The organism is Paraburkholderia sp. JHI2823, from assembly GCF_038900695.1.
GTDB classification, from domain to species: domain Bacteria; phylum Pseudomonadota; class Gammaproteobacteria; order Burkholderiales; family Burkholderiaceae; genus Paraburkholderia; species Paraburkholderia mimosarum.
Genome location: NZ_JAYMRY010000033.1, coordinates 1 through 57,671 on the forward strand (window position 1 = coordinate 1; position 57,671 = coordinate 57,671).

General features: G+C 62.8%; 47 protein-coding genes and 2 pseudogenes (1 of these 49 running past the window's edge). 18 read left to right on the forward strand and 31 right to left on the reverse strand.

The genetic code is table 11. From position 1 onward, the window contains the following. Positions 1–802: 802 nt before the first annotated feature. Both VSR34_RS27905 and VSR34_RS27910 read right to left on the reverse strand, forming a co-directional pair. Positions 803–1,510 (reverse strand): pirin family protein, encoded by a 708-nt coding sequence (locus VSR34_RS27905; RefSeq protein WP_342964139.1) that lies wholly within the window; start codon positions 1,508–1,510, stop codon positions 803–805. Between the two features lie 82 nt (positions 1,511–1,592). Next, positions 1,593–2,357, reverse strand: a complete 765-nt coding sequence (locus VSR34_RS27910) for an SDR family oxidoreductase (RefSeq protein WP_028215136.1) — start codon at positions 2,355–2,357, stop codon at positions 1,593–1,595. Between the two features lie 141 nt (positions 2,358–2,498). On the opposite strand from VSR34_RS27910, the gene VSR34_RS27915 reads away from it, so the two are divergent. Next, a complete protein-coding gene (locus VSR34_RS27915) occupies positions 2,499–3,416 on the forward strand; it encodes a LysR family transcriptional regulator (protein ID WP_342964105.1) in 918 nt (305 codons plus the stop codon). An 8-nt stretch (positions 3,417–3,424) separates the two neighbouring features. Further along, entirely contained in the window at positions 3,425–3,832 is a 408-nt protein-coding gene (locus tag VSR34_RS27920) for a nuclear transport factor 2 family protein (protein ID WP_042292506.1), read from the forward strand. Positions 3,833–4,243: 411 nt separating this feature from the next. Here VSR34_RS27920 and VSR34_RS27925 read toward each other — a convergent pair whose 3' ends face one another. The 10 genes and pseudogenes from VSR34_RS27925 to argE form a co-directional block, all read right to left on the reverse strand. Next, positions 4,244–4,519: a hypothetical protein gene (locus tag VSR34_RS27925; protein WP_081716261.1), complete on the reverse strand. Its 276-nt coding sequence runs from the start codon at positions 4,517–4,519 to the stop codon at positions 4,244–4,246. A gap of 293 nt (positions 4,520–4,812) precedes the next feature. Further along, positions 4,813–7,026: a transglycosylase domain-containing protein gene (locus VSR34_RS27930; RefSeq protein ID WP_342964106.1), complete on the reverse strand. Its 2,214-nt coding sequence runs from the start codon at positions 7,024–7,026 to the stop codon at positions 4,813–4,815. A gap of 238 nt (positions 7,027–7,264) precedes the next feature. Next, complete coding sequence (locus VSR34_RS27935; protein ID WP_342964107.1) at positions 7,265–8,431, reverse strand: DUF4382 domain-containing protein; 1,167 nt, start codon at positions 8,429–8,431, stop codon at positions 7,265–7,267. 1,000 nt (positions 8,432–9,431) lie between these two features. Then, entirely contained in the window at positions 9,432–9,791 is a 360-nt protein-coding gene (locus tag VSR34_RS27940; protein ID WP_028215140.1) for a hypothetical protein, read from the reverse strand. Positions 9,792–10,306: 515 nt separating this feature from the next. Continuing rightward, positions 10,307–10,507 (reverse strand): hypothetical protein, encoded by a 201-nt coding sequence (locus tag VSR34_RS27945; protein ID WP_342964108.1) that lies wholly within the window; start codon positions 10,505–10,507, stop codon positions 10,307–10,309. A 231-nt stretch (positions 10,508–10,738) separates the two neighbouring features. Further along, complete coding sequence (locus tag VSR34_RS27950) at positions 10,739–11,083, reverse strand: hypothetical protein (RefSeq protein WP_342964109.1); 345 nt, start codon at positions 11,081–11,083, stop codon at positions 10,739–10,741. A 374-nt stretch (positions 11,084–11,457) separates the two neighbouring features. Then, positions 11,458–12,582 (reverse strand): cupin domain-containing protein, encoded by a 1,125-nt coding sequence (locus VSR34_RS27955; RefSeq protein WP_342964110.1) that lies wholly within the window; start codon positions 12,580–12,582, stop codon positions 11,458–11,460. 86 nt (positions 12,583–12,668) lie between these two features. Continuing rightward, positions 12,669–13,672 (reverse strand): annotated as a pseudogene (gene ltaE / locus VSR34_RS27960) (low-specificity L-threonine aldolase). A gap of 92 nt (positions 13,673–13,764) precedes the next feature. Continuing rightward, positions 13,765–14,934, reverse strand: coding sequence for an aminotransferase class V-fold PLP-dependent enzyme (locus VSR34_RS27965; protein WP_342964111.1), 1,170 nt, complete (start codon positions 14,932–14,934; stop codon positions 13,765–13,767). Positions 14,935–14,976: 42 nt separating this feature from the next. After that, positions 14,977–16,146, reverse strand: a complete 1,170-nt coding sequence (argE, locus tag VSR34_RS27970) for an acetylornithine deacetylase (protein WP_342964112.1) — start codon at positions 16,144–16,146, stop codon at positions 14,977–14,979. Between the two features lie 257 nt (positions 16,147–16,403). On the opposite strand from argE, the gene VSR34_RS27975 reads away from it, so the two are divergent. From VSR34_RS27975 to VSR34_RS27990, 4 genes are all read left to right on the forward strand, one after another. Next, positions 16,404–17,708, forward strand: a complete 1,305-nt coding sequence (locus VSR34_RS27975) for an MFS transporter (protein ID WP_342964113.1) — start codon at positions 16,404–16,406, stop codon at positions 17,706–17,708. Positions 17,709–17,756: 48 nt separating this feature from the next. Then, positions 17,757–18,866 (forward strand): porin, encoded by a 1,110-nt coding sequence (locus VSR34_RS27980; protein WP_342964114.1) that lies wholly within the window; start codon positions 17,757–17,759, stop codon positions 18,864–18,866. Positions 18,867–18,957: 91 nt separating this feature from the next. Next, positions 18,958–19,614, forward strand: coding sequence for a GntR family transcriptional regulator (locus tag VSR34_RS27985; RefSeq protein ID WP_342964115.1), 657 nt, complete (start codon positions 18,958–18,960; stop codon positions 19,612–19,614). Between the two features lie 803 nt (positions 19,615–20,417). After that, on the forward strand, positions 20,418–20,663 hold the full coding sequence (locus VSR34_RS27990; RefSeq protein WP_342964116.1) for a DUF4148 domain-containing protein: 246 nt from the start codon (positions 20,418–20,420) through the stop codon (positions 20,661–20,663). Positions 20,664–21,233: 570 nt separating this feature from the next. On the opposite strand, the gene VSR34_RS27995 is transcribed toward VSR34_RS27990, so the two are convergent. Beyond that, on the reverse strand, positions 21,234–21,473 hold the full coding sequence (locus tag VSR34_RS27995; protein WP_342964117.1) for a hypothetical protein: 240 nt from the start codon (positions 21,471–21,473) through the stop codon (positions 21,234–21,236). A gap of 1,133 nt (positions 21,474–22,606) precedes the next feature. Here VSR34_RS27995 and VSR34_RS28000 point away from each other — a divergent pair. From VSR34_RS28000 to VSR34_RS28010, 3 genes are all read left to right on the forward strand, one after another. Next, positions 22,607–23,149, forward strand: a complete 543-nt coding sequence (locus VSR34_RS28000) for a membrane protein (RefSeq protein WP_028232814.1) — start codon at positions 22,607–22,609, stop codon at positions 23,147–23,149. A gap of 64 nt (positions 23,150–23,213) precedes the next feature. Continuing rightward, positions 23,214–23,735 carry a hypothetical protein gene (locus VSR34_RS28005; RefSeq protein WP_154671474.1) on the forward strand — a complete coding sequence of 174 codons (522 nt, stop codon included), beginning with the start codon at positions 23,214–23,216 and terminating at the stop codon, positions 23,733–23,735. Positions 23,736–24,417: 682 nt separating this feature from the next. Beyond that, positions 24,418–24,810, forward strand: coding sequence for a hypothetical protein (locus tag VSR34_RS28010; RefSeq protein ID WP_051381598.1), 393 nt, complete (start codon positions 24,418–24,420; stop codon positions 24,808–24,810). Between the two features lie 130 nt (positions 24,811–24,940). Here VSR34_RS28010 and VSR34_RS28015 read toward each other — a convergent pair whose 3' ends face one another. From VSR34_RS28015 to VSR34_RS28035, 5 genes are all read right to left on the reverse strand, one after another. Continuing rightward, on the reverse strand, positions 24,941–26,026 hold the full coding sequence (locus VSR34_RS28015) for a hypothetical protein (RefSeq protein WP_036046994.1): 1,086 nt from the start codon (positions 26,024–26,026) through the stop codon (positions 24,941–24,943). A 55-nt stretch (positions 26,027–26,081) separates the two neighbouring features. After that, entirely contained in the window at positions 26,082–27,335 is a 1,254-nt protein-coding gene (locus tag VSR34_RS28020; protein ID WP_342964118.1) for an LssY C-terminal domain-containing protein, read from the reverse strand. Continuing rightward, positions 27,332–28,618, reverse strand: coding sequence for an LssY C-terminal domain-containing protein (locus tag VSR34_RS28025; protein WP_036047206.1), 1,287 nt, complete (start codon positions 28,616–28,618; stop codon positions 27,332–27,334). The genes VSR34_RS28020 and VSR34_RS28025 overlap by 4 nt, the downstream gene beginning before the upstream one ends. A 127-nt stretch (positions 28,619–28,745) precedes the next feature. Further along, a complete protein-coding gene (locus tag VSR34_RS28030; protein WP_244145521.1) occupies positions 28,746–29,255 on the reverse strand; it encodes a YSC84-related protein in 510 nt (169 codons plus the stop codon). A 321-nt stretch (positions 29,256–29,576) separates the two neighbouring features. Further along, positions 29,577–30,038: a hypothetical protein gene (locus VSR34_RS28035; protein ID WP_342964142.1), complete on the reverse strand. Its 462-nt coding sequence runs from the start codon at positions 30,036–30,038 to the stop codon at positions 29,577–29,579. On the opposite strand from VSR34_RS28035, the pseudogene VSR34_RS28040 reads away from it, so the two are divergent. Further along, positions 29,931–30,751 (forward strand): annotated as a pseudogene (locus VSR34_RS28040) (autotransporter domain-containing protein). The gene VSR34_RS28035 and the pseudogene VSR34_RS28040 sit on opposite strands and share 108 nt — an antisense overlap. Positions 30,752–31,766: 1,015 nt before the next feature. Here VSR34_RS28040 and VSR34_RS28045 read toward each other — a convergent pair. Beyond that, positions 31,767–33,185 carry an aldehyde dehydrogenase family protein gene (locus VSR34_RS28045; protein ID WP_342964119.1) on the reverse strand — a complete coding sequence of 473 codons (1,419 nt, stop codon included), beginning with the start codon at positions 33,183–33,185 and terminating at the stop codon, positions 31,767–31,769. A gap of 146 nt (positions 33,186–33,331) precedes the next feature. Here VSR34_RS28045 and VSR34_RS28050 point away from each other — a divergent pair, with 146 nt between their 5' ends. Beyond that, positions 33,332–34,255, forward strand: a complete 924-nt coding sequence (locus tag VSR34_RS28050) for a LysR family transcriptional regulator (protein ID WP_342964120.1) — start codon at positions 33,332–33,334, stop codon at positions 34,253–34,255. 367 nt (positions 34,256–34,622) lie between these two features. Here the strand turns inward: VSR34_RS28050 and VSR34_RS28055 are convergent, their stop codons facing one another. The 8 genes from VSR34_RS28055 to VSR34_RS28090 all read right to left on the reverse strand — a co-directional run bounded on the left by VSR34_RS28055 (position 34,623) and on the right by VSR34_RS28090 (position 42,141). After that, positions 34,623–35,012 (reverse strand): hypothetical protein, encoded by a 390-nt coding sequence (locus VSR34_RS28055; RefSeq protein WP_342964121.1) that lies wholly within the window; start codon positions 35,010–35,012, stop codon positions 34,623–34,625. A gap of 34 nt (positions 35,013–35,046) precedes the next feature. Beyond that, a complete protein-coding gene (locus VSR34_RS28060) occupies positions 35,047–36,042 on the reverse strand; it encodes a hypothetical protein (protein WP_244145288.1) in 996 nt (331 codons plus the stop codon). After that, positions 36,039–36,461: a potassium channel family protein gene (locus tag VSR34_RS28065; RefSeq protein ID WP_081723318.1), complete on the reverse strand. Its 423-nt coding sequence runs from the start codon at positions 36,459–36,461 to the stop codon at positions 36,039–36,041. The genes VSR34_RS28060 and VSR34_RS28065 overlap by 4 nt, the downstream gene beginning before the upstream one ends. Next, entirely contained in the window at positions 36,458–37,504 is a 1,047-nt protein-coding gene (locus tag VSR34_RS28070; RefSeq protein ID WP_342964122.1) for a DUF2955 domain-containing protein, read from the reverse strand. Before VSR34_RS28070 ends, VSR34_RS28065 begins: the two co-directional genes overlap by 4 nt. Positions 37,505–37,513: 9 nt before the next feature. Beyond that, a complete protein-coding gene (locus tag VSR34_RS28075) occupies positions 37,514–38,638 on the reverse strand; it encodes an HlyD family secretion protein (RefSeq protein ID WP_342964123.1) in 1,125 nt (374 codons plus the stop codon). Continuing rightward, positions 38,635–40,203 carry a TolC family protein gene (locus tag VSR34_RS28080; protein WP_342964140.1) on the reverse strand — a complete coding sequence of 523 codons (1,569 nt, stop codon included), beginning with the start codon at positions 40,201–40,203 and terminating at the stop codon, positions 38,635–38,637. Before VSR34_RS28080 ends, VSR34_RS28075 begins: the two co-directional genes overlap by 4 nt. Before the next feature lie 65 nt (positions 40,204–40,268). Next, positions 40,269–41,375 carry an AI-2E family transporter gene (locus tag VSR34_RS28085; RefSeq protein WP_051390853.1) on the reverse strand — a complete coding sequence of 369 codons (1,107 nt, stop codon included), beginning with the start codon at positions 41,373–41,375 and terminating at the stop codon, positions 40,269–40,271. A 382-nt stretch (positions 41,376–41,757) separates the two neighbouring features. Continuing rightward, on the reverse strand, positions 41,758–42,141 hold the full coding sequence (locus VSR34_RS28090; protein WP_342964124.1) for a hypothetical protein: 384 nt from the start codon (positions 42,139–42,141) through the stop codon (positions 41,758–41,760). Between the two features lie 518 nt (positions 42,142–42,659). Between VSR34_RS28090 and VSR34_RS28095 the strand changes: the two genes are divergently transcribed. Together VSR34_RS28095 and VSR34_RS28100 are read left to right on the forward strand one after the other, a co-directional pair. Beyond that, positions 42,660–43,400 carry a type IV pili methyl-accepting chemotaxis transducer N-terminal domain-containing protein gene (locus tag VSR34_RS28095; protein ID WP_342964125.1) on the forward strand — a complete coding sequence of 247 codons (741 nt, stop codon included), beginning with the start codon at positions 42,660–42,662 and terminating at the stop codon, positions 43,398–43,400. 23 nt (positions 43,401–43,423) lie between these two features. After that, positions 43,424–44,827, forward strand: coding sequence for an MFS transporter (locus tag VSR34_RS28100; RefSeq protein ID WP_028211191.1), 1,404 nt, complete (start codon positions 43,424–43,426; stop codon positions 44,825–44,827). A gap of 108 nt (positions 44,828–44,935) precedes the next feature. Here VSR34_RS28100 and cobA read toward each other — a convergent pair whose 3' ends face one another. After that, positions 44,936–45,733, reverse strand: a complete 798-nt coding sequence (cobA, locus tag VSR34_RS28105) for a uroporphyrinogen-III C-methyltransferase (protein WP_342964126.1) — start codon at positions 45,731–45,733, stop codon at positions 44,936–44,938. 625 nt (positions 45,734–46,358) lie between these two features. Here cobA and nirB point away from each other — a divergent pair. The 3 genes from nirB (at position 46,359) to VSR34_RS28120 (ending at position 53,576) form a co-directional block, all read left to right on the forward strand. Next, positions 46,359–48,923: a nitrite reductase large subunit NirB gene (gene nirB / locus VSR34_RS28110; RefSeq protein WP_342964141.1), complete on the forward strand. Its 2,565-nt coding sequence runs from the start codon at positions 46,359–46,361 to the stop codon at positions 48,921–48,923. Between the two features lie 30 nt (positions 48,924–48,953). Further along, positions 48,954–49,301, forward strand: coding sequence for a nitrite reductase small subunit NirD (gene nirD / locus VSR34_RS28115; RefSeq protein WP_028211194.1), 348 nt, complete (start codon positions 48,954–48,956; stop codon positions 49,299–49,301). Positions 49,302–49,397: 96 nt separating this feature from the next. Continuing rightward, positions 49,398–53,576: a bifunctional nitrate reductase/sulfite reductase flavoprotein subunit alpha gene (locus tag VSR34_RS28120; protein WP_342964127.1), complete on the forward strand. Its 4,179-nt coding sequence runs from the start codon at positions 49,398–49,400 to the stop codon at positions 53,574–53,576. Here VSR34_RS28120 and VSR34_RS28125 read toward each other — a convergent pair. After that, complete coding sequence (locus VSR34_RS28125) at positions 53,530–53,829, reverse strand: hypothetical protein (RefSeq protein WP_028211196.1); 300 nt, start codon at positions 53,827–53,829, stop codon at positions 53,530–53,532. The genes VSR34_RS28120 and VSR34_RS28125 overlap by 47 nt on opposite strands. 199 nt (positions 53,830–54,028) lie before the next feature. On the opposite strand from VSR34_RS28125, the gene cynR reads away from it, so the two are divergent. Then, positions 54,029–54,925, forward strand: a complete 897-nt coding sequence (gene cynR, locus VSR34_RS28130; protein ID WP_342964128.1) for a transcriptional regulator CynR — start codon at positions 54,029–54,031, stop codon at positions 54,923–54,925. Positions 54,926–54,945: 20 nt separating this feature from the next. On the opposite strand, the gene VSR34_RS28135 is transcribed toward cynR, so the two are convergent. Both VSR34_RS28135 and VSR34_RS28140 read right to left on the reverse strand, forming a co-directional pair. Beyond that, on the reverse strand, positions 54,946–56,334 hold the full coding sequence (locus tag VSR34_RS28135; RefSeq protein WP_342964129.1) for an alkaline phosphatase family protein: 1,389 nt from the start codon (positions 56,332–56,334) through the stop codon (positions 54,946–54,948). A 102-nt stretch (positions 56,335–56,436) separates the two neighbouring features. After that, positions 56,437–56,655 carry a hypothetical protein gene (locus VSR34_RS28140; protein ID WP_036018596.1) on the reverse strand — a complete coding sequence of 73 codons (219 nt, stop codon included), beginning with the start codon at positions 56,653–56,655 and terminating at the stop codon, positions 56,437–56,439. 308 nt (positions 56,656–56,963) lie between these two features. Between VSR34_RS28140 and ilvD the strand changes: the two genes are divergently transcribed. Then, a protein-coding gene (gene ilvD / locus VSR34_RS28145; RefSeq protein WP_342964130.1) for a dihydroxy-acid dehydratase crosses the window boundary here: on the forward strand, positions 56,964–57,671 show its beginning. 1,152 nt of this gene lie beyond the right edge of the window; only the first 708 of its 1,860 coding nucleotides appear in the window; its start codon is at positions 56,964–56,966; the stop codon falls past the right edge of the window.

Consider the following 57,671-nt stretch of genomic DNA (forward strand, 5'->3'; position numbering starts at 1 on the left):
ATGTCCGGTTCGATGAGCGGGGTGTGGAAACGGGGTTAAGGCGAGGTTACTCGGGCACCGCCAGACGAAAGGGGCGGCAACAGACAAACCGAACCTACCGCTACCGCGCCACATCTCGACTCTACCGAAAATACAAGGACGGCATCCGAGACACCGGTCACTCGCGACCCGGGAACTCGATAATGTCAGGAAAGCGATCTATCCACGCTCGACCTTCGCCGATACTCGAACGACGGGAATGGATGAAATGACCTCATAGGGCGTCCGGCAGGTTTCGGAGCGAATCAGTCCTTTGAATATGCACCCCTGGGTGCATATGGGGCGCCGGGTACCTATGTCTACCAGTCCTATCCACCGCCAGTCGTGCATGGGCCACCGGTGGTCGGCGGCTATGGTCAGTGCCAGGGCGGTGGTTGCCACAAGGGTTGGGAACACCACCACTGGCACAACGGTGGGTGACGTAGGACCGCTTGACGCCGCGCTCATCAAATCCCACTCACTACATGCGCTAGCGGTGCTGGCCGACGGTCGACTCGCATAACGCAAAGATAGCCAAACTGCATCGCTGGGCGGTGGGTGGCGTCTCTTCATGCGTTGCAGTTCAATGAAGGCGCGGAAGGGAACGCCTCGGTTCGGTGCGAAAGCGAATGGGTCATATCGACCCGTTGCAGACATCCGGCCACGCGGGATCAACGTCGGCTTCTTATCGCAAAACAGCCATTTAAAGCTACCGAACCGAGTCTTGCGGAAAACGCGGAAACCAGGGGGAATGTCGTCGCTCGAGCCCAACGGCACAATATCTCTACCGCAAAAGCTCGACTATCACGACATCGGTGTCGTCTCGCGCAACCAACGTAAGCTGCGCTTCATCGCTGACGACGACGCCATCGCGCGGCGCGAGCCGGACGGGTCCCACGTCAACCCGACCATGATCGGCAACCAGATATGCCAAACCTGGCGTCGACAACATGTGATGCACCATCGTGCCTTCGCGTAGCGTGGCGATGCGCACGCGCACGTCGGCATTAACGGGAAGCGCCCCCGCACGCACGTCTTCTGGATCGCCACTCGCCAGCGTGACGAAGCGACCTTCGCGACAACCGCGCGAACAGATACGCGCCGCCCAACGTGACGTGCCACCCTGCGTGCGCGGATGCAGCCAGATCTGGAATAGCCGCGCTGGCACATTTTCCTGGTTGCGCTCGGTATGATGGATCGCGGCGCCCGCACTGATCGTCTGCACGGAATCGGCGACGAGCCGCGCGCGATTGCCCGCGTCGTCTTCATACGTGATCGCACCCGAACGCACCCACGTCACGATCTCCACGCCGCGGTGAGCATGCAGGTCGAAGCCCGAGTGCGGCGCGAATGCATCGTCGTTCCACACATAGAGCGCGCCGAGCGGCGCATGGTCGGCGCGTCCGCATTCGCCGAGGCGAAAATGCAGTCGCGTATCGAGCCAGTCGCGCCTGACTGCGCCAAGCGAAAGGTAAGGACGATGTTCGAACATGACGTGCATCCGCTCAAGAGGCGCGTACGCGTCGGGCGTGGATGCGATCGGCGAAGACCGCATCCACGCGCCCGGCCTGCGCTTAGATCTGCTGCTGCCCGCCATCGACGAACAGCTCGATGCCGTTCACGAAGCTCGCGTCGTCAGAGGCCAGGAACAGCGCCGCGCTCGCGATCTCGCCGGGCTCGCCGAGGCGCCCCATCGGGATCTGGGCAGCCAGGTAATCGGCAAGACCCTGGCGTTGGGCGGCATCGTCACCGGCGAGGTCGAGCAAGCCGGGCGTGCGCGTCGCGCCCGGGCTGATTGTATTCACGCGGACGCGGCGATCCTTCAGATCGAGAATCCAGCTGCGTACGAAGGCGCGCACCGCGGCTTTCGAAGCCGAATACACGCTGAATGCAGCCGTGCCCGCGCTGCCTGCCGTTGAACCGGTAAGAATCACCGACGCCCCCTCGGCGAGCAGCGGCAACGCTTTTTGCACCGTGAATAGCACGCCCTTCACATTGCGATCGAAGGTGTCGTCGTAGTGTTCTTCCGTGATGCTGCCAAGCGGCAGCATCGAACCGCCGCCGGCGTTCGCGAACAGCACGTCGAGATGCCCCTGTTCTTCCTTGATCTGCGCATACAGCGCGTCGAGCTCACCCAGCTTTGTGGAATCGACACGTACCCCCGTCGCGTTGCCGCCTGCTTCGCGGATGCCGTTCACTGCGGCATCGAGTTCGGCCTGACGGCGGCCGGTGAGGTAGACGTGCGCGCCTTCTGCCGCGAAACGCTGTGCGGTGGCGAGGCCGATGCCGCTGGTTGCGCCGGTAACGAGTGCAATCTTGTTGTCGAGCTTGCGTGCCATGGTGCTTCTCCTTTCGTTCGGTAAGTGGATGACCGCGTTCGGTGTTGCGTGCTGCGATGTGAGGAGAATATCGACGCCCAAGCCTTTTCGAAATAGAATTGATTGAAATCCATCGTTGCAAAAATGAAAAGATGAGGGGAAATGGCGAAGCTGCCTGATTTCGAAGGACTTGCTATGTTCGTGAAGGTCGCCGAGGAAGGATCGTTCGCGGCCGCGGCGCGCGCGATGGGCGTGTCGGTGGCGACGGTCTCGCGCGGCGTCGCCCGTCTCGAAGACCGGCTGGGCGCGCGGCTCTTCAACCGCACGTCGCGCCAGCTCTCGCTCACCGAGTTCGGCCGGACGATCTGCGAGAAGGCCGGAGAGATCTACCGTCAGGCCGAAGAAGCAGAAAGCGCCGCGCGCGAGATGTCGGTGCAGCCGCGCGGACTGGTGCGCCTGGCTGTACCGATGTCGTTCGGACTGCGCTGGGTCGCGCCGCTGCTGCCCGCGTTCTTTCGCGCGTACCCGGAGGTGTCGATCGACCTGCATCTTTCGGATGCGTCAGTCGATCTGGTTGCCGATGGGTTTGACGCCGCACTGCGCATTGCCGCGCTGCCTGATTCGTCACTGGTGGCACGACGCCTGTGCCCGGTCACACAATTCGTGGTGGCGTCGCCGGCGTACCTGAAGCGCGAAGGGCGGCCCGCGCATCCGCGCGAACTGGCGGACCGGCCATGCCTTTCATACGCGTATCGCGCGCGCAGCGATTTGTGGCGCTTCACGAACGCTGCGGGCGAGGAGGAGCCGGTCAAGCCGACCGGCCCGTTGCGCGTGACGAATTCCGATGCGCTGCTGCCCACGCTGCTCGACGGCCTCGCAATTGCCGAGTTGCCCGAATTCATCGCCGGCGAATATCTTGCCGATGGCCGCCTCGAAGCGATCCTCACCGACTGGTCGTTGACAAAGGGCGGTCTTTACTTCGTCACGCCATCGGCGCGCGCACGTCCTGCGAAGGTGGCGGCGCTGTGCGATTATTTTGCGGAGCATCTCTCGGAGCCGTCATGGCGATGGCCGAAGTAACGCGGTAGCTGGATTCTCGGCGATTACCCGACGCACGAGCGTCTCGTGCACGACCTCGCGACCCGCGTGCCGCTGCCGCGCTCTTTGCCAGCGACGGCGTGCTGGAACTGCCTTATCTGAAGTCGCTCGGTATCGACGGGCGCGCGGAGGGACCCGAATCGATCGAGGGCTTCATTGCTTCGCTGCTCGTGAAAGTACCGGATTTCGCGTTCAGGAACGTGCGCTTTCTGATCGAAACACCCGAGCAGGTGTTCGCGGAATATGAAGTTGAAGCGCTCGTGCCGTCAACGGGGAAGATCTATCGCCAGATGTACGCCGGACGGCTCGTGGCACGCGACGGCAAGATCTCGCTGCTGCGTGAAGCGCTGGATACGGTGGCGGCGGCGGATGCGTTCGCCGTGACGCGCACCGCTTGATTGTATGCCCGCCCAGCGAATTGCCGGGACCGGGCGCTGTCGTCCAGATGACGGCTGCTTGTCAAATTCGACCTGGATTCTGTTCGTTCATTTTTTGGCAGCGAGCACGCAAAAAGCTTCCGCTTCTACGGCCCGACGGAAGGCCACTTTGACCGAAGCTATCCATTACCCGATTTTGAGGAGGTCAGTCGTTGATATCAGTGACCGCTTTGAGAGGGCGGATTCAACCGACGCGTCAACGGGAGAGGTCAACGGTACCTTATGGCCGGATCCCGCCTCATGTCGGACTTCCGCGCGATATCACGTGGTCATTCAAGACCCGTATAGCGGCCATTCAAATCGCATGCTTTTCAAGAAACGGCCGCAGAATGGACTTGCGTCATGACTCCCGGCGGCGGCTCGCGGTGCTGGTCAGCATTCGCCCTTTTTCGCGTGCCCCGGCGGACAGTGACCGTGCCCGTGATGGTGGCGATGCTCCTCCCATTCGTCGCGGCCCCAGTAGCGCTGTCCGTCCCAGTAACGGTCCCCTTGCCATCCGGGCGACACTACGACCACCGGTGCCGGTGCGACCACGACGGGCGGTGGTACGCCAATATTGATGCCAACCCCGACGTCGGTGGCATTCGCAAGTGCTGACGCACCGATTCCAATACCCGCTAGCGCCGCGGCAATGAAGAGATGTTTCATCTTTCCCCCGAAAGAGCAGCTGGCTGCTGGTCGGCCACCTCACACGTGGCCGTCGTTGTTCAATCTCACACAGTGTGCGACCTTGTCACGTCCGCTTCAACGCGAACTTGTAACGGCTTGCGCTAGCGATTGCCAGCGACGCAGCGCAGGAGGGCATTATCGGAAAACTCGCCATGCACCCGCGCGCGATAGCTGTTGCCCCCGTGAATCGGTTATAGCGCTCCATCATATTACGGAACCCGTAACCGCCAGTTACAAAGTTGTCGCGAACGAGCGCATCGTCCGCGACGACATCAGAATGGCCAGAAGAGAAAGTGGCGATGACGTCGCGCGCGAACCGTTCGAGGGGGGCGCGTTTCGGGTCCGAGCTGAGCACCAGGATCGATGACTCGCGCGCGCAGCGCCATATCGTAGAAGGCACCCACCATCGGCAACGCGCTGTGCGCCCCCTCACCCCAATAGTCGTTACCGAGCGTCACACGCGCATCATCGAAACCCACCCACGCGCCAGCGACCAGTTGCGGATGCATCAGGATGAACCAGCTATCGGTGTTGTCCTGCGTCGTGCCCGTCTTGCCGGCAACGTCGGCGCGAATCCCGAAGCGGCGTCGGATGTCAGAACCGGTGCCCCTGTTCACGACGTCGCGCATCACGTCGACGAGCGTCTGCGCTGCGCTGGCTGGTAGCGCCGGTTCTGGCGATGCACTCGGGAATTCTGCGAGCACCTTGCCGTCGTGATTCTCGATACGCGTGACCATGCGCGGTGCGATATAGGCGCCACGGTTTGTAATCGTGCAATACGCCGCGACCATTTCTTTCAGCGTAACCGGGCTCGTGCCTAGCGCGAGCGACGGCACCGCTTCGAGCGGACTTTCGCGCACACCCATCGCGCGCGAGAGACGTGCGACCTTCTCGGGGCCTTCCTTTTGCATAAGCTGAGCGGTAACGCGGTTGCGCGAATACGCGAGTGCGTCGCGCAGCGTCATGGGTCCGCCAGTGGGCGGCTCCGCGTCGGTCGGTCGCCAGATCGCATGTCCGCTCAGGGCAATGGCGACGTTCCGGTCGACGATCGTATCGCCCGGCCGCGCGCCGTCCGTAAAGGCCGCGCCGTAGACGAACGGCTTGAATGTCGAGCCCGGCTGACGCCGCGCCTGCTGCACGTGATCGAACGGCTCGTCTCCGAAGTCGCGACTGCCGACCCATGCCTTGATATCTCCGTTGCGTGGATCGATGGCGACAAAGCCCGCCTGGATCTGGGCTTTGCTCCGGCACAGCGCACGGACGAAGGTGGCGTCCGTGGCGAGCTTCCTGAGCGCGACCTCATCCGACTGGCCAGCGTCGCGTGCGGCGCGATAGTCGGGCGTCTGCCGGATGAACGTCTGAAACAGGTCGTTGTCCGGTGAGCAGCCCGTGCGTTCGTTCCATGCGTCGTTTGCGATCCATTGCAACTGGTTCGTCTGCCAGTTCATCGCCTGCGTCGCCATTGCCTGCAGACGGGAATCGATCGTCGTGCGCACGACCAGCCCGTCGGCATAGATGTTGTAGCCATTGCGGTCGGCCCACCCCGTCAGCCACTTGCGCAATTGCGCCGCAAAATGCGGCGCCGGGCCCGGTGACACAGTTTGCTGCTCGAAATCGACGTTGAGCGGTTGCCGCTTCAGCCATGCATACGCGGCGGGCTTGAGCTTCCCATACTTGTTCATCTGCCCGAGCACAGTGTTGCGCCGTTGCAATGCACGCTCGGGATTGAGCACCGGGTTATAGGTGCTGTTGGCCTTTAGCATGCCGACGAGCGTAGCGCTTTCGAGAATGTCGAGCTGAGCGGCCGATTTGCCGAAGTAGGTGCGTGCGGCCATTTCCACGCCGTAGGCGTTATACAGGAATGGCACCGTGTTCAGGTACGTCTCGAGAATCTGATCCTTGCTGTACACGGCTTCGATCTTGAACGCCGTGATCGCTTCCTTGAGCTTGCGCGTGAGGGTCGGCGCACGGCCGATTTCGTCGGGATACAGATTGCGCGCGAGTTGCTGCGTGAGCGTCGAGCCACCTTGCCGGTTACCCGAGAACGTGTGCAATGCGGCCGACGCGATACGCTTCCAGTCGATGCCGTGGTGCTCGTAGAAGCGCCGGTCTTCAGTCGCGACCAATGCATCTACCATGTACGGAGAGATCTGCTTGAGCGACACCCATTCGCGATTGACCGGCTTGAATTCCGCGAGCAGTTTGCCGTCGGCGGACACGATCAACGCTGGCAGATCAACGCGGGCTTTGCGGATGTCGCCGGTGCCTGGTGTGAACGGCACAAGCGCGAGCATGTACAGCAGGGATAGCGCCGGCACCGCGCCGAGTGCCAACGCGATGCCGCGTCGCGTCGGGTGGCTCAAGCTGCGCAGTGTGGCAAGGAGGACGAGTCTGGGTTTCGTTCTGATGACAGCGGCCAGCGGTTGGATGCGGGCGAGCCACCTTGTGCACTGTTGACGAAACAAGGACAGATATCGGTGATTCACAGTCGACGCGCAGGCGGAAAAAGCGGGATCGTATCAAAACGAAGATGTGCGTCTGCCGTGAAAACAGGCCGTCGGCCAGCCATTAACAGACGATTACAATTGTTTCGATGTGGACGACGTTCGCAGTTGCGGCCCGGCTTTGCACGAGCCGTTTGTGCAAGATCGGGGTGCCGCCGCTTGCACCGGTCATGCTCCCGACAGAGAAGGGCCCCCCGCCACTCCGTACGTACTGCACTTGTCAGAAGCTGAAGTTCACGTTGGCCTGGCTTCCGCCCGTAATGTTGACGGCGGTCGATTGCGTGGCGCCTGAGGCCGCATCGGCTTCGATCGTGTATTGGCCTGCCGGCGCCGCCGGGGTCAGGGCGACGGGCAGCGTGCCGTTATAGGCGCCAACCACCGGTGCCGCGACGGGCAGGCTTGTCGTATAGTTGCCCGTATCGAGGTTCGCATTCGCCGATGCGATCTCATACGTGCCCGTCGACGTGGTCTGAAGCGCACGCATGCTGGCATCCGCCGACGCCGTCGCCGTGCCGCTCACCGTATTCATCGTCGAGACGGGAAGCGTAATGGGTTGGCCGGCCGTCGATACGCGGGTCGTAGCGCCAACTACGACAGGCACTGACTTGATGATCCCCGTCGTCTCGTTGGGTTGCACGATCACGATATCGTAGTTGCCGTTCGTCGAGCTCTGGACCAGCGTCGAGAACACAAAGTGGCCCGTGCTGTCCGCCACCGTGCCGCTCACCACCTTGCCATTCTGCTCGGCATACACGGTAGCGCCGGCTTCAGCCGCCGCGACATAGCCGTCAATCAAGCCGGTGACGGTCGTGGGCGTGGCGGTGATCACGGGCTTCAGCGCGTACGAGCCATTGCCCTTCTGGACGACCGACTTGCAGGCGTTGAAGTCGAGCACGAGATCGACCGTCGAGTTCGCGGCCACGTCAAAGGGACGAATGATCTTGAGACCGCTTTGGGTCGCGCTCGGCGTCGCGAGCGGCTGTTCGTTGGTCGTTCCCGACACGACGACCGAATTGGCCACCGTGTTACCCTGGTTTTGGGCGAGTACAAGCCTCACCTGCTGATACTGGCCGGCGGGAAGCGTGGCCTGGCCGAGCGCAGCCATCGTTCCGTTCGTGAGCGAAAGGAGATCGACCTTCTGCGGGGTAGCGAGCGTGATGTTGGTCCATCCGCTGTCGTTGTCACCTGCGCTCGAGCTCGCGTTAATGCGCACCTGGCTCACCGTTACGTAGACGTGGTCGAAGCCGCAGGAGGGCGCATCAGCCATCTGGACGTTCACGGTGCCGGTCGGGGTGCCTCCGTTATTGCTCCCCCCTCCACCGCCGCAGGCCGCGAGTGCAGCGGAGGCGAAAATGGCGGTTGTGAGTGTTTTTCGCATCCCGTTCATCTCAATACCTGATGGTTTGTCTGTGGTGCGCGGAGCTTACATTCGGCGGACTGCAAACCTTATCGTGACTTTGCAACAATCCGTAACTTCTTTTGCTCGTCGCGTTTGTGACCTTTGTCTGGTGGACTCAGGAATGACCGTTATCAACGGAGAGTCAGCCGCCCGAATGTCCGGGTCATGGCTTGATCTAACGGCTCTTCCTGGCCGAGAGCACCAGTTCGACGAGTCCCCGCAGACCGAACGTTGATATCGTCGAAGGCAGCTTTCGGGCTATTGCCGTGAATGAGTAGAGTCGGCCGAGGGGTGGCCGTCCAGGACGAGTGAGCACGTCGTACCGACCGCCCCTGTCCTGCATATCAGATAGCCGAGTGTGTAATAACGCAATTCAGGCGAAATTCGCTGCACGGGGTGCTCCCGGCGACGATTGCAGCGGACGGGCCTAAAGCGTTGGTCTTTTGCTTCCTTGATCACACAAAACAAGGGTACGGAACCGATCTACGCAGCCGCTTGCGCCGGGCGCGCGCGGGCGTTACGCAAATTTGACGCCGTATTCGTAGACGGATACAACCGGCGCGTCCTGAAAGGTTGTGTGCGCAACTTGATGAGGCTGCCGATCGGACAGCCGCCGGCATTCACGCATTCAACGGGACGCTTCCATGTCTTCCGGTATGCACTGGGTGCCGCCGAAGCTGGTCCTATCCGGGCGCGATTTTCTATCCGACGCTCTAGTTTCCGCAGAGTGATCGCACGCGCAGTCGCGCGCCTCGTTGCTGCCGCGTGGCGGCGGCGCATATTAGCCTTTTCGCCAGACATTCTAAATGCCTCGCTGCCACGGAAGAGATCACGCGATCCTGGCTGCGTGCGCATCCTCGGGTGACGGGGCGCGTTCAGGCGAGCGCGCTGCTGATTAACCACATCGCACTTGCCACAGTGAGAACCTCGGTTCTGCAACCGCAACGCTGGAGAATAACCGGTTCTTGACGTTCGACTTTCCCGCACATCAATGGCCGCTCTCATCAAGAGCGCTGTAGTTTGAAGCCAGGTACCCTGGCGCTTCCGACAGGTGCGCTGTCGCGCTCAATCCCATTTCAACGACAGAGGCGAGATCGGCAGTCTGGAGGGCAGCAGTGTCAGCGCCCGCAATCGGACGTTTCTGCATGGCCCGCCTTAGGATGAGAGTCTCATGCTGATAAAAGAGTTCGAGTTGCCCTGCATCCGATGCATGGGGAGGCAAGCCGAAAGCCTCCTCAAGCGCCCGGCGCGGGATATGGAAACGTTGAAGTCCGCGAACCGCGCGAACCTGGAACACGACCCCATCGCTGTTGTGAGGGATTGCTGCCCAAACCAGCGCGCTGCCCATGACATACCCCATTTGGTTGCAAAGCCGATTGGAAGCTAGTCCCCCTATGATGGCGCTCAAAAAAACATTTCAAAAATGCGACCGGCTCTCTTTGACGTTTTCACCACACGAGGTTAGTGACCTTTGACTGTCACGACGCCTATCGCGTGGAGAGATGGCCGACCAGCGCCCACCGCCGAGCGCGACAATGGTCTGGGGGGTGCATGCGATGCAAAAGGCATAAGTCGACGGCGGATGGCGCATTCAACCAAATCGTTTGACGTTTATCGGGCTTCTATCCGCGTCGTTTGAGGTGGATCCCCACGTCCTTTCATATCCATCCTGGCAAGAATGACATGACGGTCGCCGACTGGTACTACCGGGATCTTCTGCGCTCATGCCGCTTCTGCTCGATCTAGAAGCACTCGGGCCCCTTGACATCTTCCAGGTTGATGCCGCCTGGTGTCGGCACGAGCACGGCGATGGCCGCGATTCGTTGATCAATTCTGAATGTTGTCCGTTGCGTGCCGAGACAATCAGCCCGGCGTCAACTTGACGCTCGTTACCCACGTCATGCTGCCCAGCCGATCCACTATGGCCCACAGCACCGCCAACGGAATACAGCCAAACGAAATGGTGAAATCGGCAAAGTCTCGAGTCTGTGCAGTCGAGATCTTCACGCTCCTGATCTCGCCAGCGATCGGCAGGAGCACCTGCCAGAGAGCTGCAATCCGCATGTTGTCAATCTCGGCGCGGGCTTTATGACGCCATCACAGGGGTCCGAAAGTGTCTCTTCATGGCCCGCACTGCGTCGCCCCCGGCCCACGTCTCATGCAATAGGGCATAACCGACCCACAAGGGACACTCACTCTTGCGGAAAGCGGACACACAGATGTTTTCGGCGCACCTCGATCGCCACCAGTTTCGATCTGTTCAGTCCGCTGACGCGAAACGCAAGCGCAACGTGGCTATCGGTGCATGTAGCGTCGCACATCGAATAAACGCCAGCCCCGAACAAAGACAAAAATGAGCACTAGCGCTGTGGGGATGACGAAAGGGTATGCAGGAAAATGATAGTGACCGGCCGAGTCAACCTCCGGCAGCACGCCATGCATTGGGGCGGCGACGCCATACCATATGGCTATCCGAAAAGCATCCAGCAAAGACAGCCACGGATGGCGAATGGCCCATGGGAAATCGCGAAACAACATCCAAGCTGCGGCGGCCATTCCACACAGCGGATATGAAATTATTATCGCGGCGGCAATCTTGGTAATGCACCACCAGGTGTGTTTTGAGTTACGGCTGCTCATGCAAAACCATCCGATCTCGGCGGAAGTATATCGAGCGAATACTATCCGGACCGATGGGCTGCTTATGTGCGGCGCCGAACAAGCTTTCATGCAACAGGACGACACAGATTGGCCGATACTATGAATGTCCGAAAGTGGCCGACCAGAGCCCGACGACCGAGTGCAAGGATGATCGCCCGCATGCGTTCGATGCAAAAGGCGTGACCGACCCGAAGCAGCCACTGTGGGTCGCGAGAGGCGAATGACAACTTCTGGAGTTCTTCGGACTTTCGTTTGATTGCAACTCGCATGCAATTTTTCGTGCGACGGAATCCTGAGGGGCCACATTAAATTGTTGCTTGTCTCGGCACATGACCCCCGGGTGGAACAGGATTTCAATCAACGATCAGAAACTTGTCCGGCAGCGTAATTTCGAGCAGTTGGAGATCCTCCGAATAGCGTTCGAATGCATACCGTGAGTTTCCGGGAATCGTTATGCTTCCATCCGATGCGAGCGCATATCGGTCACCCTCCACGACTACATCGACCGTACCCGACAGGACGAAGAAGAAGCACAGTTCGGTGTTGTGCGCCTGAGTCCGGCTACTGGCCTCTCCGGCAGGCCGCACAACGCGAACTCCAGCGATGCCTTGGGTGGCCTCACCAATGTCGGTATTTGACGACTCAAATCCATCAATGCGCCACGGCCCCCACTTTGCCGTCTTCGCCACGTGACGCACGAAGTGCTGGCCGTTGAAGTCCCGGACAGGATGTGTGGCCGGGGTCGGCAGCACCATTTCGTGGTCGACGATGGTGACGTGCTCAGCCGGACTACTGAGTTCGACTACTTCCGCACCGGCCGAGCTTGCAAGCACGCGATGGCGAATTGTCGGCGGCTGCAATACGCAGTCTCCGGCATGCAGTTCAAACGGCTCGCCTTGCCCCTCATAGACGACCCGCACCCAGCCTTTTCGGCAGAAGATCGTCTGGAACCGAACCTTGTGAAAGTGCGTGTAGTCGGGAACGGGTCCCCCATCCAGTATGCGAATGTGCGACGCGATAAATGCGCCGCCGTGCCGCGCAGGGAGAAGATCGCGATAGCGAAGTCCAGCCCGCCCGACATTCCAATGCGTATCTTGATCCGAGTGCGACACCGCGAGCGCCTGGCGTGTCTCCGGTTGACGGATTGGCGGATCGGCCGCCTCCAGGCGGATACGCACCCCGTTGGGCGCAACGATTTCCCGCGTGCCGGACGACAGTTGGTAGGGATCGTCGCAAAGCACACGCAATTCCTGAACTCCGTTGGGCAGACCTACTCCCAGCCGAAGAGACAAACCATGCCCTGAGAGCATCGCCGTTGAAGGGTTGTCGGCGGGAAAGATAGCGTCGATCCGAAGCCCAAGTGTGCTCTTGAGAAACTCAAGCGTCGGGTTCAGTTCGTCGCACGACATCAGAACCTGACAGCCACGAATGCCGGAAACTGGCTGCCGGGTGGACGAAGAATCGTTAGGGTCGTACATACAATGCTCCGGGATCGCAGCCCCGGCGATGATCTCACACCGAGGCCGTGTGTATTGATGATGTGGTTGATTAAAGAAGGTTGAAATCAGTGAGAGAAATATTGCTTTACCGCCGTAATGAATGTGTCGATGTCAGCGCGTGAAACGTCCATATGTGTAACGCAACGCGCCCCATACTGCATGTTCGTGAGAATGCCGCGCTCCTTGAGCCACGCGCCAAGCGGCGCACAAAGCTCCTTCGGAAACTGCGCGAATACCATGTTGGTAGCCTGATACCCGACCTTCACCTGCTCTATCTGCGCAAGCCCTGCGGCGAGATGCGCCGCATTGTCGTGATCTTCGGTGAGTCGTTCGATGCTGTGATCGAGCGCGTAGAGACACGCTGCCGCCAGCACGCCCGACTGCCGCATACCCCCCGCCCAGCACCTTGCGCCAGCGGCGCGCTACATCGATCAACGCCTTGCTGCCAACGAGCACCGAACCCACCGGGGCTCCGAGCCCCTTCGAAAAGCAGATCGACACCGTGTCGAACGGCACGCACAGCGCGTCAAGCGATTGCTTCGACGCGGCGGCGGCATTGCAGACACGTGCGCCGTCGAGGTGTGTCGATAGCCCGCGTGCGCGCGCGAGTTGGGTAGCTTCGGTGACGAACCTGCTGACAATACCTTGCCGCCGGTTGTGTTTTCCAGCGCTAACAGGCGGGTGTGCGCGTCGTGGATGTCGATCGGTTTAATGGCAGTTGCGATCTTGTCGAGCGGGAGTGACCCGTCGGCTGCATTTTTGATTGGCTGCGGCTGGATGCTGCCCAGCACGGCTGCGCCCCCTCCCTCGTCCCGACGGATGTGCGCCGCCTGGCCAACGATGTATTCGTCGCCGCGCCCGCAATGTGCCATCAGTGCGGTGAGATGGCTCTGCGTGCCACCCGGGAGAACAGCCCTGCCGCCTTGCCTGTGCGTTCGGCGACGGACGCCTGAAGGCGAAGCACCGTCGGGTCATCGCCCCAGACATCGTCGCCGACTTGTGCGGCTGTCATGGCGGCAAGCATATTCTTACTCGGACGGGTCACGGTATCGCTACGCAGATCGATCATGTGTCCTACCTCGAAAAATGTTGACGGCGCGCCTTGCGACAACCGGCTCGTGTGAACGGGCACGATGATGTTGGTAGCGTTTGCGCCTGCGCTTACTTCGTCTGTAGCCCCTGTGCTAGTCGCTGCAGTCCGCTTTCGTCGGTGCAATATCCGGGCGAAATCCGGAGCGTATTGCCGCGGCTATCCACGAATACGCCGTTCTGCTTCAGCCGCGTGACGACGGCCGATATCACCTCGTTATCGGGCGCAGCAAGCATGACACTACCGCCGCGGGACTCATCTTCCCGCGGGGAAAGCACGTGCCATCCAAACCGGTCGGCCAAGGCGATGATTTGCCGCGACATCGCGAGATTATGTTCACGCAATGCGCCGGGAGGCTGCGACTGAAGCCAGTTCAGGCCGGGCAGGGACGCGATGTAGGGCAGCACCGACGGCGTGCCGGTATCGAAGCGGCGTGCATCGGATGCGAACTGAAAGCACGTCAGGTCCCAGCTGAACGGATCTTCCTGGCTAAACCACCCGCGTACGGCAGGTTCGAGGGCTTCCATTCGCCACTTTGGCGCAACGTAGGCAAGGCCCGCGCCGGGCGCGCCACACATCCATTTGAGCGTCGAACCGCACACGAAATCGCACTGAAGAGTCCGCACGTCGAACGGCAAGATACCTGCCCCTTGTGTGATATCTACCGCGACGATGCTGTCGTACTGCGACGCGTGAGCCAGCAGGCGCTTCATGTCAGCTCGCTTCGACGTCAACGACGAGACCCACGTGACAAGCGCTAGCGCAACGTCGTCGCCCCAGGCATCGAGGTAGTCGTCGTCGCTGACGTAAGAGGCGCCTGCGCGAATCGGCACGGTGCGCAGCGTGAAGCCGTACCGTTTCGACAGCCCTTCGAGCAGGAAGTACAGGCTGGGAAAGCAGTCGGCGGCCACCAGCACAGTGCGTTCGCGCAAACGGGTCTCGCCGATCGCGTCGAGAAACCGCGCGAATGCCTCGGTAACGTTTTGCGCCGCAAATACACGCTCTGGTGACGCCCTAATCAGGTTCGCCCAGCCGTCGAGCAACGTCCGCCGCGATTGAAGCGCCCGATCCCATCGGTCGTCGTCCGCCGCATACCAGTAACCGGAAAAATCCGAAAGCGCTTCGCTAACAGCCTCTTGCTGTCGAGGAAAGACGCCGACGGAGTGGTACATGAACCAGCCGGAATGTGCGTGGGACTGCGCAGCGGCCTGCGCGTGCAGAGAAGAAGTCGGATTGATCATGATTTAGCGGGAAAGGTGTCCCAAGGTGCAAGGTGCGGCATCTCAAAGTGTGACGGCGCGAATGACTTTCTGGATAAACGCCTCACATGCCCCCAGTTGCTCGAGGCTCACATACTCATCGGGCCTATGGGCAACAGCGATCGATCCGGGACCGCAGACGATGCTCGGCACGCCAACTGCGTTGAAGAATGAAGCTTCGGTGCCGTATGCCACTCGTTCCGGTTGAGTCTCTCCAAGGAGGCCCATCACCAACGCTTGCAACTCAGTGCTCTCCCGCTCATCGAGCGCAGGAATATCGCCGATGCAGTCGAATTCGATCGCCGCCTGCGGGTACCGCTCACGCATTCGTGGCAGGACATGTTTCGCCGCGTAGTTGCGCACGTCATCAATGAATCGGTCCGGCGCCACGCCGGGAAGATACCGATACTCGAACGAAAATTCACAACGGGCTGGAATGATGTTCATCCCGTTTCCGCCGGTGATCGTGTTGGTCGAGATGGTCGAAAACGGTACGTCGTAGCCATCGATTCGCGGACCAGTGCGGGCTTCCTCCTCGCCCAGGTACTGGATGTGCGAGATCATGTTCGACGCGTATTCGATCGCATTGACGCCCGACGGAGTCAATGACGAGTGCGCTGCACAACCCGTCACCGTGCAACGATAGATTCGGCCACCTTTGTGCGCCGAGACGACCTGCATGTTCGTCGGTTCCCCGACGATGCAACCGCTTGGTCGAATGCCAGCGTCGCGCATGTCGGCAATCAGGCCGGGAATGCCGAGGCAGCCGACTTCCTCGTCATAGCTCAGCGCGATATGGACCGGCTCACGAAACCGTACTTTGCCGAGCGTCGAAGCCTGCGCCATCGTCGCGCCGATGAATCCCTTCATATCGCACGCGCCACGCCCGTATAGGCGTCCGTCTCGAATTTCCGCGCGGAAGGGATCGCTCTGCCAGACCTGACCATCAACCGGCACGACGTCGGTGTGCCCCGAAAGCACCACGCCCCCAGGCCCCTCGCCGAAGCTCGCGAGCAGGTTTGCCTTGGAGCGTTCGTCGTTGTAGTCAAGCCGTACGCGGGCACCGTGCGAGTCGAGGCGCTCAGCCGCCCACTCAATCAGTGCCAGATTGGAATTGCGACTGACAGTATCAAAACCTATCACGGCCGAGACACATTCGATGACTTCCCGTGACGGCCCGTTCCGCTGTGACATACGTACGCCTCTGCGTTAGTGAATACATTTGAATTCAGTTTATCCGTGGGTTGACACGAATGTCAACGGGGCTAGGTATTTTCACTTACGTGGACTTGTCAACAAAATATTAGTCCATCAATTATGATATAAAACAATCACTTACGTTGAGTGCGCGCCTCGCACTAGGGGTTAGCTTGCCGTTGACGTCCGCAGCTAGAGTTCATATATTCGATTTCAATTGAATTCAGTTCGACAGACAACAAACGGAGACACTCATGGGTACCACCCCGCAATCGGTAGCCGGCTCGGCCATATCCAGCATGGAAGACGCACTGTTCCGGAAAGTCACTTGGCGATTACTTCCGATCCTGTTTCTGAGCTACATCGTGGCCTACATCGATCGGGTCAATGTGGGCTTTGCGAAGCTCCAGATGCTGACCGACCTGAATTTCTCCGCGCAGGTCTACGGTCTGGGCTCAGGCATCTTTTTCGTTGGCTTTTTGTTGTTCGAGGTTCCCAGCAACCTGCTGCTCTATCGCTTCGGCGCACGCACCTGGCTCGCCCGCATCATGATTACCTGGGGCGTTGTCTCCGTGCTCACGATGTTCGTACATACCCCCGCACAGTTCTATACGGTTCGTTTTCTGTTGGGTGTCGCGGAAGCTGGGTTCCTGCCCGGCGTCGTCTATTACCTCGCACAGTGGTTTCCGCAATACCGGCAGGGCCGCGTGATGTCCGTGCTGATCACGGCGGCGGCAATCGGTGGCGTAATCGTCGGACCGCTTTCCGGTTGGATCATGGCCGCGTTCTCACACTCGTCCGGCCTGCGCAACTGGCAGTGGTTGTTTCTGCTGCAAGGCGCGCCCGCGATGGTTGTGGCGTGCTTGCTTTGGGGCATGTTGCCAGACCGGCCTGACACTGTTGCATGGCTCGACGCTCGAGAAAAGGCGCTTCTTCAGTCCCTCGTGGAGGGCGCTCAACGTCACTTGCCGCGCAAGGACAGGATTGCGGAAGTCTTGCGGTCGGCGAACGTGTGGTGGCTCGCTCTTGTGCTGCTCGCGCTTAACCTCGGCATCTATGCAGTCATCTTCTGGACGCCGACCATCATTCACGATTCAGGCGTCACCGATCTGCGGCAGATCGGCTATCTTTCGGCGCTGCCGTACGTCGCCTCCGCAATTGCAATGTTGCTGCTGGGCCGATCTTCTGATCGCTTCGACGAACGCCGTTGGCACCTCGCTTTGGCGTGCCTCGGCGGCGCCCTGGGCCTCGTTTTGACCGCTGTAGCCGCATCGCCGCAGTTCCGCATCATCGGCGTAATGCTTGCCACCGCAATGTTCATCGGTAGTACGCCGCTGGTCTGGGCGCTGGGTGGCAACTTCATGACAGGCCGCGCCGCAGCCACTGGTTACGCACTGATGAATGCAATCGCGGCACTCGGCGGCCTGTTTGGCCCCTACGTCATGGGCCTCGCCCAGGACCTGACCGGAAATACGACCATTGCGGTGCTGGCCATCGCCTGTGTCTCGGTGCTGGGTGGCCTGTGCGTGTTCGCACTGCCCGCTATCCCGAAGAACTAAACCAGTACCCCCAGCATTCAAGCCATATATACACGACGGACCAACGCAATGACAACGAGAATCACCAAGCTCCGCAAGCTCACTCTCGCATCCCGCAGTTCTCAGATCGCCGTGCTTTCAACAGCATTGGGTCTGGGCCATGCAGCGCAAGCGGCCGACAGCGTCACCATTTACGGTATTGTTGATGCAGGCATCACTCACGTAAGCAATGAAGGGGGCAAGTCAAACACCCTGCTGGACACAGGCATCATGCAGGGCAACCGGCTCGGCTTTCGCGGAGTCGAATCGCTTGGCGGCGGCCTGCAGGCCATCTTCCAGCTTGAGAACGGGTTCTCGCTTGCCAATGGCGCGCTGGGTCAAGGCGGATTGCTGTTTGGCCGCCAGGCCTGGGTAGGACTCTCGTCAGACAAGGCCGGCAGCATCAAGCTTGGGCGCCAGTACGACTTCTTCGTTGACACGCTCGAAGCCTATTACACACCGACGTGGTCAGCGGGCGGCTACGCTAACAATCCGCTCGACAACGATCGCCTGAGTGGGCAACGCGTCAACAATTCCGTCAAGTACATGTCACCCTCCTTCGGGGGAGCTCAAATGGGGGCCATGTACGGATTTTCGAATCTCGCGGGCAACTTTAATGGTCCAGGCCGCACGTACAGCTTCACCGCGAACTTTACGCGTGGCAACTTTTCTACCGGCGCAGCCTATACGGAGGTGAGCGGCACGACGCTGGACATATCCTCGCTTGTCGGCAGCAGCAAACCGGTGCTCATCGGCGGGCGCTACCTTCGCGACTGGGGCATTGGAGCCAGCTACGCACTGAAGCCCCTCACGCTGTACGGCGTTTATACGCAAGCGCTCTATGTCGCCAATGCAGGTCCAAACCAGATGTTCCGCAACTACCAGACTGGCTTCTCGTGGGCGATCAGGCCGGATATCTTCGCTGGTCCGGGCTACGGGCTGACGACGCTCGGCGGAAACAAGTACCACCAGCTGAACCTCACGGTCGACTATTTCCTTTCGAAACGAACCGACGTGTACGCGCAGACCGTAATCCAGCACGCTACCGGAGAGGGCGCGACGGCGGCCGTGATCAGCATGGCTGCCTCCAGCAACCAGAACCAGGTGCTCTTTCGAGTCGGTATGCGCTCAAAGTTCTGAGTGACGCTGTCCGCGCCCGTAGCGCTATTCCGCTAAAATCCGTCAAACTCAATCTTCCTTCCCGATTCGTATGGCGGCTGTGCAAGGCAAAATGCAACGAAGTGACCGGACGGAAACGCTCGTCGACACAATCTATCGAGACACACGCCACCGCCTGAACCAGGGCGAGTGGCGCCCCGGCGACCGCCTCCTCGACTACGAGATTGGCGAGCGTTTCGGCTGTACACGCATGCCTGTCCGTCAGGCCTTGTTGCGTCTGGTCAACGAGGGCCTCCTCAACGGCACTTCGCGAGGGTTTCAGGTGCCGGTGATGACCGACGCGATGATTCGCGACGTTTTTGAAGTGCGCCGCATTCTGGAGCCGGCAGCCGCAGCTCTCGTGGCCAGTTCAGCGAATCCTGATCTACTTCGCGCAGCCTTGAGCAAGGCGGTTGATCTGGCAAAAGTGGCGATGGCGCATGACGACCCAGTCCTTATGTTCGGCGCACATGCGAGCTTCCGCCATGCCTGGATGCAGTGCGTCCGCAACGAGCGGCTGGTCAACGCGATCGCCATGTCGGCAGACCACGCGAATCAGGTCCGTTTCGAGAATACGCGCGACGTCGCAAGCTACCCGGAAGTGGTCACCTACCTGGAGAAGCTGAGTGACGCATTGACGAGTGGAGATCCCGAGCAGGCACGCCGCGCGATGAACGACTTTCTACTCCTGGCAGAAGAAACCTATTTTCGTCGTCGCCTGCAGGTTTGAGTGAATCCCTGATTTGGATGCCGGGGAAACCGATCAGCGTCATCTGGTGCACCGACCGTATGGCGATGCCTGCCTTCGCAAGCCTCCTGAACCAATGTCACCAGGGAACCTAAGCAGATCACCAGCCTCATGATCTAACTAAAACAGTCCGGAGTCGCATAGACATACGCAGATGTCTTCGTATGTGTTTTAGGATTTCTATCTAATCTACTCATTGGCGCACATCAAGACGCGCGCTTTGAGGCTAAGCGTGCGCTGAGGGCCATGCTCGCTCGATTCGCGACGGCGGGACATCGAGATTTGCCGGCGGTGGTGCCGTGCCGGGCAGTCGCGACTCTGTTGTGCGGCTAGCCTCGACTAACCCAGGCAGTCGAGCGCATCGCATTGCCTTCCGCGCAGGCTAATAGCGGGGTAAGGCCTCCTTTAGAACATTGCGAGTACCTTCTCGCCGCCGGACCGCAATATTTTTTGTATTAGAGGGGAAATGATTCGAGGGATATGCGGGTTTGTCATATGAAAGTGAATGTGGCGATCAAATCGCGTCGCGCCAAAAAACAGCGGCAAGGCTTAACTGCCGACAAGATCGCAGCCTTGTAACCGACGGTCCGACAACCCAAGCGGCGCACCCATACGTGGGTATCCGTTCCAGCAAACCAGAAGCGAAAATCGGTCCCGTCACACGGGATGGTCACTGAAGGCTATTGTCGAATAATGAAATAAAAATGAAAGCATGCGCGACTAGACTTGAATGACACACTGCAGCCGCCAAGCTCATATGCAGTGGAATCTGGAAGGAGGTCGTGATGAAAACAATTGCATTCACAATCACCGTTGCGTTGGCTTTCGCGGCACCACTTACAACGTACTCGCAGTCACATGAGCCTCCGACGCACGACCAATTGCGGGCCGAGCTTCAGCAGCTCGAACAGGCCGGCTACCACCCGGCAGGAGAGGATCTAACCTACCCGGTACGCCTGCAAGCGGCCCAAGCCCGTGTCGCGAACAGTGGTGGCAAAGCCACCAACGAGTCCGGCGTAGATGCCCAATGAGTACGTGACGCTCTATCGGTCAACTGAATCGCCACCTGCGCACTGCCAGGTGCCAGATCGCCGTCTCGCGAACGGTCTTTTCGTTGGAGACTGCCGCGGATATTGCATCAACCACCGTCCTCCAATGTCTTTTGCAACACTTCGCATAGGCTAGCGCTCTCCTCAAACGATTGGCGCGCCAAAGGCGATCAATGGGCGGACGCCGGGAGGCGGTCGTGCGCCCCCGGGCGGCGATCTCGACGTTGCACCAGCGCGAACACCTTTTCTGCGCACGGCTCCGCGCAACACGGCCGAAATCTATTGCGGAGTTCGCAAATGAGAGGCTTGCGCCCCATCGCTCAGTGGTGGAAATGCGATCAAGACAATCGATCAAGGCGCGCGGGACGTAGTAAGTCTCCAACATTGGACGCATGGACTCGAAATGCCTCATTTGGTTCCGGCGATCGCGTTCTAGCATGCGCAACGGTGGGCTGACGGGCGTAGGGTGTACGGCAGATTTCGGGAGAGGACTGGCCGTTGGAATGACGTTTTGTGCGGTTAGCGAGTGGCAGTTCCTGGCCGCCATCGGAACTACAGGCCGAGAATCGTGACGCAGCTATGTCTGAAATGCTTGTCACTGGTCCACGTCTCAATTTGCGAAATCATCGCACCGAGGGCGACACAGTTCGTGTTCAGATTTTCAGTAAATCTTTCTTTTGAATCGGTGAAGATGAAGCCGATCCGCTGCAGCATGGCCGGTCTGGAGGTCTCCACTTCCAGACTACTCCGGATATCTGCTAGGGCTTTTATTATTTTTTCCCAGTCAAGCATGCTGATTTGAGTGAATGCGTAGGGATCGTAAGTCGACTCGTATTGATCGTCGGTTCAATATACCCAAATACCTCTTCCTCGAAGAACAGCGAGCCATCGTTCCAGCATCGATTCGCGTAGGCGCCTGCCATGACTTCGACATAGGCAGTACCTTCCAACGATGACCGGTCTGTGATGGCCCGGACCTGGCAAGCCGAACTCATTGATCGGACCTCCTCGAAAATGTGCGTGATCTCGATTGTCCGCGATCCAGCCAGCGATGTCGAACGGCCGATTTTGGCCGACTGTACTCATTCACAGCAGCCACCCTCAACCCCACTCATCTATCCACGCGTTCTTTCGGATACCTTGTGATTGCAAAAATGTAGGCATATTGTCAGCTGAAGGCGGACGTCGACGCTTGTGCGTTCGACGGCGCGGTCAACCCCATCTCATTCTCGCGGACCGCACAACACGCCGGGAATATTCGAAGACCTATCTCGTTTTAGCAGGACACGAGTCGCGCGAAGCAAGGCTGCGCTGTGGCTGCGTGCCCTCGTCATTGAGGATCTGGTTGATCGTTCTTGCATGAGGTGTCAAATGGATATGCCAGGCGATGTGCACGTTTCGTCACAAACCTCCACGCCGGCGAACGAATTAATAAGGACTTCACGCTGTTCGATAAGCCATCGGAACAGGGCGCCGGGAATGCGTAGGGCACATGCGGACGAACGAGCGTACGAGCAGACTGCCATTGAACGGTCGCATTGCGTCGTCCGGAAGAAGTCAGGCCGCTCGATGTTACGCACGAGCGGCGAACAGTTATCCCGATGCACCGCGACACCTGGCGAGGCACCTACCTCGAATTGAGGAGGTTGACCCATCGCGATTCTGATTGCGCGTTTGCACAATGAAGACAACGGCCGTACCGACGAGACACGGTGAATCAACCGCTTTTTCGCTCCCGAGCGGCAATTTGCGCCACAGCCGCAAGGAGTAATGGTGTATAGCGGCCTGTTCAGAGTGGACCGCATGGAACCCGATCGCGGCACCACGACATAGTCCCGACGCGTGCCATCGCATGCACATATGTCGGCGCGGGTGAGGTGGGGTGGTACGCCTGCAACCGCTAGTCAACGATGGAAGGAGGCCACATGTCACTCATCGTCGCAGCACGCTTTACGACATTCCCCGCAGCTGAAGACGCGGCACGACGGGTCATCACTGCCGGTTTCGTCGAGGAGGACGTCACACTGTTTTTCGTCAATCCGTCCGGCCAGCACGGATTCGAAACCGTCACCGACGCAAACGCGAGGGAGGCGCCGGGGGGTGCCGAGATAGGCGTCACGATTGGCGCAGTGGTTGGCGCCCTGGTCGGCGTCGGGGTCTTCGCAGTGTTTTCGCCACCGCTTATCGTGTCGCTGATCGCGACTGGGGTGAGTGCGTATGTCGGCTCATTGCTCGGAGCGATGGTGCGCACGCGTGAAGCCAGCAACGAAGAAACACGTGAATCCGGCGTGCTGGTGGCCGTACACGTGTCGCCGGACAGCCAGTTGGACGCCGCACGGGTGCTGCGCGATGCGGGAGGCGCGGCGATCGAACGCGCGACTGGCCGCTGGCAACAAGGGCGGTGGGCCGACTTCGATCCGCTCAAGCAGCCTGTACCGCTCAACGAATTCAGTGAGAAGCACGCCTGATTTGAAGGCGTTTTTAGCTGAAATTCGCTCCGAATCAATCAGGAGATAAATTGTGCAACTTCACATGGATTTCCATCATTTCACATACGGCCGGCTCGACTGGCGCGCAGCCGTGCTGGCAGGCGTCATCGCCGGCACTGTATTCCTGGTGTTAGGGGTCGTCCTGATGGCCCTGACGACTGGCGGCAGTCTGCTGGAGCCCCCACGCATGGTCGCCGCGATCATTCTGGGACGAGGCGCATTGCAATCGCCGCAAGCCTTCTCGCCTGGCATCGTGCTCGCGGCCTTCGTGGTGCATTTTGGCCTCGCCATCGTATTCGCACTTGCCCTCGGTCTGGTCATGACGTCATTCGACCTGGACTCGAGCTGGGGAATGGCTTCACTGGCGGGTGGCGCATTCGCTGTAGCCGTTTACCTTATTAATTTCTACGGCATGACACGGCTTTTTCCATGGTTCGCAGAGGCGCGCAACTGGGCCAGCCTGTTCGTTCACATCGTCTTCGGTATCGTGGCGGCGAACCTGTATATGAGACTGGAGCGCAACACATCGCGCAGGGGCAGGGCGGTCGCGGGCGGCCCGTCGTAGTCCCGTGCCGTGCTGATCGACGGTCTCCAGAGTAGAAAAGGCTCTCCGCGCAACAACATGGGCACCTCATCGAGATCGACATGACCGGTCACTCCGGCGAAAGCGCCGGTCAACATCTGCGAGGATGCAGCGCGATAGGCGCGTCGCGTCGTCGACGGTTATGGTCATTGCCAGGGCGGTGGTTGCCACAAGGGTTGGGAACATCACCACTGGCACAACGGTTGGTGACGGGAGAACCGCTTGACACCGCGCTCATCAAATCGCACTCGGTACATGCGCTAGCGGTGCTGGCCGACGATCGGCTCGCATGTTTCAAAAGTAGCCAAACTATATCGCTGGGCGGGGGGCGGCATGTCTTCAGCCTTGTAGTTCAATGAACGCGCGTCCGCTCGTGGGCCGCATTGACGCGAAACCGACGATGGTCGACATGACCTTTAGTTGCCCCGGGCTCAGTCGTACCGTGTTTCGCCATGCTGGCCCGCGGGCGCGGAAGATGTCCGCGACCTCAAGCACGGGACGTCCTGCGGGGCCGGTCTATTCGGAGGGCAGGAGCTCCAGTGGGCTGGTGACTTCGCGCAGCAGGTCGGTGGCCACCTGCGCGTAAAGCGCACCTCGGCAATGCCTTCTCCTTGCACTTCACCTCATTCCATTTTCCGGCGTCGCGTTCCTCTGGTTACTCGGCGTGCTGCGAGACAGCATAGGCGTGCTGGAAGACAGGCTTTTTGGCACCGTCTTTTTCGGCATAGGATTACTTTTCGTGGCAAGCCTGTTCGCAGCGGCGGCTGTAGCTGGGGCGATCGTGCGTGCCACCAGCGTGCTATCCGACGTCGGGGTTAGCAACGAAATGTATTTTTTTGCAAGGGAGGTGGTCTACGCGTTTATGAACGTCTTTGCCATTAAGATGGCGGGCGTTTTCATGGGGGCGGCCTGCGTCATTGCGATGCGCACGGCAATTTTCCCTCGCTGGATCGCATTGATCGGGTATGCGTGCAGCCTGGCACTTCTACTTGTTATCTGGGGCTGGCTGTGGATCACGATGCTGTTTCCGCTATGGACGTTGATGGTCAGCGTCTAATCCTCCACACAAGGAAGCGGAATACGAGATGAGGTTTTCGCTGTCGTCAGACGCTATGTGCTCTGACAACCTCTTCTTTGAGCCGCTCCATGTACTGCTATGCAATGTCATGACTTTCCCCCCGCAGGGTTCACCGGGCGGGCTCATCCAGGTCCTCCTCCACGAAGCGCAGGATGGCCTCCACGAGCGCCTCGCGTGGGTACGCATTCTGCGTGACGAAGAGAGCGCCTAACGTCGGATGCGTCCGGGCGATTGGCACCGCCAACGCCCAGTGATCCGCATTGACGTAAGCAAGAAGCGAGCTTCCAGGTACGATCTGATCGTAAAAGATGACCTGGCTGTCGTTTCTCGCATCGACACGAGAGAGCTTCTCATAGCTCGATTCGAGAATTGACGAAATGCGGTCGGGCTGTGGGAATGTGACGACCGAGTAATAATGAAAACCACCCGGAAGCGGGTGCTGTGCAAGCCATGCCTTGCGGGTCGCGGGTCGCAGGCTTTGCACACCGCCGCCATCGCCCGATGTGCAAGTTGCGCCGGGAACGTATTTCAGCAGATTGGCCTGGTACTGTTCGGCATCGTTGGCGAGCGGCGATCCTCCGATCGCACCGGCGGCGCTCACCACCGCCGCCACGCGGCTTCGAATTTCTGGATACGCGACGAGCGCTTCGAGAAGGTCGGGAGCTCCTTTCGAATATCCGACCAGCACGATGCGCGGCGGGCCCTCAGGCGCTGGCATGGCCATCAGCGCGTCGCGAATCTGGCGGGCGTTATTGGCTGAACTGGATAACGCGTCGACGTCAAGCAACGTCGCGTCAAAGCCAAACTGGCGTAGATGTGTCACAACGGTGTTTGGTGGATTGAGCCATGGCTTGAAACAGTCATAGCCGATGCCGGGCACGACCGCGGCGATGAGGTGTCGCCGGGAGAGACCCAGCTCGACGGGCTTGCCGGTGCCGGCGGGCTCGGTGCCCACGCGGGTCAGTGCGTCTTCACAGGGGCGGTAATCGGGCAACCCGGTGCCGCGTGCTTTCAGGACTGCGCAATAAACTTCGCGGAAACGCCCTCGTTTATCCTGTATTCCCGCCTGAGCTGCAGGCATGAGCGCCAGCGGTGGCGTATCGGTCGAATACGGGATGAGCGGCTTCGTCGCGCACGCTCCCAGCAAGGCGCAAGTTGCCAGCGTCGCGAGCACGATGCGGTTACAGCACCGCATACGGGTGGGGGCAGGCAGGCGCGCCGCTCGCGCAACCGGCGATGCGGGCTTCGAGTCACTGGTGTGCATCGGCGGGGTCTCCGGGGGGAGGGATGTCGTGCTCGCTCAGGTAGGGCACCCAGTCGAGAAATTCCACATCAGACATGCTGCGCGGCCGCGTCGCGAAAAACACCACCGCGCGCAGTCCGTCCGTATAGTAGGTCGCCCCGTCGAGGGTCGTTCGGGGCTGTGAGTACGGTGCGGCGCCGACACCGTTCGCAAATCCGAGCTTCTCGAGACCGCCGGAGTACATCAGGTCTTGGATCAGATAATTGCGCGCCTCGTCGACGTTTCCTTGAAGAATGGGATGCGGATCATTGCGGGGCACGAAACGGCCGCCGACGGGACGGCCGACCTGCGCGACGAAAACCAGTTGCCCCTGGTAACGCAGCGGCGCGAGCCATCCCCGTATCCAGGTCGCCGGCGAGCCCGCCTGCGCCTGCTTGCGCATGACGAAGTCGGGTGTCCGCCCGAAGACCCGCTGCGAGAGATCAGACTCGTGCGCATCGCGCCGATAGTTGCGCCGCACCAGCGCTGCGCCGATGTCGGAAAACTGGCCGATACCCACGGCATTGAGCGGGTCGGCCTGCGCTGTGCCACCCGCATCGGTGGCGCAGCACGGCAGCCGTTCGATGGCTGCGCGCAGCGAGGTCAGATCCTTGTAATCCGTGACCGCCGCGCCGGCAGAAGAGGCAGCGAGCTGCGCGAGCCGCGGATCCTCCGTGCCGCCCGGCACGCGGAGAAAGAGCGAGAAGGGGATCAGGGTCTTGCTTCCGAACAGGTCGATGTTGACGAGCTTGGTAACATGATCCGGGTTTGTGAACAGGATGCCCGAGCGAGTCGCGCCGGGCGGGATCGGGTTTTTGAATCCAAGCTCGCTGAAATAGTCGTCCATGCGCGTATTCGTTGTACCGCCAAGCATGGTATGCATGGACCACGCGACTTCATGTGGCGAAAAATAGTCAGGGTCCGTACCCGAGCGCAGCAGCCACAGGCCCCGGGACGTCCCGTTCTGCACCTCGACCCAAAGCGGCTGGACGCCGTTTCGGGTAACGTCCGCGCCGAACATTCGCTTGCTGTCTTCGCTGCCGAGCACGGTTGCACTGACACGCACGCCGTGACTGATGGCGCTCACCGCGCGCTCACGCAGCGGCGTTTCGTCAACCTGCGGTGGGGCCTGCCATGTCGCACAGCCAGCGAGCGCAAGCGCGACGCATAGCCCACTTGCCGAGCGAACCAGCGCATGACGCAATGGCGCCGAAATGCTCATGGCTTCGCTCCTGGGGCAACGTTGATAACGCGGTACGGCGCCACCCAGGGTAAGACTTCGATATCCGCAAGCGATGTCGGTCTGCGGTCGAATATGAGCACGACACGATAGCCATCGGTGTAGTACGGATCGGTCGTCAGATTTTCGCGCGGTGCGGTCTCCTGCGCGGCACCGACTCCTGTCACGAGGCCGATCTTCTCAAGATTCTGCGAATACGTCATGTCTTCGGTCAGCGCGGTGCGTGCCTCATCCACGTCGGGATCGATCTTGTGCGTCGTGAGCGTCGAGGAATGCAAAGTCAGACGGATACCGATATCGCGACTGATCTGGCCTACCCAGACGGGTTTGTCGTGGTAGCGCATGCTGCTGAGCCAAAGCCGCATATGGTTGCGCTGGTGGATAGTGTCGCGTGCCTTTTGCAGCGCAAGATCCTGCGGGCGTCCAAAGAAGTAAAGATCGCTCACCGGTGCGTTGACATATGGATCGCCAGACAAGGCAGCGCTGACCATCTGCCGGATTGCGCCCGACCACTTCTGCTCTGTGGGACTCCAGCCCCGGCGGACAAGCGCGGGAAAAGCATCGTCGAGGCCGCCCACGATCACCAGATTCAGTGGATCGCCATTTTTCGAGCCGTCCTCATTGGTCGCGCAGCACGGCAACGCCTCGAGTGCGTTGCGGAAAGCCGCGTCGTCCGTGTAATTCACAACCGGTTCGTGCGGCTCGGCCATGCGTTTGAATACCTCGGTTTTCTTGTAGTCGGCCTCGAACCCCGGCACCCCCGTGAAAACGGAAAACGTTCTGGCACGTCCGTCCGCTACCAGATCCAGCTGTACGAACTTCACGCCTCTGCTGCTGTGGGTCAGCACGAAACCGGAGACCGTCCTTCCCGGTGGAACGGGGTTATGGAAGGCGAGACCGCGAAAGCGCCGGTCAAGCTCGGCCTGCGAATTCGGCGAGGCATTGTTCGCAAACGCCTCTTCAGCCTCTGAAGCAGGGAAGAAGTTCGGATCCAGGCCGGGCGAGAGGAGAAAGTAATTTCGATCCTCTTGATTCTGGACCTCGATCCAGACTGGCTGAATCTTCTTGTCCGCAAGCGGGACCCCGTAGACGGCGCGGCTCTCGTCTGGCGACAGCACTGATGTCAACACGCGCACACCGCCCTCTGTGCGTGTCACAGCGCGGTTCTGATATCCGTGCACGTCGACGGCTGATGGCGTTGCTGCGCATCCTCCGAATTGACAGGCGGAGAAGACCGCCAGCATCAGCGTCAAAATGCGGTTCATTGAGACACCCGCGGACAATCGTGCTCGTGCTCGTGCTCGTGCCCGTGCTTGTGGTCCTCTTGCGAGGGTCAGCGGCCTCTCGCAGATGTGACCGCAGGGGACGCGCCGATCATGCTTGCGCTGGACTTTAAAGCTTCAGTCGAGAAACCTTGGTGCCGGCCAGCGACACGTCCCCCATTAGCCCCGCATTGGTGAGCACGATGGCTTCGACGGGTGAGGTGGCCGTTGTAGTATCGATCTCGCCATTCGCGCCGACTTTCAACAGCGCAACGGAACCTTCTCCACCGACTGACCAGCCTTTCGAGTTGCGGAAGCTGCTGAGCGCATCATGCGTCATGAACAGGAAAATGACGGCCTTCGATTGAGCGCCTGCCTGCAGGCCGAATGAACCCGCCGCCGTGCTGTAGTAGCCGACCGTTTTTCCAGCTACCCGCAAAGCGCCTTTGCCGTATTCTCCCCCCGCGATGAACCCTGCCTTGATCACCGACGGAAATACGAGTACGCCGTTCGCCTTCGCGACCAGCTCTTTCGAGCCTTGGTCCGTCTCGAACAGCCGCGACAGTGTTTCGCTCACCTGCGTATCGATTTCGTGGCGCTTCGCCGCATCGGATTCTGCGGCAACGGCTTCGGTCATCATCGTCGGGACTCTGGCCAGCCCGAGTCCCACGATCGTTAGCGTTGCGGCACCTGTCCTCAGAAAGCATCTTCTGCGCATGACCACCTCCGTCGAGGGTTACGGTCGAATTCACTAACTTCGTTAATTAACCGGCGTTATGCGTGCAATTGATGTGTCGGCGATGTTGTGGGCACGACATGTTCAACCCAGGTGCGTGCTTCATCCGAAAATCATGCAACGCGAAACTTTCACGGACGGAGCCGGCGGTGGCGCCGGTTGTTGCAGGCACTTCAATCGTCTCGACGCAAGCCATTGGACTGCAAAGCAAGCATTGTGGCGCCGCTAGCCTGGTGAAGTTCGAACCGGAGGCCAGCGAAGCCTCTTCGTCTTGCGATGCGGGAATTTTGGCCAATCTGATTCGACCGCGCTCCTGTTCTGTCGGCGCACCAGACAATATTTGGCAGACGCGCGCGTTGCGCAATAGGACTTAGGTCCAACATGGCGAGTGAGCGTCGTGCAGAGAGGCAGCCGCTTAAACGCTGCGTACAGCTGCCGAAAACGAATTCGTCGTCGCCCATCGGGAGACAGCTCGGCCTCACGACGCTCGGCACGCTGCACGAGCGCATCGGCGATACGCTGACCGACGCCCAGGACGGTGCGCTTAGCACCGGCTGGGTGCGCCTCTTCGGGCAGCAGATCGACAACCGCTACCAGAACTTCGCCGATGCGCGCGCCAGCGGTCACCTTCCCGATTTCCAGGCTGGCGTCGATCTGTGGCGCGGCGGCTTCCTCCAGGGCCATCATGATGCAGCCGGCGTCTACTTCGCCTATGGCAACGGCGATGTCAACGTCGACGGGCTCGTCACCAACGCGGCCGCAACCGCCTACGTGCTTTCCCAGACGGGGGCACTGAACCTCGATGCGTATTCCGGCGGCGCCTACTGGACGCACTATGGTCCGGGCGGCTGTACGTTGACGCGGTGCTGCAGGGCACGCACTACGACGGCAATGCGACGACGCAGTACGCGCGGCTGCCGGTCTCGGGTTCCGGAATCCTTACGTCGCTGGAAACGGGCTTTCCGTTCTCGCTGCCGCTGGGACCGGATTTCGTGCTGGAGCCGCAGGCACAGGTCATCTGGCAGCATGTCGGGCTGAACGCGGCCAATGACGGTCTGGGTGGGGTGGACCTGGGTTCGACCTCGGGCGTGAGCGGGCGGCTGGGCGTACGCGGGCAGTGGACCATTACCCGCGCCAACGGGCAGAGATGGCAGCCGTATGTGTGCGCCAACGTCTGGCACGACTGGGGCGCGCAGGCCACGACGACGTTCGGCGGTGTGGACCAGATGCCGCTTGCGCAGCAGGTGACGCGCATGGATGTGGCTGCCGGCTTCACCGCGAAGCTGGACAGCCGCATGAGCGCGTACGGCCAGTTCGGCTACCAGTTCGCGATCAGCGGTTCCGCGAGTGGACAGCGCAGGGGCGTCTGGGGCGACGCGGGGGTCCGGTTCGCGTGGTGATGACGCTGGCCGTGCCACGTTCCGAGGCCCGTCGGCCGACGATGTCCCAAACGACCGGCAATGGATGGCTCTTTGGTGCGTACCTGCTGACGCTCACTTCCACACTTCGAGCGTCCCTTCATGGCCGAGAGCACCAGCAAAACACTACAACCTGCTGGATCGGTCAATGAGAGTCGCGCGCTGCAGAGTCCGAAAATCGGCGCGTTACAGACCGTTACAGGTCCGCGCGAACGGTTGCATTTGCTGGTGGGTCGAGCGACTAAGCTTCAAAGAGGCGTCACAGTCGGGGTGAATTGGCGAACCGACGGGAGGTCACATCATGAAGTACCCAATCTCGCTGCTGGCAATCGCTGCGACCGTCTGCGCCCCCGCGTCCGTATTGGCTCAAGCCAATGTGGGTGGCTACTATACGCCGATACCTCCGCCACCACCGCCGGTATTCTACCAATCCCACTATGCACCCCCGGGTGCGTATGGGGCGCCGGGTACCTATGTCTACCAGTCCTATCCACCGCCAGTCGTGCATGGGCCACCGGTGGTCGGCGGCTATGGTCAGTGCCAGGGCGGTGGTTGCCACAAGGGTTGGGAACACCACCACTGGCACAACGGTGGGTGACGCAGGACCGCTTGACGCCGCGCTCATCAAATCGCACTCACTACATGCGCTAGCGGTGCTGGCCGACGGTCGACTCGCATAACGCAAAGATAGCCAAACTACATCGCTGGGCGGTGGGTGGCATCTCTTCATGCGTTGCAGTTCAATGAACGCGCGGAAGGGAACGCCTCGGTTCGGTGCGAAAGCGAATGGGTCATATCGACCCGAAGCGGTCGTTCACGATGAGCGGATCAAATGGCGGCTTTCGTGAGAAAAACGGACACACTCGCCAGAGACGATCTCGAACGGACGCTACGTGCGATATCAACGTCCGTTGGGACGCACAATTGCCACGGATTCCGGACCGCGTGACCAGGGGCCTCGGGGTTCACGCGCAGCGCGAGTTCGGCTGTCCCCGCCTCATGCCTTCAGCAGCGCCTTGGGTTCCAGATACGCGCTCATCCCCCATCTGCCCATTTCGCGGCCAAGCCCCGAATGCTTGAAACCGCCGAACGGCGCGCGTGGCTCATGCGCAAGCGTATTGATCAGCACCCGCCCTGAATCGATCTGACGCGCCACGCGTTCGCAACGCTCGACATCCTGACCCAGCACCATCGCGTTCAGACCGTAGCGCGTGTCGTTGGCGATCGCGATCGCATCGGCCTCGTCCTCGTAGGCAATCACGGTCAGCACCGGACCGAAGATTTCCTCGCGCGCAATCCGCATCTGGTTGGTGGCGTTCGTGAAGATCGTCGGCTTGACGAACCAGCCGGCCTGCAATCCGTCCGGCCGGCCCTCGCCGCCCGCGAGCACCGTCGCACCTTCGTCGATGCCGATACGAATGTAGTTCTGGACGCGTTCCCATTGCTTCGCACTCACCATCGGGCCGATAGTGGTCTCCGGATCGCGCGGATCGCCGGATTTGAACTGCAAGAGAGCTTCTTTGGCGACCCGCTCGAATGCTGCGAGCCGGCTACGCGGCACCAGGATGCGGGTGCCGGCGATACAGGCCTGGCCGCTGTTCATGAAGCCGGCGTTCAGCACCAGAGGCATGATGCTGGCGAAATCGGCATCGTCGAGCACCAGGGTCGGCGACTTGCCGCCGAGTTCCAGCGTGACACGCTTCATGGTGGCCGCACCGGTTGCCACCAGATGCTGGCCGACCGCGGACGAACCGGTGAACGAAATCTTGGCGACATCCGGATGGCGCGCGATTTCCTCGCCAACCACGTCGCCGCGGCCATTGACGATATTGAAGACGCCCTTGGGCAAGCCAGCCTCGTGCAGCGCCTCGATCACGATCTGCGTCTGCAGGGCGCTCATCTCGCTGGGCTTGATGACGGCGGTGCAGCCCGCTGCCAGCGCGGCCGCAAGCTTGTTGCAGATAAAGCCCGCATTGCTGTTCCACGGCGTAATCAGGCCGGCCACGCCCACCGGCGTGAGGATCACGCGTGCGATCCCGACCTGTTCCTCGAACTCGAAGGACTCCAGCGTCTCGATGGCCTGGGCGATCACATCGGCCGGGTAAGTCGCCATCCAGCGTCCGCGCGCCGCAGGCGCACCGTACTCCTTCACGATCGCTTCCATCAGATCATCCTCGCGCGCGGCGATGGCCTGATGCATGCGGCGCAGCGCAGCCAGACGCTCTTCGCGCGTGGTGCGTGACCAGGCCGGCAGGGCGGCCTTGGCGGCTGCGATAGCTCGCTGCGCATCGTGCTCGTCGCCAAGCCGCACTTGACCAATGACTTCCTCGGTGCTCGGGTTGTAAAGATCGAACCACTCCTGGCCGTGCGGCGTCACGAATTCGCCGTCGATATAGATATGTTCAATGCGCTGCATCTCGACTCCTTTGAGGGAACCCGCGTTTGCCCGTCAGCAGACGGTGCTTGACCTTGGGTTCGGATGGAAAGAAGTCTAGGCAGGGTTTATTGTTCTGATAAGCCACCTTATGGTGGATGGGATATGCCGAAAATCAGGATAATCAAATGCATCGCACAGGGATGACGGAACTCCAAGTGGTACTGGCAGTCGCGCGGCGCAACAGTTTCCGTGGTGCGGCGCAGGAACTCGGCATGTCCACCACGGCGGTAAGCAGCGCCGTGGCCGGGCTGGAGGCGCGCCTCAAGGTCCGCCTGTTCAACCGCTCGACACGCAGCGTCGCGCTGACCGATGCAGGGCAGCGTTATGTAGAGCGAATTGCGCCAGCGCTGGCCGAAATCCAGAGCGCCGGTGAAGAGGCGGGCAGCGGGCCGGATATACCGAGCGGCACGCTGCGGATCAACGCACCGCAGGGCGCGGTGCTACCGCTGATGGAATCCTTGATCGGCGAGTACGTGCGGCGCTACCCGCAGGTGCGCGTGGATATCGTGAGCGAGTCGCGGATGATTGATATTGTCGGCGAGGGCTTCGACGCGGGGATTCGCCTCGCCGAGTCCGTGCCGCAGGACATGATTGCGGTGCCGCTGACTGGCGACGTCCGCATGCTGGTGGTGGCAACGCCCGAGTATCTGAAGCTTCATGGCACGCCCATTCATCCGCGCGATCTGCTCGGGCATCAGAGCATCGGCATGCGTATGTCGCACGGCGGCATCTACCAGTGGGAGCTTGAGCGCGACGGCGAGAAGCTGCAGATGGATTTGCCGGTGCGGATGGCGTTCAACGAATTGCCGGTCATCAAGGAAGCGGTGCTGCAGGGACACGGGATCGGTTTTATCGCCGAATGGCTTATCGAGTGGGAACTGGCCTCAGGCGCGCTGGTACCGGTGCTGACGCCATGGTGCCAGCCCTTTGGCGGATTGCGGCTTTACTATCCAGGACACCGCTTCGTGCCCGCGCGTCTGCGCGCACTCATCGAACTGGTTCACGAACTGCGTCCAGCGGGAGCAGTACGCACGCCGGAAAAGCGCTGACCTTAAAATGGTCTCCAGCAGATTGGAGGGCTAGCCCCGGGTCGCCTCCGCCACGCTGCGTCGACGAGCCCCTCGTCTCAGCGATGCACGTGCTCAACCGAGGTGGCAAACGTATTTACATGCGACTCGATTGAGTGTCCGCATTCCGGCTGCGACGGACGCCGCAATCTCCGGTTGACGCTCACGGTTAATGACGCATGGTGGCCGGACTCTGACGAAGAGCATCGTTCGGCGATGCCTCGCCTTGTCACGGTTCCGTCGAACGTGGGTTGGTCGCACAAGCTTTGCCCCCAATGGCCGCAAAACTAAGGCACCAGTCGCACACTCTGGCAGCCCCACGACTGCGCGTTCGCCAAACGCGCAACATCTAGCGGCCCATCCGCCGATCGTAGCTGCGCGAAATCCGCGGGAGCAGCGTGGGGTCGCGCGCGTCGGCGCTGTTGAACTGGACGATCACGCTGCCATCGGCTTGCTGCTGGACGTTCGCCGTCACGGTGCCGCCGTCGCTGGTGCCGGCAATCGCGCCCCTGCCGGGGTCCTGGACCGTGATTCCGAGGCCTTCATCGCGCATGGCGCCCGCGGCGGCGGAAAACGACCGGTCGTAGCTGGCCGGTGTCATGACGACGGTTCCCGGCGGCGGCGCGTAATAAGGGCAGCCCGCCAGTGGCAGCAGGCCGGCGCACGCGCTGGCGAGCATGAGGCGCCGCGCCCAGAGACTGCTCGCCGAATGCAATCGACGCTTACCCGGTATGTCCATCGTCGCTCTCCTCGAATCGATTTTGTATGGCATCCTAAAAGCTCACTGCCAGGCCAAACGACACGCCATGGACGTTGCGGCCAAACACATAGCGCACCATCGCCCGCGTGCGCGTAATGATGATGGGGTAGGTGCTGCTGTCGAGTTCGAGGCCTACGCCCAGTGATGTGAGGTCGTTGAATCCGAGCACCCCGGCGCTGTCGCCGAAATAGTGCGAATAGGCGAACTCCAGCACGTAGCGCACCGGCTTGTCCAGCGCATGCCAGCCGGTTGGCGCGCGCCAGCGCGTCCAGAGGCTCAACTGCTGCGCCGTGGCGGAGCCCTGAACCGCTTCCGCGCTGCCGCCGAAGCTGCGCAGATAGATATCGGTCGCGCGCAATTCCGCGTCGATTTCGTAGTTCTCGCGGTAATGCTCCCAGTCGAGCATCAGCGAGCCGCCGTAGCCATACGCGTCCAGATAACCGTTGTTGAGGAACTGGAGATTGCTGTCCGTGACGTGGTTGATCAACGTCTGTCCGACGCGCAGATCGCTCGATACCCGCCCGAGCGTGCCGTTCAGGATGGGCCGAAACACGAGCTCGTTGGTGAGGCGGAAATCCCAGCCGATTCCCACCGTGCCGCTGAACGTGTTCCACTTCGTGGGCAGCGCCCGCTGGTCGGCGCCGTCGGTCGCGACGAACGTCGGGTCGTAGCGGCTATAGGCGATCGTGCCTTCCATGTACAGGGGAAACGTCCGGCTGAGCGTGAATCCTCCCCCCAGCTGTGTCTGACCGAATCCGGGGTTGCCGGTAGCGCCGTTATTGATCGAAAGCGAACTGGTGGTGACATCCGGTACCGTCGTGTACGACATGATGGACAGCACGGCATCCGCATGCCGCTTGATGTTGCCGCCTATCACGGTCTGGTTCGAGAGTTGGCCGGACACGCTCTGCGCATGCGGTTGCAAAGGTGCAAGCGCCACGAGCAGGGTCAGGGCGGTTCGTGCGGCGTGATCGCGCAATCTGGGCCGGCGGACAGTGGTTTTCGTCATGTTCGATCCCGTCGGGTCTCAATGCCCGTTGCGTCCGGTTGCGTGTGATCGCGCGGCTCGTGCGACGCTTCCTGCACGCCGCGCACGAAGGCTGCCACGATCAGTCCGGTAAACACGACGCCAATCAGCCCAAGCAATACGGCGTCGATGCGCCCGAGCGCAGTGGTCGGCACGACGTCGCCGTAGCCGATGGTGAGGGCCGTGATCGCGCAGAAATACAGGGTCTCGCTCAGGCGCGACGGGGTGCGGTTCAGCGTTTCGACAGCGCCGCCGAAGTAGTACATCAATACTGTGAGGACGACGAATATAACCATCAAGCCCGCCAGGAGCAGCCGCAAGTACCAGATGGTTCTTCCCGATTCCAGCAGGATTTCGCGCGCTCGCGGCGCATGGGGCTTGTCTTTCGCGGCATGGTTCATGGCGTATTCCTCTCACGCGCTGCAGCGCCACGCTGCGCGCGCCACTCGAAGATCTGAAGCATCAGGCACGCGTAAGCCGTGACCGCCAGAAATAACGCCATGCGCACGGCGAACGCGCGGTAGACGTCCTTGCCGGCCGCGCTGTCCTGCACTGACTGACCGAGCAGAATGATCATCGTGACGAGGCCGTTCAGCCAGAAGCCGGGCGAGTAGCGCGTGGGGCTGATGCGAAAGAGCTTGCGTCCCACCATCAAGCCGAACAGCAGCATCCACAGATAGAACATCCCGATGTTCACGAAGAGCCGCAGCGCAAACCAGAACGCGATGGCGAGCAGCCCGCCAAGCGCCGTGGAGCCCAGCAGTTCGCGCGCGGCACCGCGAGCCGACGTCGTGCAGCTCTGCCGGCCGAGGCTCACTGACTTCATGATGATCGGCATGTAGCTGGCCGGATCGTTCATTGCCAGCAGCCAGGCGGGCATCACCACGAGCGCGGCCTGCAGCGCAATGCGCGCGGCGAGGCCCGGCGCCATGACACGCGCGACGGGTTTCGCGCCCGTGGGCGCCGGCTCGGAAAACAACGCGTGGCTCACGATCGAAACGAGCACGGCGAGAAGCACGCCCTTCACGAGTGCGCCCACCACCGTGGCCGCGAGTTCCTGATCGGCTACGCCTGCCGCCGAGATCATCGTCAGGCCCGCCGCGAGGAAGGTCGCCACGAGGTTGTTGCCGCCGCTCAGGCCGAAGCGAAAGGCGAGGAAGAGGCAGAGGCCGACGAGTAGCACGCCCGCGATCGGATAGTAGCGAAGCAAGGGGACGAGCAAGAGGCCGCTGCCCGTCGTCCCTGCCACGACCAGCGCCAGTGCGAGTGCCGCCTTCAGCGAGAGCGGCTGGTTTTGCGTGGCGAGCAGAAAGAGGGCGAATACCGGCGCGATCACGGGAACCGGAAAATCGAGCGCGAAGCTGACAGCGAGTGCGAGCGCCGTACCGGTGGCCACGCGCAGCGCACGCTGGCCGGGAATCGAAAGGCTCGTTAGCGTGGGCATGGGCGCGGCTCAGTAGAGGTAAGAGAGCCAACTCATCACGTGCAGGAACACGCGCCCGAGCGGATTGAGCGGATTGCCGGCACCAGGAAACGCCATCACCTCGGCCTGGCCGCCCACGCGGACGTTGCGCAGCCGCGCGCGCTCGTTCGGGTCGAACTCGACGATCACGGGAAAGCGCTGCGCGGGCCGCAGCCAGTCGCGGCTGTTCTGTACGGTCGGCAAGCTGCCGGGCGGCGTGCTCTGGCCTACGCTCACGCCATAGCCAATGCTCCTGATGCGGCCTTCGAACACCTCGCCCGGCAGCGCGTCGAGCGCGATGGCGACGCGCGTGCCCGGCTGGAGATGGGCCAGATTGTTCTCGGTCATGTCCGCGCTGACCCAGACATCGTGGATGGCGATCAACGTCATCACCGGCGCTCCGGCGGCCGCGAATTGCCCGACTTCGGTGCGCAGGTCGGTGATGACGCCCGCGGAGCGCGCGCGGATACGCGTATTGGCGAAGTCGAGTTGGGCCTTCTCCAGCACGCCCGCCGCGCTGCGCAATTGCGCGTTCTCCGCTTCGTTGCCGCCCTGTTGTTCGCGCGCCCGCTCCACTTCGGCGCGGGCGGCTTCGACCTGGCTTTGTGCCTGAACGTGCGTCGCACGCGCCACTTCCAGCCGGCGCAGCGAGACGGTGCCCTGATCTTCGCGATACAGCCGTTCCAGGCGATCGCTGTCCTGGCGCGCCTTGACCTCGTTGGCGAGGGCCGCGCGCAGCGAGGCTTGCGCCGAGTCGATGCCGGCGGTGCTCGCGCCGATCTGCCGGCGCGTGGATTCGAGGTCCGCGCGCGCGCGGTCGGCGGCAATTCGGTACTGCTCGTTGTCGATCTCGAACAGCACGTCGCCCGCCTTCACCTCCTGGTTGTTGCGCACGAACACGCGCGTCACGCGTCCCGAGACCTCGGCCGCGACCGGTACGACGTACGCCTGGACGCGCGCCTGCTGCGTATACGGCGTGAAGCGATCGGCAAGGAGATACCAGATCAGGCTCACGACGATCAGGACTACGACCCACTTTAGCGCCTTGCCGGAAGGCTCCGCGGCGGGCGGCGCCTGGGGTGGCGCATTCGTGGACGGTTCGGTCGCGTTGCTCATTGTGACGGACCTTCGTGCTGGTTAGAGACAGCAGGCGAACCCGGGGCGCGCGAAACGTTGTGGGCCGCAGAGGGCAGTTTCGATTCGTCGAGCAGATCGCCCCAGTCGGTGCGGTGTTGCATCTGCGCGCGGGTTGCCGGGTCGAGGAGCGGTTGCCCGGTGTACCAGCCGCCCCCCAAGGCCTTGTAAAGCGAGATCAGGCTGCTCACGGCGTTGCCGCGATTGACGACGTACGCGTCCTGCTGGGCCGAGAGCGCGCGCTGCGCGTCGAGCACCCGCTGGAAGTCCGAGTACCCTTCGCGATAGATCGTGTTGGCAAGCGTGAGCGAGCGTTGCGCAGCGTCTTGTGCGTCGTGCAGGATCGTGTCCCGCTGCAGTGCCGCGATGAGCGCCGTTGCCGCGTCGTCGGCCTCGCGCGCCGCCTCGCGCACGCTCTCCTGGTAGGCGACGATCAACTGCTGGAGGCGCGCGTCCTGCACGCGCACATTGTTGGTGATGAGGCCATGATCGAACAGGTTCCACGTGATGCTCGGGCCGCCCACGGCGGCGAGCGTGCTTGGCGCGCCCGTGAGCGAACTGGCGCTCCACACGAGCGAGCCGACCAGCGAAACGGAAGGATACAGGTCGGCCTTCGCGACGCCGATCAGCGCGGACTGCGCGGCCATCTGGTGCTCCGCCGCGCGAACGTCGGGGCGGCGCAGCAACAGATCGGCGGGCACATCCTGGAGCACCGCGCGGTCGATGAGCGGCACGAAGCCCGCCTTGGCCGGCTGCACGTCCAGCTCCGGCAATGGGCCGGGCGGACGGCCCAGCAGCACGCACAGCGCGTGACGCGCCACCGCGATCTGGCTCTCGAATACGGGAATGCTGCTCAGCGTGCCGAGATACTGGGTCTTCGCCTGCTGGAGATCGAGCTCGTCGGTTTCGCCGCTCTTGAAGAGCTTTTGCGTGATCTCGTAGCTGCGCTTTTGCAGTTGCGCGTTTTCCCGTGCGATGCGCAGGCGCGCTTCGGTCGTGCGCAACGTGAAATAAGTGTCCGCGACCTGCGCGTGAACGAGCACCAGCGCGTCCTCGCGGTTGTCTTGTGCGGCGAAGAACGCGGCATCGGCCGATTCGATCGCGCGCGCGAAGCGTCCCCAGAAGTCCAGCTCCCAGCCGATGCTGAAGCCGAGAGCATACTGGACGTACGCGCCCGAGCGCGTGTTGAAGCCATCGTGGCGCTTGCGCGCCGAATACAGTACGTCGGCGTTGGCCTGCTGCACCTGCGGGTAGCGTCCCGCGAGCGCGATGCCCAGTTGGGCCCGCGCCTCGATCACGCGCAGTGCGGAAATCCTGAGGTCGCCGTTGTTCGCATCGGCGGCGGCAATCAGCTGTTCGAGATTGTCGTCGTGGAACACGCGCCACCATTGCCGCGCGTCGGGCTGTAGATCGGACGGTGAGGCGATCTGCGTGACCTGCGCGATCGACGCGCTGCTCCAGTGCTCGCTCCAGCTCTCCCGCTGCGGCTGGAAGTCGGGGCCCACGCGCATGCAGGCGCTCAGGCAGGCCGTGAGGCACGTGCCCAGACAGCAGGCGCCGAGCGGGAGCCAGTGAGGGCGCTCGCGGAGGAACACGTGGGATGCCCCGCGCTTCAAGCCTGCTGTTTTTCTTGCGCGTGTTCGGGTTGGGGCTGGTCTTTCACCCAGCGCCAGAACAACTGATAGCCGACGGCGAGCATCACCGGGCCGATGAAGAGGCCGATCACGCCGCCCGTGACCATGCCGCCGATCGCGCCGATCAGCACCACGGGCATCGGCACCGCGACGCCGCGGCCGAGCAGCAGCGGCTTGAGCACGTTGTCGGCGAGGCCGGCAACGAACTCGTAGACCGAGAAGACAATGGTCGCCGTGCTCACGCCCTGGGTCATGATCACGAAGATGATGACGGGCACGGTGATGAGCGTGGCGGGCAACTGCATGATGCCGATCAGCAGCACGGCAAGCGCAAGCAGGCCGGCGCCGGGAACGCCCATCATGATGAAACCGACGCCGATCAGCACCATCTGGATGAACGCGATGCCCACCACACCCTGAGCGACCGCGCGGATCGTGGCCGTGCACAGGTCGGCGATTTGCGTGCCGTTTTCCGGACCCGAGATGCGCGAGGCGATCATCACCGAGCTGCGGTAGCCGTTATCGCCGTACGCCATCAGAATGCCCGCAACGATCAGGGCTACGAAGAAAACCAGCAGCGCGCCCCCAAGCCCCGTGATGGTGGCGAGCGCAGCGAGACCAGCCGCCTTCAGTTGCGGCGCGAACTGTTGCACGAGACCGGCGACGTCGGTCGAGGCCTGAAGCCAGAAATCGTAAACGCGCTGGCCGACGATCGGCCAACTGGCGACCGAATCGGCGGGCGGTGGAATATGAAACGTGCCGCTCTTCGCGACGCCCATGGCGTGCTCGACCGAATCGGCGACCGCCACGCCCAACAGCCAGGTCGGCGCGAGGATCACCGCGAACGCCACCAGAATGATGAGTGTGGCGATCAGTCCTTCCTTCTTTGGAAAACGGCGTTGTAGCCGGGTCTGGAGCGGATAGAGCGTGATTGCGAGAATCACGGACCAGACCATGAGGTCAAGGAATGGCGCGAAAATGCGAAAGCAGAACATCGCCAGGACGGCAATGAGCGCGGCGCGGATCAGGACATCGAGCAAATCCCGGGACTGCGCCTTCGCCGTTTGTGTAGTGGGCAGCAGCATTGCTCTTCTCCTCGCAGGTCGCCGCGAGGGTCTCCCGCGGGCAAGCCAGGCTCCCCAGGGAGCCTGCGTGAACTATGCGTGACTCCTCTCGCTGTCTGGCGAAGATCCGCCAGAACTTCAGGTAGTACGAGAAACTGACCGCCGGCGCCGCGTTGCGTCTCAATCCTGTTCCCCCATTGCTCGCGGATGCCCGCGATCGACTTCATGATGTTTGCAGTCGCCCGGGTCGTGGGGAACGCGCCGCCGAATTCAGTCTATTACAGGCCGTGAAAAGGGACAATAAACGTGCCGCCGGCATAGGACCGGCAGGCAATCACGTCAAGCGGGCGCTAGAGGCGCTGCCCGCATGCGCGGCGCGAATCGTATGCGCAATTGCTGTGGTTCAATGTCCCGGGCCCCGCGAAGGCACGCAACTGAGCACAAGGCGATCGCCCGCGCCCGCACCGGCGGCCAGCGCCGCGCTGTGGAATTCGCGGCTGCCGCAGCGCCACTCGGCGAGATAGTCATTGCGACAGCCGCCTGATCGCGCGGCGACGATCGACAGCGGATAGCGGCAGGTTTGCAAACCGTCGCAGTGCTGCGCGAGATCGCGCGTGACATTGCCGCGTGGCGCGCCGCAATTGCTGCCGTAGGTACCGGACACGATGACGATCGTCGCGTGGTCCGTGCCCGGGGTGGTGGCAGTGAGCGCCGCGGACGAGATCAACAGCGCACCGAGACCGGTGGCCACCCATGCGCCCAACAGCGCGCTTCCGCTGGGATTCATGATGCCCCTCCCGGGCCGGCGCGGCGTTGAGCGCTTCGCAGACGACGCGCGCGAGCGCCGCTTCCAGCCGACGATTTCATGTTAGCCCGGCCCCCGGGAAGGGCAAGGCAGTGCCCGGCGATGGTGCGAGCGTTCGCTGCGTTGCACCAGCAGTAGTCACCCCAGGCACACGTATGGTGGACGCCTGCGGGGCAGGACCGCGCTCCGCGTGGCGGGCGTCCGACCGGCGAAACCCGCGCCACGGGCGTCGCGGTGGCGCGAGCGACCGCAGGTGAGGTGGATGGCATAGGGATTGCTTTGTAGCCTTCGAGGCCAACGATGGCCTCGACGAAATGCTTAATCGTCCCGCCAGGTGCGGGATCGTTCGATCATGCGGGGCAACGGCGTCCCGAAGCGACACTCCACGGCACAGTGTGCCCGGCGGGTGCGCTTCGGGACGCTTTTTTTTATGCGCCTTGCGGGGCGCAGACGGGTCCGGCGAATCATTGGCGATACCTTTTGCACTACTAAAGACGAACATGCGGGAAACGACACCTGACGTCTCTGCCGAAATTGTCGGCGAACTCATCAACCTGGGCGGGCGTCAGCGGATGCTCTCGCAGCGCATCGTCCTCCATGCGCTGCTCTGCTTGCGCGGAGACGAAGTCGCTGTTGGGGTCGCGCGCGAATGCCTCGACATGTTTACGGCCTCGCACGCGCGGCTCGTCGAGGGCGACGATCATTTTCCTGGTGTGTTCTCCCACGCGCTGCGCGAGCTGTATTTCGGTTCGCGCAAAGCCGACGAGCGGATTCGGGCCTTCATGGAGCTTGCCGCGAACGCGTTCGATAGTCTCGGTCCGGTGCTGGCCAACCGCATTGGCCGTGACAGCGCAAGCGAGAGCGCCATCGCACGGCTCGCGGCCGCCGCCACACCGCTGCTCGAACTGCTGCAAGCGATTACGCAGTCGTACCAGGACGAATTACGCGCCGTCGAAGCCGCTACGGCGAAGCGCCAGGCAGGCATCGTCGACGAGCTTGCCGCCATTTCGATGCGCGCGAACATCGTCGCGCTCAATGCGCGCGTGGCCGCCGCCCGCGCCGGTGACTTCGGCCGCGAGTTCGCCGTGATCACCGCGGAACTCGCCGACGTCATCGGCGAGATGGACCGGCTCGTGCAGGGCGTAGTCGGCAAGCGCGCAAATGTCGAGACGCATAGCCGCACGCCCGAAAGACATTTCGGATTACGAAATCAACGGATGTATGCCCGCGCCGCGGGTTGAGATCCACTACTGGGGAGAACCTCGTGAAAGACCTGGCAAGTTCGCTCAAGAGCGGCAACTGGCGCGCGCTGATTGCATGCTTCCTCTACTTCGACACCGGATTCACGGTCTGGGTGATGTTCGGCCCGCTCGCGCCGTTCATCCAGAAGGACATCCCGATGACGCCGGCCGAACTGGGCCTGCTCGTGGCGGTGCCGGTGCTCGGCGCGGCGATCTTGCGCGTGACGCTCGGCAATCTGTATCAGGCTTATGACGGTCGCCGTGTCGCGCTGCTCGGCATTGCGCTTTCGGCCATTCCGTCTGCCGTGCTGCTGCTGATGCCCGGAACGCCCTCCTATACGTTGCTCCTCGTGCTCGGCGTGCTGCTCGGCGTGGGCGGTGCCAGCTTCGCCGTGGCGCTGCCCATGGCGGGGAGCAACTATCCGCCGAAGGTGCAGGGCCTCGTACTCGGCCTCGCCGCGGCCGGCAATATCGGTGCGGTGCTCGACGGCTTCCTCTTTCCTGGCCTTGCCGCCCACTTCAGCTGGGCGCGCGCCACGGGCGCGGCGTTGCCGCTGCTGGCGCTCGCCGCGACGGCCGTGACCTTCTGGGCTCGCGATCTCGGCCAGAAGTCGGGCAGCGCGGCGCAGGCGTTGCGTGCATTCAGCATCACGCTCGCCGGATTGATCGCGCTCGTGCTCTGCGTGCACGCGGGTGTGTTTGGCGCGGGCAAGACTGGCGTACTGCTGCTGCCCGTGCTTGGCGCGCTGCTCGCCATCGCCGTATTGCCGCGCCACTATCGCGCCGTGCTTGCACAGGGCGACACGTGGGTCGTGATGCTCGTGTACAGCATCACGTTCGGCGGGTTCGTCGGGATGTCCTCCTATGTCTCGACGCTGCTTATTTCGCTCTACCAGGTACCGAAGCTCGAAGCGGGCGTGGTGATGTCGCTGCTCGCGCTGACCGGCGCGATGGTGCGCCCGCTCGGCGGCCTCGTTGCCGACCGCATTTCGGGCGTGCGCGCGCTCGTGGTGCTGCTCGCCGCGATCTCGGCGTGCGATTTCGCCTTCGCGCTGTGGATGCCGCCCTTCGCCGCCGGCATTGCGTTGCTCGCGTTCACTTACGTTTGTTTCGGCCTGGGCAATGGCGCGACGTTTCAGCTCGTGCCGCGTCGCTGGCAGGGCCGCACGGGTCTCATGTCGGGCATCATCGGCGCGGCGGGCGGCATCGGCGGCTTCTATCTGCCGGTCATCATGGGCATTGCCAAGGAAAGCACCGGCAGCTATCAGATGGGCTTCGCGACGTTCGGCGTCATTGCGGCGGCGGCGTTCGGCCTCGTGGTGCTGCACCGTGCGCGCTGGCTCGAATGGGCGCTGCCCCAGGAGCCTGCGACGGCACCCGCGGCGCCTGCCCTGGTGCAGGGGGCGCAGGCAAGCGTGGGCAACTGAGGCGGGAACCGGTTGCAGCGGCCCGGGTTCGAGCGACGGGCCGTTTGCGTCAAACGCGCTTCGCTGCTGTTGCTGCGAAGCGCGAAGCTCGTTCAGGTCAGGAGATGATCAGGCGCTTATCCGCAGCGCATCTTCGAGCGCATCGTACGCGTGCGAGCCGAACGAAGCGGACGTCTGGGCGAACAAAGCCGCCTCGCCAATGGCGTTGCCCACGAGGATGATGGCGGGACTGCCGAGCCCGGCCGCTTGCGCGTGCGCCGCGATGGTGCCGAGCGTGCCCGTTACGCGCCGTTCGTTCGCGCTGCCTGCCCACTGGACGACGGCGGCGGGCATTGCGGTGGAGAGTGTGTTGGCGAGCGTGGCGCACAGCGACTCGATCCGTCTCATCCCCATATAGATGGCGAGCGTCATGCCCGTCGCCGCGAGCGCATGCCAGTCGGGCTCGCTGTGATCGCGCAGATGCGCCGTCACGAAGATCACGCCCTGGCAATGATCGCGGTGCGTGAGCGAGATGCCGAGGCCGGCCGCCGCCGCGAACGCCGAGGACACCCCGTTCACGATCTCCACGCGCACGCCTGCCTCGCGCAACGCCGCGAGTTCCTCGCCGGCCCGGCCGAACAGAAGGGCGTCACCGCCCTTCACGCGCACCACGTGCAGACCGCGGCGCGCGTAGCGCTGCATCAACCGCTCGATGAAGGCCTGCGGCGTGGAGCGGCAGCCGCCCCGCTTGCCCACGCGGATCACGCGGGCCCGCGGCGCGAGCGTGACGATTTCCGGGTTCACGAGATCGTCGAGCAACACCACGTCTGCGCTCGCGAGCACTTTGGCCGCCTTCAGAGTGAGCAGGTCGAGATCGCCCGGACCTGCGCTCACCAGTGTCACCTTGCCTTCTTTGCCCGTCACCATCGTCATCTTCCTTTTCGCGTTGCGCGCAACGGCATTATTGGCGCGCCCATAAAAAATAATGGCGTCCGCTCGTCAGCTTGCGACGAGGGGACGCCATTGTCCGGTTGCATGAATCGCGGCGCTTGCAGCGGCCGCCTGGATTTGCAGTGCCCGACATCGTTGCCGGGCATTCGATGTGGACGCAAGTTCCAGACCACCGGACATGGGCGCGGCGCTGGCCTGCCAGCGGGGGGGTTTTCGACAGACAGCGCCGCGACGGGCACGCTCACGGCGCACAGCGACTGTGCTGCACAGCACCAACCTTGTGCCGGGTTGCATCACGATGCGCAGGCAAGTACGCCGACGGCTGAGGTGCATGAACCCTGCGAGCGCCCGCCGAACAGGGCGTCGCGCGAGATGATCGCAAATTGGCACAGTGCTTGCGTACAGCCTCGTAACAAGTGCCACCGCGAATCAACGGCGATTCGGCTGCAAGCAGTCGGTGCAGCGCACGGAGAATTTCGTATTCAGGACAACGGCGTCCCCCGAAACCGGCTTCGCGCAAGCTGGAATCGCGGGACGCCTTTTTTTTGGCAGGGTGCTCAGCATGGTGCAAGCAACGGACGCAGTGAACAGCTCCGCCGCGATGGAGATCGTCGTCGTCGGCCATGGCATGGTGGGCCACAAATTTCTCGAAAGCATGCTCGCGGACGGCACGCTCAACGCACGCGTGACCGTACTCTGCGAAGAGCCCCGACCCGCGTACGACCGCGTACATCTTTCCGAATTCTTCGCGGGCAAGTCGGCGGACGATCTCTCCCTCGTGGCGCCGGGGTTCTTCGATCGCGAGAACGTGCGCCTCGTGCTGGACGCGAAGGCCGTGGCGATCGATCGTGCGGCGCGCACTGTCACGGCGTCCAACGGCGAGACCCTCTCCTATGACAAGCTCGTGCTGGCTACCGGCTCGTCGCCGTTCGTCCCGCCCATCGCCGGCAACGACCGGACCGATTGCTTCGTATATCGAACGATTGCCGACCTCGAAGCCATGCAGGCGCGCGGCGCGAGCGCAAAGTCTGGCGTGGTGGTGGGCGGCGGCCTGCTCGGCCTCGAATGCGCAAAAGCGCTGCACGATCTGGGCCTCGACACGCACGTCGTGGAGTTCGCGCCGCGCCTCATGGCGGTGCAGGTGGACGAAGACGGCGGCCGCATGTTGCGTGGAAAGATCGAAGAACTCGGCGTGACCGTGCACACGCAGAAGAACACGACGGCGATCGTCGACGGCGAAACGGCCGCGAACCGCATGCAGTTCGCCGACGGCACCCACCTCGACGCCGACATGATCGTGTTCTCGGCCGGCATTCGCCCGCGCGACGAAATCGCACGCGCATGCGGCCTCGAGATCGGCGCGCGCGGCGGCATCGTGATCGACGACCAGTGCCGCACGAGCGATGCGGACATCTACGCCATCGGCGAATGCGCGCTCTGGCAAGGCCAGATCTTCGGCCTCGTCGCCCCTGGTTACGACATGGCGCGCATCGCCGCGAAGGCACTCGCGGGCGAGGCAGCGCGCTTCGCGGGCGCCGACATGAGTACCAAACTCAAGCTGATGGGCGTGGACGTGGCGAGCATCGGCGACGCGCACGGCAAGACGCCCGGTAGCCGCTCGTTTCGTTATGCAGACGAACGCCGCCAGGTCTACAAGAAGATCGTGGTGTCCGATTGCGGCAAGAAACTGCTCGGCGCCGTAATGGTGGGCGACGCGAGCGAATACGGCACGCTGCTGCAGATGATGCTCAACGGCATCGAGCTGCCCGAGTCGCCCGAATTCATGATCCTGCCGCAGGCCGACGGGAAAGCCAAGCCTGCGCTCGGCGTCGAGGCGCTCCCCGATGCCGCGCAGATCTGCTCGTGCAACAACGTTTCGAAGGCCGAAATCTGCGCCGCCGTGCGCGAAGGCGCAACGACCATCGCCGCGGTGAAGGGGGCGTGCAACGCCGGTACGTCGTGCGGCGGCTGCGTGCCGCTCGTCACGCAGGTCATGAAGTCCGAGATGAAGCGTCAGGGTCTCGCCGTCAACAACCATCTGTGCGAGCACTTCCGCCATTCGCGGCAGGAGCTTTATCACATCGTGCGCGTGGAGGGCATCAAGACCTTCGGCGAGTTGCTCGCGAGGCATGGGCGTGGCCTCGGCTGCGATATTTGCAAGCCCGCCGTGGCCGGTATTCTCGCTTCGTGCTGGAACGAATTCGTGCTGAAGAAAGAGCACGCGAGCTTGCAAGATTCGAACGATTACTACCTCGCGAACATTCAGCGCGACGGCACCTATTCGGTCGTGCCGCGCATGCCCGGCGGCGAAGTGACGCCCGAAGGCCTCATTGCCGTGGGGCAAGTGGCGAAAAAGTTCGGACTCTATACGAAGATCACGGGTGGCCAGCGTGTGGACCTCTTTGGTGCGCGCGTCGAGCAACTGCCCTACATCTGGGAGGATCTGATCGCCGCCGGCTTCGAATCGGGGCATGCATACGGCAAGGCCTTGCGCACGGTGAAATCGTGCGTGGGCTCGACGTGGTGCCGCTACGGCGTGGGCGATTCGGTGGGCTTCGCGATCGAACTGGAGAATCGCTACAAGGGCCTGCGCGCGCCACACAAGATCAAGTTCGGCGTATCGGGCTGCACGCGCGAATGCGCGGAGGCGCAAGGCAAGGACGTCGGCATCATCGCCACGGAAAAGGGCTGGAACCTCTACGTGTGTGGCAACGGCGGGATGAAGCCGCGCCATGCGGAACTGCTCGCGGCGGACCTCGACCGGGAAACGCTCGTGCGCTACGTCGATCGTTTCCTCATGTTCTATGTGCGCACGGCCGATCGCCTGCAGCGCACGAGCGTGTGGCGCGACAACCTCGAAGGCGGCCTCGACTATCTGATCGACGTGGTCGTGCACGACAAGCTGGGCCTTGCCGCCGAACTCGAATCGGAAATGCAGCTCGTCGTGGACACCTACGAATGCGAGTGGAAGAAGGCCGTGACGGACCCGCAAACGCGCCGCCGCTTCCGTCACTTCGTGAACAGCGACGCGGGCGACCAGCACGTCGCGTTCGTCGAGGAGCGCGGCCAGATCCGTCCGGCCACGCCCGAAGAGCGCATGCAAAATTCGCAGTCCGCACGATACGAAGCGCTGGCGGAGATTCCCGTTGTCGTCGAAACGGTCTGATTCCCTTCTGTCAAAACCGAGGAGCGAGAAATGTCCAACGAACACACCATGAGCAACTGGATTCCCGTCTGCACGCTCGACGACATCGTGCCGAACACCGGCGTCTGCGCGCTCGTGAAGGGCGAGCAGGTCGCCGTGTTCCATGTCCACGACGGCGGCGCGCGCGTGTACGCCATCGGCAACTACGATCCCAACTCGCATGCGTCGGTGCTCTCGCGCGGGCTCGTGGGCAGCTTTGGGGAGCGCGTGGTGGTGGCATCGCCAATCTACAAGCATCACTTCGATCTCAGCACCGGCGAGTGCATCGAAGCGCCGCAGCATTCGGTCAACGCATTCCCGACACGTGTGGAAAATGGTCAGGTGTGGGTTGCCGCCTGATTTTCCGGCTGATGGGCCAACCGAAGTGACGAGCGCGCGGCGCGCAGCAAGCGCCGCGCATCCTGATTCTGTTTCCAGCTGATATCGATCGACCGCATGAGCAGCGAGAGCGTAAAAAGCGTTTGCCCGTACTGCGGCGTAGGCTGCGGGATGATCCTGCACGTCGAGGACGGCAAGGTCGCCAAGGTTTCTGGCGACACCGAGCATCCGGCCAACTTCGGTCGCCTCTGCACCAAGGGTTCGTCGGCGCATGTCGCGCTGCGCAAGTCGGGGCGCCTCGAGCGCGCCTTCGTGCGCCATGCGCGCGACGAGGATCCGGTGCCGCTTCCGCTCGATCAGGCGATCACGGAAACCGCGCGCCGCCTGCGCGCGACGCTGGACGTGCACGGCCCCGATGCGCTGTCGTTCTACGTTTCCGGGCAGATGTCGGTCGAGGCGCAATACCTCGTGAACAAGCTCGCCAAGGGCTTCGTGCGCACCAACAACATCGAGTCGAATTCGCGCCTGTGCATGGCGAGCGCAGGCAGCGGCTACAAGCTCTCGCTCGGCGCGGATGGTCCGCCCGGCTCGTACCAGGACTTCGACCGCGCGGATCTGTTCCTCGTGATCGGCGCGAACATGGCGGACTGCCATCCGGTCCTGTTCCTGCGCATGATGGACCGCGTGAAGGCGGGCGCGAAGCTCATTGTCGTGGACCCGCGCCGCACCACGACCGCAGAGAAAGCGTCGCTCTTCCTGCAGATCGCGCCGGGCACCGATCTCGCGCTGCTCAATGGTCTGCTTCATCTGCTGCACAAGAACGGCCATACGGATCAGGCCTTCATTGAACAGTACACCGAAGGATGGGACGCGATGCCCGCGTTCCTCGACGACTACACGCCGGAAAGGGTCGCAGCGATCACAGGTCTGGCCGCCGACGACATTCGCCGCGCCGCGCAGTTGATTGGCGAAGCGCCCGAGTGGATGAGCTGCTGGACGATGGGCCTGAACCAGAGCACGCACGGCACGTGGAGCACGAACGCGATCTGCAACCTCCACCTCGCGACGGGCAAGATCTGCCGCCCGGGCAGCGGACCGTTCTCGCTCACGGGGCAGCCCAACGCGATGGGCGGGCGCGAGATGGGCTACATGGGGCCGGGACTGCCGGGCCAGCGCACGGTTCTGGCGCAGGAAGACCGCGCGTTCGTGGAAACGGCGTGGAACGTGGCGCCCGGCACGCTCCCCACGAAAGTGGGCGGCGGCACCATCGACATGTTCTCGCGCATGGCCGCGGGCGAGATCAAGGCGTGCTGGATCATCTGCACGAATCCGGTTGCGAGCGTCGCGAACCGGCAGACGGTTGTGGCGGGCCTGAGGGCCGCCGAACTGGTCATCGCGCAGGACGCTTTTCTGGACACCGAAACGAATCAGTACGCCGACGTCCTGCTACCGGGCGCGCTCTGGGCCGAAGCCGAAGGCGTGATGATCAACTCCGAGCGCAACATGACGCTCATGCAGCAGGCAGTCGACCCGCCCGGCGAGGCGCTACCCGACTGGAAAATCATCGCGCGCGTGGCCTGCGAGATGGGGTTCGCCGATGCATTCAGCTACGCGAGCGCCGCCGAGGTGTTCGACGAAATCACGCGTTTCGCGAACCCGAAGACGGGCTACGACCTGCGCGGCGCGAGCCACGCGAAGCTGCGCGAAACGCCGCTGCAATGGCCGATCGCGCCCGATGCGGCGAGCGACCGCAATCCGCTGCGCTATGTGAACGACGGCGTGAGCCAGGCGCTCACGGAGAACGCCGACGGCACGCGCCCGCGCATCGCGTTCGCTACGCCGAGCGGCAAGGGCGTGTTCTTTGCGCGTGCTCATGTTGCGCCCGCCGAACTCCCCGATGGCACGTTCCCCATCGTGTTCAACACGGGCCGGTTGCAGCACCAGTGGCACACCATGACGAAGACCGGCAAGGTGCCGATGCTCAACAAGCTCAATCCGGGCCCCTTCGTCGAGATTCATCCCGAGGACGCCGCCGCGCTCGGCATCGCCGCGAAGGACCGTGTGGAAGTGCGCTCGCGTCGAGGACGCGTGGTGCTGCCCGCCGTGGTGACCGACCGTGTGCGTCCCGGCAACTGCTTCGCGCCGATGCACTGGAACGACGTGTATGGCGATGAGCTGTGCGTGAACGCCGTCACGAGCGATGCGATCGACGCCGTTTCCCGGCAGCCCGAACTGAAGTTCTGCGCGGTCGCGCTCTCTCGCGTCGGTGCGCAATCCGCGCCGCGCGAGGCCACGCGCATGCCCGATGCCGCCAATGCCCCGGCTGCGCTCGAAGCGAGCGTGCAGCAAGCCGCCAACCCGTTCCAGGAACACGACATGTCCCGTATCGATGCCTTTTCGACGCTGCTCGGTCTCGACCAGGTCGCCGCGCCGGAGCTGGACGAGGCGCAACGCCTGTACCTCGCGGGCTTCGTCGGCGGCCTGCGCTCGCTGCGGACGACCGAGCCCGCAGGCGTGCCCGTGCTGCCCGCGCATGCGCCGTTTCCCGCACAGACGCGCATATGGCTCGACGGCCTGCTGGCCGGTCTTTTCAGCCGCGCGGAGCCCATCGCGCGCAGTGCCGCGCTCGCGGCGCCGGAAGACAAGCCGCACGGCGTGCGTATCGCCCATACGCGCCCGAAGGTCGTGCTGTTGTGGGCTTCGCAAACAGGCAACGTCGAATCGCTCGTCGAGCGCTACGCGATGCAACTGATGGAGTCGGGCTTCGAGATCCGCACGGCCTGCATGGCGGACTACCCGCTTGCGAATCTCGCGAAGGCACAGTACGTACTCCTGATGACGAGCACGTTCGGCGACGGCGACGCGCCCGACAACGGCGCGGCGTTCTGGAGCGCGCTCGCCGCGGAGAGTGCGCCGCGTCTGGCGGCGCTGCGCTTCTCGGTGCTTTCGCTGGGCGACCGCAACTACGAAGCGTTCTGCGGCCATGGCCGCAAGCTCGACGCGCGCCTCGAAGCGCTGGGCGCGACGCGTCTCATGGAACGTGTGGATTGCGACAGCGAATATCAAGGCACGGCCGATGCATGGCTCGACCGCATCGTCGTGCGCATCAAGGAAGAAGATGCGGCGCTCCACGCGGTGCCTGCCGACGGCTCGATTCCGGAAGTGCTGCCCGGGTGCGCCGCGACGAAGGCGCGCCCGGCCGCCTCGAAACTGCTGAAAAACGTGCGTCTGAACATGCAAGGGGCGACGAAGGACACGCGCTACTTCTCGCTGGCGACGGGCGAGGCGGGCCTCGACTACGAAGCGGGCGACGCGCTGGGCGTGTGGCCCACCAACTGCCCCGCGCTGGTGGACGAGCTGCTCGGGCTCACGCGACTTGCCGCCGACACGCCGGTCGCCGTGAGCGGCCACGGCGAGATGCGCCTCGGCGAGGCGCTCAGCAAGCACTACGAGATCGCGCGCCCCAACGCCGATGCGCTCGCCTTCATCGCCTCGCGCGCGCGCTCCCGGGGCCTCGCCGAGATGCTCGACGAGACGCGCAAGGGCGATCTTCGCAACTGGCTCTGGGGCCAGCAGCTCGCGGACGTACTGCACGAATATCCGGTCGATATGAGCGCGTCCGAACTGCTCGGCATGCTCAAGCGCCTTCAGCCACGTCTCTATTCGATTTCGTCGAGCCCGAAGGCGCATGCGGGCGAAGTGCATCTGACCGTTTCGGCCGTGCGCTACAGCAACGGCCGCCGCGAGCGCAAGGGCGTGGCCTCGACCTTCCTTGCCGACCGCGCGCAAGAGGGCAGCGTGCCCGTGTTCGTGCAGAAGAGCACGCATTTCCGGCCGCCGCGCAATGGCGACACGCCGATGATCATGGTCGGCCCCGGCACCGGTGTCGCGCCGTTCCGCGCCTTCCTGCACGAGCGCCAGGCACGCGGCGACACGGGCCGGAACTGGCTCTTCTTCGGCGAGCAGCACGCGGCAACTGACTTCTACTACCGCGACGAGCTGGAGCAGATGCACAAGGATGGCCACCTCGACCGGCTCGACCTCGCGTTCTCGCGCGATCAAAGCGACAAGGTCTACGTGCAGGACCGCATGCGCGAGCAGGGCGCGCAGCTATGGGCGTGGCTGCAGGAAGGGGCGCACGTGTACGTATGCGGCGATGCGAGCCGCATGGCGAAGGACGTCGATGCGGCGCTAAGGGAAGTGGTGTCCGGGCACGGCGGGATGAGCGCCGACGCTGCGAACGAATACGTCAGTGCGCTCGGACGGGAAAAACGCTACGTGCGCGACGTCTATTGAAGGGGCGCGGCGCGGCTTCGGACAAGCCCCGCGCCGCACGGCCGCCCGCGTGCCACATCTTCAGTGCGCGCGAGCGTCGCGCGCGCGCCTGGTCCACGCACGCAACGTCTTCATCTTCGTTGCCGAGCCCGGCATGGAGACCGCCCCGGCCACTTTTCGCCGCAACGGGTTCGGGCAACAGGATGGCCACGAGGAACGTCAGGCACGAGCCTGCGAACACGGCCACCACGCTCATCGAGATCGATTCGAACATCCCCTTGCTCCCCGGTAAAATGGTGCCCAGCGGGGACGCCGCGCTATGCGCAACGCAGGCGCTGGCATCTCCGTCATTGCAGTTCATTTTCCGCAGGGCGCGCGCCGGCGTCCAAGACGATATTCGGATTGGAACGATAAGCGCGCCTTATGAACGCATTCGAATCATTTCCGGAGACATTCGGGAGGCAGCTATCTTGATGCTTCGCTCGATACGCTACGTGCTCACCGTGGCGGAGTTGAAGAATTTCACGCGGGCAGCCGAGGTGCTGCACGTCTCGCAGCCGGCGCTCTCACAGCAGATCCGGCAACTGGAAAACGAGCTCGGCGGCGCGTTGTTCGACCGCAGCGGCCGCGCCATCAGCCTCACCGAATTCGGGCGCGCGTACATCGAGCACGCGCGCCAGGCGCTCCTGCATCTCGACGCGGGCAAGCGCGCGCTGCACGAGGTGCACGATCTCACGCGCGGCCTCTTGCGACTCGCCTATACGCCCACCTTCGCCGAATATCTGATCGCGCCGGCGCTGCGTGGTTTTCGCGCTGCGCATCCGGCCATCGCGCTCGAAGTGAGCGAGCGGCCGCTGGAAGACATCGAAAGCGGACTCGAGCGCGACGAGCTCGACCTCGGCATTGGCTTCACCGACGTGCGTTCCGACGAAATCGAAGTGCGTCCGCTCTTTGCCGAGCAGATGGCGCTGCTCGTGGCCACGCGCCATCCGCTCGCACGCCGGCGCACCGGGATCACGGCGGACCAGCTGGGGGCGATGCCGCTCGCGCTGTTGAGCCCGGACTTCGTGGTGCGCCGCTTCGCCGACGCATACTTCCGCGCCCACCAGCTGATTCCGCGTGTGATGCTGGAGTCCAACTCGGTGGGTACCGTGCTCAAGCTCGTGAAGGACGGCGCGCTCGCCACGCTGCTGCCTTTAGCGCTGTTGCGCGAGCATCGCGGGCTCGTCGCGTTGCCCGTGACGCCCGCGTTGCCGCAGCGCACCGTCGCGCTGCTCACGCGGCGGCGGGCATCGACCACGCTGGCGGCGAATGCGTTTTCCGATGTGCTGCTCGGCCTCATCGCCCACGAGCACCTTGGCACGGAGTAAGGAGGCCGCCCCCGAACGCGTCACGGTTGCGGCGACGAAAGCAGGTTGTGGAAGAAGTCCACCGCGTGCTGGCGAGTGGGTGTCGAGACGAGCGTGGCAGTCGGGTCGAGCCCGGCGCGGCGCGCCGTGCCGCTCACGAGACTCTTTTGCAGATCGTTGAGCGGGCGCGCGAGATCGGTTGCGATGAAGCCCGAGGCGGGCGGCACGGCGATGGCCGGCAGATCGGTGCGCGGCGCGTCGAGCGTGAGCAACGGGGCGAGCGTGGGTGCGGCCTCCACGCGCTGGCTCGCGAGCATCTCGGCGGGTGCGATGCCGAGCCAGTCGCGCAGGGTCGCGAGAATCGACGTGTGATCGAAGGGCGTGGCGGCGGGCGAGCGGAACACGGTGCCGGGCGCGATATACGGCGAAACCACGACGGCGGGCACGCGCACGCCAAAGCTGTCGAAGCCGAAGTTCTGATCGCCGGGATCGCTCGCGGCGTCGGGCGGCACGGCGCTGGCGGGAGGCAGCACGTGGTCGTAGGTGCCGCCGTGCTCGTCGTAGGTGACGACGAGCAGCGTTTCGGGCCACGCCGGCGAGGTGCTCAAGGCATGCCAGATCTCGTAGAGGAAGCTTTCACCGGCGTAGACATCGTGGGGCGGGTGCTGGTCGTTGGGATCGAGCAGGAAGCGCGGTTCGATGAACGAATACTGCGGCAGCGTGTTGTTCTGGCAGGCGGAAATGAAGGCGCTGAAGCGCTGGAAATTCGGCCTGTATTTCGCATCCCATAGCGTCGGGAACATCGTGAGCGTGAGCGAGGGCGCGACGAGTGCGGCGCTGTACACGGCCCAGCTCGCGCCCACGTCGCCGAGCACGTTGAAGATGGTGCGCACCTGCCAGTCGAACGGGTCGGGCGGAGATCCGTTGTCGACATGGCCGTTCGAGGTGCCCGCATGGGCGAATGCGCGGTTCGGCCAGGTCTGGCTCGGCACGGGCGCGAACCAGGCGTCCGAGACGGCGTATGCGCGCGCGAGCGTGGATAGCACCTTCAACTGGTCCGGGCTGTGGCACTGCATGACCTGGCTCGCGTCCGTCGTCGAAGTCGTTTCGTAGTCTTGCACGAAGCCCGACATCGGCGTGGCGCCCGGCGCGTTGCCGAGCAGCTGGATGCGCACGTTCGCGAACGTCTCTTGCGGATCGGGATCGGGCAGCGTGGCGGTGGAGGCGGGCATGCTCGCGGCGATGGTGCCGCCCGCTGTCGTCGGGTTGGACAGACCCGCCTTGAGGCCGTCGAATGGGCGCTCCGCGCTGGCGGCCGGGATGAAGTGCGCGGGGCTGGCACCGTTGCCGTAGAGGCCCCCGAGCATCGTATCGAACGAACGGTTTTCGAACATCACGACGACGACGTGTTTGATCTTCTGCATCGGCATGGGGCTCTCCGTCTCCCGGGTCTGAGGCAGAGTATTGGTGCACGAATGCACGATCGGCAAGGTTCGCGAACACTGAGCCAACGTGCCGATACGTCGCGAACGCTACCGCATCCTCGTGCGCCAGAGTTCGTGCCCTGCGCAGGTCGCGAGAAAAACGCCAAGCAGGATCGCGGCGACCGCCGCCGACTGATCCCCGGTCCCCGCGCCGCCCGCCAGGGCCCGCAGCCAGAGGTGCACTCCCGCACCCGTCGCGGCGAGCCCGAGTGCGAGGCCGGCGATCGCCAGCGTCGCGCGCCGCCGCGCGTGTTCCCAATGCTTCATATTGCCCCCTCGAGGTGCTTACGTTTGCGCGTCTGGAAGACGCCGTAAGGGCACGATACGCCGCCAGAATTCACTCGGCATGGGCCGCCAAAAATGTGGGGCCGTGAGCGCATGCAAAGGCGCGCATGAGGCCGCCTCGCTAACCCGCGCCTACCCGCCTGAACGGGCCCCACCGGCGCACCAGCCGGGCCTGTGGGATAATTACGGTTTGCCCGGAGCGCAGCTCAAGAGGTTGTTCGCGAGGGCGCGCGTGGGGCCTTTATTCCCGTGGCCCGCTTCCTTTCTGCGACTTTTCTTCCACAGCCACAATGCCCGCATACCGTTCCAAAACCTCCACCGCCGGCCGCAACATGGCAGGTGCGCGCTCCCTTTGGCGCGCCACCGGCATGAAAGACGAAGATTTTGCCAAGCCGATCATCGCGGTCGTCAATTCGTTCACCCAGTTCGTCCCCGGCCACGTGCACCTGAAAGACCTCGGTCAGCTCGTGGCGCGCGAAATCGAAGCCGCGGGCGGCGTGGCCAAGGAATTCAACACCATCGCCGTTGACGACGGCATCGCCATGGGTCACGACGGCATGCTGTATTCGCTGCCGAGCCGCGACATCATTGCCGATTCGGTGGAGTACATGGTCAACGCGCACTGCGCCGACGCCATGGTGTGCATCTCGAACTGCGACAAGATCACGCCGGGCATGCTGATGGCCGCCATGCGCCTGAACATTCCGGTGATCTTCGTCTCGGGAGGCCCGATGGAAGCGGGCAAGACGCGCCTCGCGAACCCGGTCACGAAGGCCATCGAAGTCAAGAAGCTCGACCTGATCGACGCCATGGTGATCGCGGCCGACAGCAAGTATTCCGACGCCGAAGTCGCCGAAGTCGAGCGCTCCGCCTGCCCGACCTGCGGTTCGTGCTCGGGCATGTTCACGGCCAACTCGATGAACTGCCTGACCGAAGCGCTGGGCCTCTCGCTGCCGGGCAACGGCACCGTGGTCGCCACGCACGCCGACCGCGAGCAG

Coding starts and splice junctions, on each gene's coding strand:
- VSR34_RS28120 (WP_342964127.1), top strand. CDS start 49,398: ATGAGCAGCGAGAGCGTAAAAAGCGTTTGCCCGTACTGCGGCGTAGGC.
- VSR34_RS28070 (WP_342964122.1), bottom strand. CDS start 37,504: ATGCCCACGCTAACGAGCCTTTCGATTCCCGGCCAGCGTGCGCTGCGC.
- VSR34_RS28020 (WP_342964118.1), bottom strand. CDS start 27,335: ATGAGCATTTCGGCGCCATTGCGTCATGCGCTGGTTCGCTCGGCAAGT.
- nirD (WP_028211194.1), top strand. CDS start 48,954: ATGTCCAACGAACACACCATGAGCAACTGGATTCCCGTCTGCACGCTC.
- VSR34_RS27985 (WP_342964115.1), top strand. CDS start 18,958: ATGCAACGAAGTGACCGGACGGAAACGCTCGTCGACACAATCTATCGA.
- VSR34_RS27955 (WP_342964110.1), bottom strand. CDS start 12,582: ATGTACGACCCTAACGATTCTTCGTCCACCCGGCAGCCAGTTTCCGGC.
- nirB (WP_342964141.1), top strand. CDS start 46,359: ATGGAGATCGTCGTCGTCGGCCATGGCATGGTGGGCCACAAATTTCTC.
- VSR34_RS28060 (WP_244145288.1), bottom strand. CDS start 36,042: ATGACGAAAACCACTGTCCGCCGGCCCAGATTGCGCGATCACGCCGCA.
- VSR34_RS27975 (WP_342964113.1), top strand. CDS start 16,404: ATGGGTACCACCCCGCAATCGGTAGCCGGCTCGGCCATATCCAGCATG.
- cynR (WP_342964128.1), top strand. CDS start 54,029: ATGCTTCGCTCGATACGCTACGTGCTCACCGTGGCGGAGTTGAAGAAT.
- VSR34_RS28085 (WP_051390853.1), bottom strand. CDS start 41,375: ATGCTGCTGCCCACTACACAAACGGCGAAGGCGCAGTCCCGGGATTTG.
- VSR34_RS28045 (WP_342964119.1), bottom strand. CDS start 33,185: ATGCAGCGCATTGAACATATCTATATCGACGGCGAATTCGTGACGCCG.
- VSR34_RS27950 (WP_342964109.1), bottom strand. CDS start 11,083: ATGAGCAGCCGTAACTCAAAACACACCTGGTGGTGCATTACCAAGATT.
- VSR34_RS28065 (WP_081723318.1), bottom strand. CDS start 36,461: ATGAACCATGCCGCGAAAGACAAGCCCCATGCGCCGCGAGCGCGCGAA.
- VSR34_RS27925 (WP_081716261.1), bottom strand. CDS start 4,519: ATGAAACATCTCTTCATTGCCGCGGCGCTAGCGGGTATTGGAATCGGT.
- VSR34_RS27915 (WP_342964105.1), top strand. CDS start 2,499: ATGGCGAAGCTGCCTGATTTCGAAGGACTTGCTATGTTCGTGAAGGTC.
- VSR34_RS27940 (WP_028215140.1), bottom strand. CDS start 9,791: ATGGGCAGCGCGCTGGTTTGGGCAGCAATCCCTCACAACAGCGATGGG.
- VSR34_RS28075 (WP_342964123.1), bottom strand. CDS start 38,638: ATGAGCAACGCGACCGAACCGTCCACGAATGCGCCACCCCAGGCGCCG.
- cobA (WP_342964126.1), bottom strand. CDS start 45,733: ATGGTGACGGGCAAAGAAGGCAAGGTGACACTGGTGAGCGCAGGTCCG.
- VSR34_RS27995 (WP_342964117.1), bottom strand. CDS start 21,473: ATGCTTGACTGGGAAAAAATAATAAAAGCCCTAGCAGATATCCGGAGT.
- VSR34_RS27935 (WP_342964107.1), bottom strand. CDS start 8,431: ATGAACGGGATGCGAAAAACACTCACAACCGCCATTTTCGCCTCCGCT.
- VSR34_RS28140 (WP_036018596.1), bottom strand. CDS start 56,655: ATGAAGCATTGGGAACACGCGCGGCGGCGCGCGACGCTGGCGATCGCC.
- VSR34_RS28135 (WP_342964129.1), bottom strand. CDS start 56,334: ATGCCGATGCAGAAGATCAAACACGTCGTCGTCGTGATGTTCGAAAAC.
- VSR34_RS28090 (WP_342964124.1), bottom strand. CDS start 42,141: ATGAATCCCAGCGGAAGCGCGCTGTTGGGCGCATGGGTGGCCACCGGT.
- VSR34_RS28125 (WP_028211196.1), bottom strand. CDS start 53,829: ATGTTCGAATCGATCTCGATGAGCGTGGTGGCCGTGTTCGCAGGCTCG.
- VSR34_RS27905 (WP_342964139.1), bottom strand. CDS start 1,510: ATGTTCGAACATCGTCCTTACCTTTCGCTTGGCGCAGTCAGGCGCGAC.
- VSR34_RS27965 (WP_342964111.1), bottom strand. CDS start 14,934: ATGATCAATCCGACTTCTTCTCTGCACGCGCAGGCCGCTGCGCAGTCC.
- VSR34_RS27990 (WP_342964116.1), top strand. CDS start 20,418: ATGAAAACAATTGCATTCACAATCACCGTTGCGTTGGCTTTCGCGGCA.
- VSR34_RS28035 (WP_342964142.1), bottom strand. CDS start 30,038: ATGATGGCCCTGGAGGAAGCCGCCGCGCCACAGATCGACGCCAGCCTG.
- VSR34_RS28000 (WP_028232814.1), top strand. CDS start 22,607: ATGTCACTCATCGTCGCAGCACGCTTTACGACATTCCCCGCAGCTGAA.
- VSR34_RS27910 (WP_028215136.1), bottom strand. CDS start 2,357: ATGGCACGCAAGCTCGACAACAAGATTGCACTCGTTACCGGCGCAACC.
- VSR34_RS28095 (WP_342964125.1), top strand. CDS start 42,660: ATGCGGGAAACGACACCTGACGTCTCTGCCGAAATTGTCGGCGAACTC.
- argE (WP_342964112.1), bottom strand. CDS start 16,146: ATGTCACAGCGGAACGGGCCGTCACGGGAAGTCATCGAATGTGTCTCG.
- VSR34_RS27945 (WP_342964108.1), bottom strand. CDS start 10,507: ATGCGGATTGCAGCTCTCTGGCAGGTGCTCCTGCCGATCGCTGGCGAG.
- VSR34_RS28025 (WP_036047206.1), bottom strand. CDS start 28,618: ATGAACCGCATTTTGACGCTGATGCTGGCGGTCTTCTCCGCCTGTCAA.
- VSR34_RS28055 (WP_342964121.1), bottom strand. CDS start 35,012: ATGGACATACCGGGTAAGCGTCGATTGCATTCGGCGAGCAGTCTCTGG.
- VSR34_RS28015 (WP_036046994.1), bottom strand. CDS start 26,026: ATGCGGTGCTGTAACCGCATCGTGCTCGCGACGCTGGCAACTTGCGCC.
- VSR34_RS28030 (WP_244145521.1), bottom strand. CDS start 29,255: ATGATGACCGAAGCCGTTGCCGCAGAATCCGATGCGGCGAAGCGCCAC.
- VSR34_RS28005 (WP_154671474.1), top strand. CDS start 23,214: ATGGATTTCCATCATTTCACATACGGCCGGCTCGACTGGCGCGCAGCC.
- VSR34_RS27980 (WP_342964114.1), top strand. CDS start 17,757: ATGACAACGAGAATCACCAAGCTCCGCAAGCTCACTCTCGCATCCCGC.
- VSR34_RS28050 (WP_342964120.1), top strand. CDS start 33,332: ATGCATCGCACAGGGATGACGGAACTCCAAGTGGTACTGGCAGTCGCG.